The organism is Chelatococcus sp. XZ-Ab1 (assembly GCF_029309855.1).
Taxonomy (GTDB): Bacteria; Pseudomonadota; Alphaproteobacteria; order Rhizobiales; family Beijerinckiaceae; genus Chelatococcus_A; species Chelatococcus_A sambhunathii.
The window spans coordinates 56,180-98,352 of sequence record NZ_JARKII010000015.1; the positions used below are offsets into that span (position 1 = coordinate 56,180).

General features: G+C 67.4%; 35 protein-coding genes, 2 tRNA genes and 1 pseudogene (1 of these 38 cut by a window edge). 23 read left to right on the forward strand and 15 right to left on the reverse strand.

Annotation, left to right across the window (positions count from 1 at the left end; genetic code table 11):
• The 4 genes and pseudogenes from P2T65_RS18835 to ptsP form a co-directional block, all read left to right on the forward strand.
• A pseudogene (locus P2T65_RS18835) lies at positions 1 to 136 on the forward strand (PTS glucitol/sorbitol transporter subunit IIC); its annotated part reaches 410 nt to the left of the window's first position; the annotation flags it as partial.
• Positions 137 to 173: 37 nt separating this feature from the next.
• A complete protein-coding gene (locus P2T65_RS18840; RefSeq protein ID WP_276200478.1) occupies positions 174 to 1,184 on the forward strand; it encodes a PTS glucitol/sorbitol transporter subunit IIB in 1,011 nt (336 codons plus the stop codon).
• A gap of 18 nt (positions 1,185 to 1,202) precedes the next feature.
• Entirely contained in the window at positions 1,203 to 1,586 is a 384-nt protein-coding gene (locus tag P2T65_RS18845) for a PTS glucitol/sorbitol transporter subunit IIA (RefSeq protein WP_063187402.1), read from the forward strand.
• A 3-nt stretch (positions 1,587 to 1,589) separates the two neighbouring features.
• Positions 1,590 to 3,572: a phosphoenolpyruvate--protein phosphotransferase gene (ptsP, locus tag P2T65_RS18850; RefSeq protein ID WP_276200479.1), complete on the forward strand. Its 1,983-nt coding sequence runs from the start codon at positions 1,590 to 1,592 to the stop codon at positions 3,570 to 3,572.
• 376 nt (positions 3,573 to 3,948) lie between these two features.
• Here ptsP and P2T65_RS18855 read toward each other — a convergent pair whose 3' ends face one another.
• The 3 genes from P2T65_RS18855 to P2T65_RS18865 all read right to left on the reverse strand — a co-directional run bounded on the left by P2T65_RS18855 (position 3,949) and on the right by P2T65_RS18865 (position 6,221).
• Positions 3,949 to 4,236 (reverse strand): PTS sugar transporter subunit IIB, encoded by a 288-nt coding sequence (locus P2T65_RS18855; RefSeq protein WP_019401410.1) that lies wholly within the window; start codon positions 4,234 to 4,236, stop codon positions 3,949 to 3,951.
• Between the two features lie 80 nt (positions 4,237 to 4,316).
• A complete protein-coding gene (locus P2T65_RS18860) occupies positions 4,317 to 4,781 on the reverse strand; it encodes a PTS sugar transporter subunit IIA (protein WP_055460332.1) in 465 nt (154 codons plus the stop codon).
• Between the two features lie 9 nt (positions 4,782 to 4,790).
• Positions 4,791 to 6,221 (reverse strand): PTS transporter subunit IIC, encoded by a 1,431-nt coding sequence (locus P2T65_RS18865; RefSeq protein ID WP_055460333.1) that lies wholly within the window; start codon positions 6,219 to 6,221, stop codon positions 4,791 to 4,793.
• Between the two features lie 312 nt (positions 6,222 to 6,533).
• Between P2T65_RS18865 and P2T65_RS18870 the strand changes: the two genes are divergently transcribed.
• Entirely contained in the window at positions 6,534 to 7,529 is a 996-nt protein-coding gene (locus P2T65_RS18870; RefSeq protein WP_072249527.1) for a sugar-binding transcriptional regulator, read from the forward strand.
• 208 nt (positions 7,530 to 7,737) lie between these two features.
• Positions 7,738 to 9,357 carry a hypothetical protein gene (locus tag P2T65_RS18875; RefSeq protein WP_276200480.1) on the forward strand — a complete coding sequence of 540 codons (1,620 nt, stop codon included), beginning with the start codon at positions 7,738 to 7,740 and terminating at the stop codon, positions 9,355 to 9,357.
• Between the two features lie 56 nt (positions 9,358 to 9,413).
• Here P2T65_RS18875 and P2T65_RS18880 read toward each other — a convergent pair whose 3' ends face one another.
• On the reverse strand, positions 9,414 to 10,469 hold the full coding sequence (locus P2T65_RS18880) for a substrate-binding domain-containing protein (protein ID WP_055460335.1): 1,056 nt from the start codon (positions 10,467 to 10,469) through the stop codon (positions 9,414 to 9,416).
• A 196-nt stretch (positions 10,470 to 10,665) separates the two neighbouring features.
• Here P2T65_RS18880 and P2T65_RS18885 point away from each other — a divergent pair, with 196 nt between their 5' ends.
• The 4 genes from P2T65_RS18885 to P2T65_RS18900 all read left to right on the forward strand — a co-directional run bounded on the left by P2T65_RS18885 (position 10,666) and on the right by P2T65_RS18900 (position 16,076).
• Positions 10,666 to 11,694 (forward strand): ABC transporter substrate-binding protein, encoded by a 1,029-nt coding sequence (locus P2T65_RS18885; RefSeq protein WP_055460336.1) that lies wholly within the window; start codon positions 10,666 to 10,668, stop codon positions 11,692 to 11,694.
• 238 nt (positions 11,695 to 11,932) lie between these two features.
• A complete protein-coding gene (locus P2T65_RS18890; RefSeq protein ID WP_055460337.1) occupies positions 11,933 to 14,170 on the forward strand; it encodes an iron ABC transporter permease in 2,238 nt (745 codons plus the stop codon).
• Positions 14,167 to 15,228 (forward strand): ABC transporter ATP-binding protein, encoded by a 1,062-nt coding sequence (locus P2T65_RS18895; RefSeq protein WP_055460338.1) that lies wholly within the window; start codon positions 14,167 to 14,169, stop codon positions 15,226 to 15,228. Before P2T65_RS18890 ends, P2T65_RS18895 begins: the two co-directional genes overlap by 4 nt.
• A 38-nt stretch (positions 15,229 to 15,266) precedes the next feature.
• A complete protein-coding gene (locus tag P2T65_RS18900; RefSeq protein WP_055460339.1) occupies positions 15,267 to 16,076 on the forward strand; it encodes an inositol monophosphatase in 810 nt (269 codons plus the stop codon).
• Between the two features lie 5 nt (positions 16,077 to 16,081).
• On the opposite strand, the gene P2T65_RS18905 is transcribed toward P2T65_RS18900, so the two are convergent.
• From P2T65_RS18905 to P2T65_RS18915, 3 genes are all read right to left on the reverse strand, one after another.
• On the reverse strand, positions 16,082 to 16,861 hold the full coding sequence (locus P2T65_RS18905; protein WP_055460340.1) for a DUF4239 domain-containing protein: 780 nt from the start codon (positions 16,859 to 16,861) through the stop codon (positions 16,082 to 16,084).
• Positions 16,862 to 16,938: 77 nt separating this feature from the next.
• Positions 16,939 to 17,229: a hypothetical protein gene (locus P2T65_RS18910; RefSeq protein WP_141659703.1), complete on the reverse strand. Its 291-nt coding sequence runs from the start codon at positions 17,227 to 17,229 to the stop codon at positions 16,939 to 16,941.
• A 531-nt stretch (positions 17,230 to 17,760) separates the two neighbouring features.
• Positions 17,761 to 20,082 carry a hypothetical protein gene (locus P2T65_RS18915; protein WP_276200481.1) on the reverse strand — a complete coding sequence of 774 codons (2,322 nt, stop codon included), beginning with the start codon at positions 20,080 to 20,082 and terminating at the stop codon, positions 17,761 to 17,763.
• Positions 20,083 to 20,610: 528 nt separating this feature from the next.
• Here P2T65_RS18915 and mbfA point away from each other — a divergent pair.
• On the forward strand, positions 20,611 to 21,594 hold the full coding sequence (gene mbfA / locus P2T65_RS18920) for an iron exporter MbfA (RefSeq protein WP_055460344.1): 984 nt from the start codon (positions 20,611 to 20,613) through the stop codon (positions 21,592 to 21,594).
• Positions 21,595 to 21,644: 50 nt separating this feature from the next.
• Here the strand turns inward: mbfA and P2T65_RS18925 are convergent.
• Together P2T65_RS18925 and hemA are read right to left on the reverse strand one after the other, a co-directional pair.
• Positions 21,645 to 21,719: transfer RNA gene (locus P2T65_RS18925), tRNA-Thr, on the reverse strand.
• A 120-nt stretch (positions 21,720 to 21,839) separates the two neighbouring features.
• Positions 21,840 to 23,066 (reverse strand): 5-aminolevulinate synthase, encoded by a 1,227-nt coding sequence (hemA, locus tag P2T65_RS18930; RefSeq protein WP_055460345.1) that lies wholly within the window; start codon positions 23,064 to 23,066, stop codon positions 21,840 to 21,842.
• 289 nt (positions 23,067 to 23,355) lie between these two features.
• Between hemA and P2T65_RS18935 the strand changes: the two genes are divergently transcribed.
• Together P2T65_RS18935 and murA are read left to right on the forward strand one after the other, a co-directional pair.
• A complete protein-coding gene (locus tag P2T65_RS18935) occupies positions 23,356 to 23,526 on the forward strand; it encodes a hypothetical protein (RefSeq protein WP_157672347.1) in 171 nt (56 codons plus the stop codon).
• 46 nt (positions 23,527 to 23,572) lie between these two features.
• Entirely contained in the window at positions 23,573 to 24,862 is a 1,290-nt protein-coding gene (gene murA, locus P2T65_RS18940) for a UDP-N-acetylglucosamine 1-carboxyvinyltransferase (RefSeq protein WP_055460346.1), read from the forward strand.
• Between the two features lie 57 nt (positions 24,863 to 24,919).
• On the opposite strand, the gene P2T65_RS18945 is transcribed toward murA, so the two are convergent.
• The gene (locus P2T65_RS18945) at positions 24,920 to 25,213 is read right to left on the reverse strand and encodes a hypothetical protein (protein ID WP_245280595.1); all 294 of its coding nucleotides are present in this window, start codon (positions 25,211 to 25,213) and stop codon (positions 24,920 to 24,922) included.
• Between the two features lie 271 nt (positions 25,214 to 25,484).
• Between P2T65_RS18945 and P2T65_RS18950 the strand changes: the two genes are divergently transcribed.
• Genes P2T65_RS18950 through P2T65_RS18965 form a run of 4 tightly spaced genes read left to right on the forward strand, consistent with a single transcriptional unit; the run spans position 25,485 to position 28,184 of the window.
• Entirely contained in the window at positions 25,485 to 25,934 is a 450-nt protein-coding gene (locus tag P2T65_RS18950; protein WP_071923299.1) for a DUF2948 family protein, read from the forward strand.
• 2 nt (positions 25,935 to 25,936) lie between these two features.
• Complete coding sequence (gene hisD, locus P2T65_RS18955) at positions 25,937 to 27,229, forward strand: histidinol dehydrogenase (RefSeq protein WP_276200482.1); 1,293 nt, start codon at positions 25,937 to 25,939, stop codon at positions 27,227 to 27,229.
• A gap of 15 nt (positions 27,230 to 27,244) precedes the next feature.
• Entirely contained in the window at positions 27,245 to 27,733 is a 489-nt protein-coding gene (locus P2T65_RS18960; RefSeq protein WP_055460350.1) for a UPF0262 family protein, read from the forward strand.
• Between the two features lie 4 nt (positions 27,734 to 27,737).
• The gene (locus P2T65_RS18965) at positions 27,738 to 28,184 is read left to right on the forward strand and encodes an arsenate reductase ArsC (RefSeq protein ID WP_055460351.1); all 447 of its coding nucleotides are present in this window, start codon (positions 27,738 to 27,740) and stop codon (positions 28,182 to 28,184) included.
• A gap of 62 nt (positions 28,185 to 28,246) precedes the next feature.
• Here P2T65_RS18965 and P2T65_RS18970 read toward each other — a convergent pair whose 3' ends face one another.
• Complete coding sequence (locus tag P2T65_RS18970; protein WP_055460352.1) at positions 28,247 to 28,927, reverse strand: TerC family protein; 681 nt, start codon at positions 28,925 to 28,927, stop codon at positions 28,247 to 28,249.
• A 268-nt stretch (positions 28,928 to 29,195) separates the two neighbouring features.
• Here P2T65_RS18970 and P2T65_RS18975 point away from each other — a divergent pair, with 268 nt between their 5' ends.
• Both P2T65_RS18975 and P2T65_RS18980 read left to right on the forward strand, forming a co-directional pair.
• Entirely contained in the window at positions 29,196 to 30,176 is a 981-nt protein-coding gene (locus P2T65_RS18975) for a LysR substrate-binding domain-containing protein (protein WP_055460353.1), read from the forward strand.
• A 338-nt stretch (positions 30,177 to 30,514) separates the two neighbouring features.
• Entirely contained in the window at positions 30,515 to 31,294 is a 780-nt protein-coding gene (locus P2T65_RS18980; RefSeq protein WP_055460354.1) for an outer membrane protein, read from the forward strand.
• A 157-nt stretch (positions 31,295 to 31,451) separates the two neighbouring features.
• Here P2T65_RS18980 and P2T65_RS18985 read toward each other — a convergent pair whose 3' ends face one another.
• Entirely contained in the window at positions 31,452 to 31,673 is a 222-nt protein-coding gene (locus P2T65_RS18985; protein ID WP_096335230.1) for a hypothetical protein, read from the reverse strand.
• Between the two features lie 693 nt (positions 31,674 to 32,366).
• Between P2T65_RS18985 and bfr the strand changes: the two genes are divergently transcribed.
• The gene (gene bfr, locus P2T65_RS18995) at positions 32,367 to 32,846 is read left to right on the forward strand and encodes a bacterioferritin (protein WP_055460355.1); all 480 of its coding nucleotides are present in this window, start codon (positions 32,367 to 32,369) and stop codon (positions 32,844 to 32,846) included.
• A 57-nt stretch (positions 32,847 to 32,903) separates the two neighbouring features.
• Here the strand turns inward: bfr and P2T65_RS19000 are convergent, their stop codons facing one another.
• The 3 genes from P2T65_RS19000 to P2T65_RS19010 all read right to left on the reverse strand — a co-directional run bounded on the left by P2T65_RS19000 (position 32,904) and on the right by P2T65_RS19010 (position 40,111).
• Positions 32,904 to 35,633: a bifunctional acetate--CoA ligase family protein/GNAT family N-acetyltransferase gene (locus P2T65_RS19000; protein WP_276200483.1), complete on the reverse strand. Its 2,730-nt coding sequence runs from the start codon at positions 35,631 to 35,633 to the stop codon at positions 32,904 to 32,906.
• 315 nt (positions 35,634 to 35,948) lie between these two features.
• Complete coding sequence (locus tag P2T65_RS19005; RefSeq protein WP_055460357.1) at positions 35,949 to 37,106, reverse strand: acyl-CoA dehydrogenase family protein; 1,158 nt, start codon at positions 37,104 to 37,106, stop codon at positions 35,949 to 35,951.
• A 98-nt stretch (positions 37,107 to 37,204) separates the two neighbouring features.
• Positions 37,205 to 40,111: a PAS domain S-box protein gene (locus tag P2T65_RS19010; protein ID WP_276200484.1), complete on the reverse strand. Its 2,907-nt coding sequence runs from the start codon at positions 40,109 to 40,111 to the stop codon at positions 37,205 to 37,207.
• A gap of 240 nt (positions 40,112 to 40,351) precedes the next feature.
• Between P2T65_RS19010 and P2T65_RS19015 the strand changes: the two genes are divergently transcribed.
• The 3 genes from P2T65_RS19015 to P2T65_RS19025 all read left to right on the forward strand — a co-directional run bounded on the left by P2T65_RS19015 (position 40,352) and on the right by P2T65_RS19025 (position 42,093).
• On the forward strand, positions 40,352 to 40,735 hold the full coding sequence (locus P2T65_RS19015) for a phasin (protein ID WP_055460359.1): 384 nt from the start codon (positions 40,352 to 40,354) through the stop codon (positions 40,733 to 40,735).
• Positions 40,736 to 41,161: 426 nt separating this feature from the next.
• Positions 41,162 to 41,866 (forward strand): phasin family protein, encoded by a 705-nt coding sequence (locus P2T65_RS19020; RefSeq protein WP_082464873.1) that lies wholly within the window; start codon positions 41,162 to 41,164, stop codon positions 41,864 to 41,866.
• Positions 41,867 to 42,016: 150 nt separating this feature from the next.
• Positions 42,017 to 42,093: transfer RNA gene (locus P2T65_RS19025), tRNA-His, on the forward strand.
• Positions 42,094 to 42,173: the final 80 nt, after the last annotated feature.

Sequence of the window (42,173 nt, forward strand, 5' to 3'; positions counted from 1 at the left end):
CGGCACCGCGCCCTTCTCGCTCGCCAAGCTCGCGCTCTTCTACTTCGTCGTCGGCCTCGTGGTGATCCTGCTCAAGGGCATTGTCACCGAGTGGATCACGAAGATCATCGCGCGCCGCGAAGGCGTGACGCTCTGAGCCGCCGTGCTCGTGACGCGAAAGAAGGAGCACGGACATGTCGGACAGGCAGTTCAAGGCCGTCAGGATCGAGCGCGGCGCGCGCGGCTGGGGCGGGCCCCTGGTCATCCAGCCCACCACCGAGCGTGACAAGGTCGTCGCCGTCACCGGCGGCGGCATCCCGGAGGTCGCCCGGCGCATCGCCGAATTGACCGGCGCGACGGCGGTCGACGGTTTCACCGCGCCGCCGCTCGAAAGCGAGATCGCCGTCGTCGTCGTCGATTGCGGCGGCACAGCCCGATGCGGCGTCTACCCGCGCAAGCGCATCCCGACGGTGAACCTCACGCCCGTCGGCCAGTCGGGGCCGCTCGCCCAGTTCATCACCGAGGACATCTATGTCTCCGGCGTGACGGTGGATTCGATCCGCCTCGCCGACGGCAGCGAGGCGGCCGCGCCGGCCGTCGCAGGGGCGCCGCCGGCGGGCGCCAACCCCTTCGCCGCGCCGGCCGGGGCGGCCATGCCGGCGGCGGAATCGGGCGGCCTCGTCGGCTTCATCACCGGCATCGGCCGCTCCATGGGCCATGTCGTCGGCGTCCTGTTCAACAGCGGCCGGCGCTCGATCGACCAGGTCATCCGCAACGTCCTGCCGTTCATGGCCTTCGTGACGATGCTCATCGGCGTCATCAACGCCACGGGCATCGGCAACTGGCTGGCGCACCTGCTCGAGCCGCTGGCGGGCAACATCTTCGGCCTCCTGGTGCTCTCGGCCATCTGCGGTCTGCCGTTCCTGTCGCCGGTGCTCGGGCCGGGCGCGGTCATCGCCCAGGTCATCGGCGCGGCCATCATCGGCCCGGCCATCGGCAACGGCACCATTCCGCCCGCCATGGCCCTGCCGGCGCTGTTTGCCTACAACACCCAGGTCGGCTGCGACTTCGTGCCCGTGGGCCTCGCGCTCGGCGAGGCAAAACCCGAAACCATCAAGATCGGCGTGCCGGCGGTTCTCCTGAGCCGCCAGATCATGGGGCCCGTTTCCGTGGTCATTGCCTGGCTCGCCAGCTTCGCGCTCTGAAGAAAAAGGAGATCCGCCATGATGCAGCTCTATCGCACGGTGATCACGACGATCGGGCCCGATGTGGCGGATCTCGCCGAAGGGGGCGTCGTCATCCTCTTCGCCGAGGGGGCGCCGCCGGAGCTCGCGGAAGTCGCCGTGCTGCACCGGGCGGAGGGGGAGGCCGGCGCCGCCCCCGCTCCGGGCGACGTGCTGCGCATCGGCGGGCGGGACTTTGCCATCACCGCCATCGGCGAGACGGCGTGGAGGAAGGTGGCCGACATGGGCCATGTCGTCTTCAACTTTTCGGGCGTCGCGAGCCCCGACCGTCCGGGCGAGATCTGTCTCGAGGAGACGGAAGGGGCGGCCGTGCTGCCGCTGCTCGTTCCCGGGGCTGCCATCGAAATCCTGGCGAGGACGTGAACGATGGCGGGGCAGGCAACCGTGGAGCAGGTGATGGACGTCGAACGGACGGCGGTCGTGCGGCTGGAGGAAGGACTGCACGCGCGGCCCGCCGCGCGCGTGGTGCAGTTCGCCAAGGGCTTCTCGTCCGACATCGAGATCGTCAAGGGGGAGCGCTCGGCCAATGCCAAGAGCACGGTCAAGCTCATGCTGCTCGCCGTCAAGGAGGGCGACGAGATCGTCATTCGCGCCCGCGGCGACGATGCCGAGGCCGCCGTCGAAGGCCTCGCCGCCATCGTCGCCGGCGAGGCGGACGCGCTGACACGAGCGGCCGCGCAGGCGACCCCACAAGAACAGGTGCCTGCCGCGCCCCGTGAAGCTGCGGCGCCGGGAGAACTCGTTGGTGTCGCCGCGAGCGAGGGCGTGGCCATCGGCCGGGCCTTCGTCTATCTGCCGCGCGAGCCGCAGCCGGAGCGCGGCCGCATCGCGGCGCAGGAGGTGGAGGCCGAGACGCTGCGCTTCCGCCGCGCGGTGGAGACCGTCTGCGCCATGCTCGAGCGCAAGGCCGACAACGGCGATGCTGCCGCCGCGACCGCTGCCGACATCATGGCGGCGCTCAAGGACGTCGCGCAGGATCCCGAGTTCCTCACGGCCGTCGAGGTGCGCATCGGCGCGCAGGAGGATCCGGTCGCGGCGGTGCTCGCCGTCGGCGCGGACCTTGCCGAGCGCTTCACCCACATCGACGACGCCTATTTCCGCGCCCGCGCCGAGGACGTTCGCGGCGTCGCCCGCCAGGTCGCGAACGTGCTGCTCGGCCGCGACGAGATCGACCTTGCGGCGCTCGCCGAGCCGGCGATCCTCGTCGCGGGGCACCTGAGCGCGCTCGATCTCGCGCGCCTGCCGCTGCGTCTCCTCCGGGGGCTGGTCACGACGGAGGGTGGGCCGACTTCGCATATCGCCATTCTCGCCCGCTCCTTCGGCTTTCCTGCCGTGGTCGGCGTCAAGGCCGAGGAGGCGGCGCTGCGCTCGGCGAAGACGGTTGCCATAGACGGCGGCCGAGGCGTTGCCGTCGTCAATCCCGATACGGCCGTCGCCGCAGCCTATGCTGCGCGGCTCGAAAAGGCGGAAGCCGAGCGGCGCGCGCTCGCCGCCTTCACCCATGTCGCGCCGAAGACGCGCGATGGCCGCGCCATCGAGGTGGCGGCCAATCTCGGCTCGGAGGCGGAGATCGACGGCGCCCTCGGCTTCGGCGCCATGGGCGTCGGCCTCTTCCGCACCGAGTTCCTGTTCATGCACGGCAAGACCCTGCCGAGCGAGGACGAGCAGTTCCGCATCTATGCGCGCGTCGTGAAGGCCTTCCACCCGCATGCGGTCATCTTCCGCACGCTTGACATCGGCGGCGACAAGGCTCTGCCCGGCATCGCGCCCGAGCGGGAGGAAAACCCCTTCCTCGGCTGGCGCGGCATCCGCATGTGCCTCGACCGGCCGCATCTGTTGAAGCCGCAGCTGCGTGCCATCCTGCGCGCCGCGGCCGTGGGGACGGCGCGCGTGATGTTCCCGATGGTGACGGATATCGCCGAGGTGACGGCGGCGCGGGCGCTCATCGATGCCTGCCGGCAGGAGCTCATGGACGAAGGCCGCGAGGCCGGCCCGCTCGAGGTCGGCATCATGGTCGAGACGCCGGCCGCCGCCCTTTGCGCCGCGACGCTCGCCCGCGAGGTCGACTTCTTCTCGATCGGCACCAACGACCTGACGCAATATACGATGGCGGCGGACCGCACCAACGCCCGCCTTGCCCATCTCAACCGGGCCGACCATCCCGCCGTGCTCGCCATGATCGAGATGACCTGTCGGGCCGCGCGCGAGGCCGGCATCAAGGTCGGCGTCTGCGGCGAGGCCGCCGGCGAGCCGGACATGATCCCGCGGCTCCTCGGCTGGGGCGTGAGCGAGCTCTCCATGAGCCCCTCGCTCATCCCGCGCGCCAAGAAGATCGTCAGCGAAACGTGATCGGATCGGGCGCTGAGGCGCCCGGCTTCAAAGGGCTCTTCCCCTGACTGGAATGCCCGCCGGAAAGCTTCCGGCGGGTTCTTTTTTGTCGTTCCCCCTCCCCCTTGCCGGGAGGGGCGGGGGGAACAGGTCGTGCGCGTTCGAGCAGTGTGTATTCGAGCCGGTGCAGTTGGCTCGGCTTGATCCTTCCCCTTGAGGGGAGGGTGGATCGCGCAGAAGGCGCGAGACGGGCGGGGTCAAGGCCAGGAACGGCGCTGGTCATGTTCGCCGCGTGGCCCCCTCCGTCGCCACTGCGTGGCGCCACCTCCCCCGCGGGGGAGGATCAACGCGCACACCAGCTCAAAGCCATCATGCTTTGATCGCGACCCCTTTCCCTTCACCCCCGCAGCGCCGCCTCGATCTTGTCGAGCACCTCGGCCTTGCCGATGCCGGTGAGGAAGGCGAGCGTGGTGATGACCGGCTTGTCGAGGTCTGGCGGCACCGGTGTCGTCGAGACGACGAGATCGACGTCGTCGATCAGGCCCGGCACCTCGGTTGCCTTGCACTGGCGGATGTCGACCGCGATGCCGCGCTCGCGCATCTCCTCCTCGATGGCATTGGCAACGACGGTCGACGTCGCGACGGCCGTGCCGCAGGCGACGAGGACGACTTTGGTCCTTGGCATTCTTCTTCCTCCCGTTCCTGTAAGGCGATGCTCGTCGCCGGGGGCGGCAAAGGCAAGGCGGACCTTTCCGCGCCCCCGCGTCAGGCTCCCAGCACTGCATAGATTTCGTCCGGCGACGTCGCGGCGGCGAGCGCCGCGAGCGCTCCTGGCCGCTGGATGAGCTCCGCGACCTCGCGCAGCATGTCGATCTGCGCGTCCTTGTTGTCGAGCGCCAGCATCATCACGACGCCGACGGGGATCTCCTCGTCCGGATCGTCCATGCTGCCGAAGCCAACGGGCCGCGCGAGGGTTGCAAGCGCAAGCGACGGCTTCACCACGTGCTCCGGGTCCGTATGTGGCACGGCGACGTTGAGGGCGCCGCCGAGCGGCAGGCCGGTCGGCATGCTTGCCTCGCGTGCGAGGACGGCGCCGACGAAGCTCGGCCGCACGCGGCCGAGGGCGGCAAGGCGCCCGGCGAGCAGGTCGATGACGTCACGGTTCGATGTAGCCTCGACCCCGAGGCAGATTGCCTCGGGGTCGAGATACCGGGAAATGCTGTCGTGCATGGGGCCTCGTCACTCCGCGGGCGTGGCGGCGGGGGCTTTCGCTGGTGCCGGCGCGGGGTCGTCGCTGCCAGCGAGCCGCTCCCAGGCGGCCGGCCGGCGGTGGAAGGCGATGAAGCAAAGGGCGATCACCGCAAGGAGGGCGAGGAGGCCGACGATGCCCAGCCCCGCCACTGCTTCGACCACCACATAGGACACCCACAGGAAGCCGTCGACGATGCTGGTGATCTGCGTCGTGCCCTCCGGCAGCGCGAAACCGGCGGCGACCGCGGCACTGGTGAAGAGCGGCGCGAGCCCCGTCGCCACGTAGAAGCCGACCGCGAGCGTGATGGTGCCGATGATCACCATGCGCAGCACGTTGCCGCCGACGACCGGCGCGGCCATGGCGACGAGGAAGGGAATGACCGCGAGATCGGCGAAGAGGATGACGCGGTTGCCGGGCAGGATGATCGACAGGACGATGGCGATCGGCACCAGGATGAGAGCGCTCGAGATGGCTGCCGGGTGGCCGATGAGGATGGCCGAATCGAGCCCGACGAGGATCTCCCGGTCGCCGGCGCGCTTCTGGACGAAAGTCCGCGCCGCCTCGGAGACGGGGATGAGCCCCTCCATCAGGATCTTCACCATGCGCGGCAGCAGGAACATGACCGCGGCGAGGTTCATGCCGGTCTGGAGCACCTTGCTGACCACCGTCGAGGCGTCGCCGGCGTCGTAATAGCCGATGGCGCCGAGCACGAGGCCGATGGCGAGGCCGAGGATGACGGGCTCGCCGAAGACGCCGAGCTTCTTCTGGATGACGTCGGTGTCGAGGTTGATCGCGTTGAGGCCGGGGATGCGGTCGATCACCCAGTTGACGGCGATGGCGATGGGCAGGATCTGCGCCGAGGCGAGATGCGGCACCGATACGCCGGGGATGCCGTAGAAGCGCTGCACGGCCTTGGCCGTCCAGTCGGCGAAGAGGAGGGCAAGCGCCGCCATCAGCGCCGCCGCGACGAGGCCGTAGAAGAGGCTGCCGGTGGCCGCGACGACGAGCGAGCCGATGAAGGCGAAGTGCCAGAAGTTCCACACGTCAACATTGAGCGTGCGCGTCATCCGCGTCATCAGCAGCAGCACGTTGACGGCGATGCCGATGGGGATCACCCACAGCCCGACCGAGGAGCCGAAGGCAATCGCCGCCGCGGACGGCCAGCCGACGTCCACCACGTCGCGCGTGATCCCGGTGTTCTTCACGATCGCCTGCGCCACGTCGCTGAGGCTCGTGAACATCAGGCCGATGACGAGGTTGATGCCGATGAAGGCGACGCCGATGGTCACGCCCGCGCGGAAGGCGCGGCCGGGCTTCGCGCCCAGCACGACGGCGATGATGAAGATGACGATGGGGAGCAGAACGGTCGCTCCCAGGGAATCGACGACGGTCTTGAGACCGCTCAGCAGCCCATCCATGACCTTTCCTCCGGCGGCGCCGTCGTTCCGCCGTCGCGGCGGGCGCCGTTGTTATGGCGTTGTCCTCGCGCGGGCGCCTGGGGCGGCCCGCGTCCTTGGTCCCATCCGGCAGCGGGCGGAGGCCTCGGCAGCCCCTCTCGTGTATCCGGAGCCGGCTTCCCTGCAGCGCTTCGGCGGCCTCCGGTGATATTGAGCTGTCGGCGAAGAGCTGAACAATCGTGCGCAGAATGCACACAAGTTCATGATGTCAGTCTTTTTGCCTATCGTCAATTCGTGCGATCTGTGCACGATCGTGCAGAAAAGGGAGGAGCGATGAGCGAGGCGGGGCGGGGCGATCAGGACCTCATGGTGCGTGCGGCGTGGCTTTACTACGTCCACGGCAAGGGCCAGGAGGAGGTGGCGCGCGACCTCAAGATCTCGCGCTTCAAGGTCACGCGCATGCTCGCCCAGGCGCGCGAGGCCGGCATCGTCAAGATCTCGATCCAGCACGAGACGAGCGAGACGCTCGCCCTGGCCGACTGGCTCGCCGCCCGCTACGGCCTTGCCGAATGCATCCTGACGCCGCCCTTCGACGAGCAGACGGGAAGCCTCGACGACGAGACGGCGGACCGGCTGGCGCGGCGCGGCGTCGGCCTGGCCGGCGCCAACTACCTGACGCGGCGGCTCCTCGGCACGCCGCGGCTCACCATCGGCGTCGGCTGCGGCCGTACCATGACGGCCGTGGTCGATGCGTTCACCGCCTTCCCCAAGCAGAACGTGCGCTTCGTCTCCGTCATCGGCTCGCTGACACGCGACGTGTCGCTCAACAATTTCGAGGTCGTGCGCCTCGCCGAGGCCTGCAGCGGCGAGGGCTTTTTCCTGCCCGCACCCCTCGTCGTCGACGAGGCGGGCGATGTTGATGCCGTGCTGCGCCAGCGCCCGGTGCAGGCGTCGCTCGCTTTGGCACGCGAGGCCGATTTTCACCTGATGAGCTTCGGCGACTGCTCGCCCGAGGCCTTCCTTTTCCGCCACGGGCTGCTCTCGCCGGGCGACCTCGCCGAACTGCGCGCCGCCGGGGCCGTCTGCGAGCTCGCCGGCAAGTTCTTCGACCGCGAGGGCCGGCTGGTGGAGTGCGGCGTGAACGCCCGCACCATCGGCATCGCGCTGGAGGATCTGCGGCGTACCGAGGTCGTGATGCTCGCGGCTGGACGCTCCAAGGCCGATGCGTTGCAGGCCGTGCTGAAGACGGGCGTCGTCAACCGCCTCATCATCGACGGCGAGCTCGCCGGCCGGCTCGTCGCCGCGATGCCGCTGCGGGAGAGGCGTTAGGAAACGACGGCGCCATCAGTTCCCCATCCACGCCGGGCGCTTGTGTTTGGAAACGCGAAAACGGGGCGCCCGCTCGCGATCCACGCGGGCGCCAGTATATTGCAGTAATTCTTGTAATATATTTGGATTTGGTTTTGCGGCAATGTATAATGGCGGTTTCTTTTGAAAAGTCGATTGTTTCTATATTTATTGCAGTAAGAGGTGGGATATGTCGCTCCCGGTCAGTTATCGGAATGGGCATCTAGAGAGATACGTTCAGCCGCTTCCGAAGAATCCGGCGAGTATTCTGTTCGATCGCAATGCGCCGCCTTCGGCTTCCGCCGCGCGGGATGCTGCGCGCACCCTTGGCAGTTCCGATGCAAGGCTCAAGCCGAGATCGCAGGTCTCGGTGGAGAACGGCTACGAACATCCGAAAACCTGGGGGGCTGGTGAGCTTATCGAGGATTACTTCGCCAAGGTGTGGAAATACAGTCCCGTCATGATGTTCCTGAATATTCTCGAGGGCAAGGGGCTGCTTGATCCTCGCAGCAAGATCGGGAAGGTGAACCAGCTTTTCGACAGGGATTTCGATGATGTGAAGCGTCGGACGGTCGAGGCCGTGATGACGCTGTACCGGGATTCGCTGCAGCAGCTGCCGGATGGCGATCCCGTCAAGAACGCCTTCGCCGGAAAGGCGGATATCGGAGAGAGGCGTCTTCAACTCGCGGCCACCTACCGCAAGGTGGTTGGCGGGCCCTGGGACGGGCAGGTTTCGGGGCTCGAGTTCTATGTAAAGCCCAGACACAATCCGGCCCCCGGGCTGAAGGTCGGCGGCGAGATCGATGCGATCGAAGAGGCGGAGCGACAGCATGCCTACAAGCGATATACGTTCAGCTTCTCGACCGGGGCGCTGCGCCGGTTGAGCCGGGACGGCATGAACGGCCCGGATGCCGCGGACAGCATCATGGTCGGCCATCCGGCTCGGGAAAGCCTGAAATTCCTGTCGATCAGCGGTGACCTTGCCCAGCCCGGGAAGATCCCGGAAAAGGTCTTCGAACTGAAAGACATCGATTCGGCGCTGGCGAATATTCTGAATGCTTATGTGGAGACGTTCCGCGAGCCGCTTCGCGAGGCGAGTCCGGCGGAGATCATCGTTGGCGTTCTCGGCGGTATGGTCAACAATCTCGCTCCCTTCATCGGCGCGGTGGAAGCGCTCACGGAGGGCGACCTCAAGGGCTTCGCCACCGAGCTGGGCATCGACCTCGCCATGATGGCGACGCCCGGAGGGCGGCAACTCGCCTCCCTCCTGAAGCGTGGCTGGAAGCTGGACGATGTGGCGCGCACCCTTGCAAGAGGGGCGAAGGAGCATCTGCCGCCTCTCGTCGCAGACGTGATTGCGCCGATGTCCGCCCAGGATGTCGCCTACCGCAGCGGCGGCACGGGTTTCGGGCGCATTGCACAGTTCGGCTACAATCGCTCGCAGGATCTGAAGGCCTATTTGAACGGGCCCGCCGAACTGCAGGCAACGCGGGCGGCGAATTATGCAGACCGGGTCGAGCATCTCGTGCGTTATCTGAACGATCGTCCCTCCAGCCCGCCCCTATCCCGCGACGGCAATGGGAACCTGATGCCTGTCCAGCTCTTCGGCCATGCCTACAATCGGGCAGCCGCGGTGGATGCTGACGAAGGGGTGGCGCCGCAGCTGATGCCGGATCGCCGGGAGAGTCCGCACGCGCCTGGCCCCGAGCGCGCTCGCTGGTCATCGCCGGGGCGGGTTTCGTCCTGGCAGCCGCACCAGCGCTCCGGCCGCTGGGAGAGGCTTCCATCCGCCGCTGGGAAGGCGCATTGAGCCATTCATGCAGCTGCGGCGCGGACGGATCCGCTGGCCGGGCGCTCAAAGCGCCTTCAGCTTTCCGCAGCGGAGCGCGCAGCAGGTGACGGCGCCGGTGCACTGCCCCGTACTGTCCGGCGCCAGACCATGCGGGCCTCGAGCGCCACGGCTGCGGGTCGCCGTGTTGCCTCCTCCGGCGTCAGCCTTAGCCATGCGAAGGCTTCGCGAGCGATGTCGGACACCGGCTGGGCGAAGGTCGTCAGGCTGTAGGAGGACCAGCCCGCCTGCTCGATGTCGTCGAAGCCGGTGACGCACAGGTCCTCCGGCACGGCGAGTCCGAATTCGTGCCGCGCCGTGTCGAGGAAACCGCAGGCGATGAGGTCTGTCGCGCAGAAAACGGCGTCGGGCCTTTCAGGAGCAGTGAGGAGGCGTCGCGCCAGTTCGCGTCCGCTATCGTAGATGCTCGGGCCGAAACGCTCCACGGTGACCGTCAGGCCGATGGTGCCGGCCGCCGCGAGGAAGCCGCGCTCGCGCGCCATCAGGCTCGGGGTGCCCGCCTCGGAATTGGCGAAGGCGAGGCGCCGGCAGCCGGCGCGCAGGAAGGCGATGAGCGCGCGCCGCGCCGCCTCGTCATCCTGGAGGTTGATGCGCAGTGGCCCTTCCTGATCGTCATCGCGGTTGATCAGCACGATGCGCTGGCCGTTCTCGAGGCACAGGCGCGTGATCGACTTGTCGGGCAGGCCCGACAAGATGATCGAGGCATCGGCGCGATAGTGCAGGGCCTGCCTCAGGGCGGCGCCGACGCTCGCATCCGAGCGGTCGGTGTTGATGACCATGGCCACCTTGCCGGCATCCTGCGCCGCCTGGGTCATGGCCTTCACAAGGCTTGCCCGGTAGGGCGTGCCCAGTTCCGAGCCGACAAGGCAGACGATGCCGCTCTCCTTGAGCGATAGCCCTCGGGCGAGATGGTTGACGTGGTAACCGAGCTCATTGGCCGCGTCCAGGACGCGGCGGCGCGTATCCTCGGAGACGCTCGCCCCGGGTGTGAAAGCGCGCGACACGGCGGAGCGCGACACGCCGGCACGTTCGGCCACCTCACGGGCACTGACGAACTTTCGGGGCGATGGCATGGCAGTCCTGCGGCCGTCGTCAGGGAACGCCTTTCGTATGCACCGCCGTGCAACAGCGTGCAACCATGTCGCAGGGAAATTTGTCGGCGGGTTTGCAGCCTTGTTTCTTGACAGCGGGCATGGCTGCATGGAACCCTTGCACACGGTTGCAAATAGAGATGCCGCGATAACAGCGGCGCGCAAGGGGGAGGAAGACATGCGTTCCGGTTTCGTCGCCGTCGCGGCTGTGGCCGCTGCCGTCCAGTTCACGCCTGCAGCGGCGCTCGCCCAAGGCTCGCTCAATCTCATCTGCTCGGCCGACGTCGTCATCTGCGAGCTGCTCGAGAACCGCTTCGAGAAGGAGACGGGCATCGACGTCAACATGGTGCGCATGTCCTCCGGCGAGGCCTATGCCAAGGTCCGCGCCGAGGCACGCAACCCGAAGACGGACGTCTGGTGGGCCGGTACGGGCGACCCGCACCTTCAGGCCGCGTCCGAGGGGTTGACGCTCGAATACAAGTCGCCGCGCCTTGCCGAACTGCAGACCTGGGCCGTCAGGCAGGCCGAGAGCGCCGACTACCGTACTGTCGGCGTCTATGCCGGTGCGCTGGGCTGGGGCTACAACGCCGACATTCTGGCGAAGAAGGGCCTGAAGGAGCCCCAGTGCTGGGCCGACCTCCTCGATCCCGGCTTCAAGGGCGAGATCCAGGTGGCCAATCCCAACTCCTCCGGCACGGCCTACACGGCGCTCGCCACGCTCGTGCAGATCATGGGCGAGGACAAGGCCTTCGATTACCTCAAGAAGCTCAACGCCAACGTCTCGCAATACACCAAGTCCGGCTCGGCGCCGGTGAAGGCCGCGGCGCGCGGCGAGACGACGGTCGGCATCGTCTTCATGCATGATGCCGTGGCGCAGGCGGTCGAGGGCTTCCCCGTGAAGGTGGTCGCCCCCTGCGAGGGCACGGGTTACGAGATCGGCTCCATGTCGATCGTCAAGGGCGCGCGCAACCTCGACAATGCCAAGAAGTGGTACGACTGGGTGCTGTCGCCGGAGGTGCAGTCGCAGATGAAGGAGGCCAAGTCCTTCCAACTGCCGTCCAACAAGAAGGCCGAGGTGCCGCCCGAAGCGCCGAAGTTCGAGGATGTCCGGCTGATCGACTACGACTTCAAGACCTACGGCGATCCGGAGAAGCGCAAGGCCCTGCTGCAGCGCTGGGACCGCGAGATTGGCACGCTGGCCAACTGAAGGCGAGGCACGCCTGCCGTGCCAGTTGCGGAGGAAAGGGAAGACTCCCTCTCCCCGTTGACGGGGAGAGGGCCGGGGATGAGGGGCCGGGGTTGACCCAAGCCTGAACCCTCGTATCTGCGGAAACAGTTCCCCTTACCCTCACCCTTTCCCCGCAGGCGGGGAGAGGGGAGGCCTTGCTCCTGCCTGCGATGGCCGGTGCATGCCCCGACGGAACCTCTCCAGTACGGAACCTCTCATGGAGCATCGCAACCGCAGACTGGACATGGCGCTCGGCCTCGGCCTTGCCGGGTTCGTGCTCTTGCCCTGGTACAGGATCGACGAGGGGTTCTACGCCTTTCGCTGGCCGGCGCAGTTCCCCTTCGGCGCTGAGGAGGCGCCGGCCCTGGTGCAGATGGCGGCGCAGGGCCGCTGGTGGCTCGCCGTCGTCGCCGCGCTGCTCCTTGCCGCGGCCGCGGTCCGCTTCGCCGCTCCGGCCGTGTCGCGCGGACGCCTGCTCGTCGCTCTCGGCGCGGCCGGCATGGGCTTCCTCGTCCTGCAGGGCTTCGCAATCACCTTCGGCGGCTGGAGCTGGAACATCGGCGAGGCGCTGTTCGGGCCGCTCGCCATCGGCCAACCGGCCATGGGCGCCGGTGCGGTCCTCGCGGGGCTCGCCTTCCTGTTCCTGTTCTCGGCGGGGCTCGCCGAGCAGGGTGTGATGAAGGGCGATTTCTTCGTCATCGCTGCGATCGCTCTTCTCGTCGCCCTTGTCGCCGTTTTCGTATTCTATCCGGTGCTGAGCATGTTCGTCGGCTCGGTGCAGGACTTCGACGGTTCCTTCGAGCCCTCGGGCTTCGTGCGCAACATGCAGGACCCGGCGATCTGGAGTCTCGATTGTGTCATTGGGGGAGGGCGTTGCGGTGTCGCCTGGCGCACGCTGTGGCTGGCGCTGATGACGGCCACCGGCTCGACCGTTCTCGGCCTCGCCTTCGCACTCGTCGCCACACGCACGCGCTTTCCCTTCAAGAAGGGCCTGCGACTGCTGACGGTGTTGCCGATCATCACGCCGCCCTTCGTCATCGGCCTCGCGCTCATCCTGCTCTTCGGCCGCGCCGGCGTGGTGACGACCTTCCTCTCCGACCTTTTCGGCGTCGAGCCGGGGCGCTGGCTCTACGGGCTCACCGGCATCTGGATCGCCCAGATGCTCTCCTTCACGCCGATCTCGTTCCTTGTTCTCATCGGCGTCGTCGAAGGCGTCAGCCCCTCCATGGAGGAGGCGTCGCAGACCCTGCGCGCCGACCGCTGGCGCACCTTCTGGCGCGTTTCGCTGCCGCTCATGAAGCCGGGCCTCGCCAATGCCTTCCTCATCGGCTTCATCGAGAGCATGGCCGATTTCGGCAATCCGCTGGTGCTCGGCGGCAGCCACGGCGTGCTGTCCACCGAGATCTTCTTCGCTGTCGTCGGCGCGCAGACCGATCCATCCCGGGCGGCCGTGCTCGCCATCATCCTGCTCTGCTTCACGCTGTCGGCCTTTCTCGCACAGCGGCTGTGGCTCACGGGCAGGAACTTCGCGACCGTCACGGGCAAGGGCGACGGCGGCGTGCATCCGGCGCTGCCGCGGCCGCTCGCCATCGGCGTCAACGCGCTCGTCATTCCCTGGACGGCATTCACCCTCGTCGTCTACGGCATGATTCTCGTCGGCGGCTTCGTGAACACCTGGGGCCTCGACAATTCGCTGACCTTCGCCCATTTCGAGCGCGCCTTCTCCTTCGCCTTCCGCGACGGCTCCATCGCATGGACGGGCGTCGCCTGGGATTCGTTCTGGACGACGATGATGATCGCGCTCGTTGCGGCGCCCCTGACGGCCGCGGTCGGCCTCATGACGGCCTATCTCATCGTCCGCCAGCGCTTCGTCGGCCGCAACGTCTTCGAATTCGCGCTCATGATGAGCTTCGCCATCCCCGGCACGGTCATCGGCATCAGCTACATCATGGCCTTCAACCTGCCGCCGCTGGAGATGACGGGCACGGCGCTCATCCTCATCGCCTGCTTCGTCTTCCGTAACATGCCGGTGGGCGTGCGCGGCGGCGTCGCGGCCATGACGCAGATCGACGCAAGCCTCGACGAGGCCTCGCTCACGCTGCGCGCCTCGAGCTGGCGCACCATCCGCCACGTGGTGTTGCCGCTGTTGCGGCCGGCGATCGTCGCGGCGCTCGTCTATTCCTTCGTACGGGCGATCACCTCCATCAGCGCCGTCGTCTTCCTCGTCAGCGCCAAATACAATATGGCCACCGCCTATATCGTAGGCCTCGTCGAGAATGGGGAATACGGCGTCGCCATCGCCTATTCCTCCATGCTGATCGTGGTCATGCTCGTCGTCATCGCCGGCTTCCAGCTCGCCGTCGGCGAGCGGCGCCTGCGACGCGAGACGCGCATCGCCGCCCCGGCTGTGGCCCGGCCGATGTCCGCCGAGACAATCAAGGAGAAAATCGCATGAACGGGTTGAAGACCGGCTCGGTCGTCTTCGAGCACGTTCGCAAGACCTTCGGCTCCTTCACCGCGATCCACGACCTGTCGCTGACGATCGAGCCGGGTACGCTCGTCACGCTGCTCGGCCCCTCGGGCTGCGGCAAGACGACGACATTGCGCATGCTCGCCGGGCTCGAGCACCCGACCGACGGACGCATCCTTATCGGCGGCAAGGACGTGACCATGCTGCCGGCGAATGAACGCGACGTGTCCATGGTCTTCCAGTCCTATGCGCTCTTCCCGCATATGACGGTCCTCGAGAACGTCGCCTACGGACTCGAATCCTCGGGTCTTCGGAAGGCGGAGGCGCGCGAAAAGGCCGAGGCAGGGCTCGCCCTCGTCGGCCTCGCCGGCTTCGGTGCTCGTCTGCCGGCCGAGCTCTCCGGCGGGCAGCAGCAGCGCGTCGCGGTGGCACGCGCTCTCGTGCTGGAGCCGCAGGTGCTGCTGCTCGACGAGCCCTTGTCGAACCTCGATGCGCGCCTGCGCCGGCGCGTGCGCACCGAGATCCGCGAGTTGCAGCAGCGCCTCGGCTTCACGGCAGTCTATGTGACGCACGACCAGGAGGAGGCGCTCGCCGTCTCCGACCGCATCGTCGTCATGGTCGAGGGCCGCATCGCGCAGGAGGGGCCGCCGCGGGCGCTCTACGAATCGCCCGCCTCCTCCTTCATCGCCGACTTCATGGGCGAGGCGAACGTCGTGCCTTGCGAGGTCGTCGGCGTTCAGGGAGCCGAGGCGGTGGTGCGGCTCGGCTCCCTCGAGCATCGCGTGCCAGGCCGCGCGGCCCAGCCGGGACCGGCCAAGCTCGCCATCCGGCCCAATGCCATCCGCCTCGCCCCGGCAGATGACGGCGGGCTCAAGGGCCTCGTGCGCCATGCGGCCTATCTCGGCGACCACGTCGAATATGAGGTGGAGACGGAAGTCGGAACGCTCTATGTCGTCGATCCTGACGTGGAGCGGAGCCTTGCCGCGACGACGCCGGTCGCGATCGGGCTTCACAACCGTGGGGTCGCCATCATCACCGCGTGAAGGTGCTACGCGCCCTTCACGAGACAACGAGGACATGCATGACAGTCGATGCCGCAGACGTCGAGGCGCGCCTGGCGCTCGCCCGCACGCTCGCCCGCGATGCGGGGGCCGTGGCACTAGCCTATTTCAATGCGCGCGAGACCCTGGTCGTCGAGGCCAAGGCCAACCCGCAGGATGTCGTTTCCATCGCTGACCGGCGGGTCGAGGAGATGCTGCGCGCTCGCATCGCCGAGGCTCATCCCGGTGACGGCGTGCTCGGGGAGGAATACGGCCTCACCGAGGGCACGTCCGGCTTCACCTGGGTGCTCGACCCCATCGACGGCACCAGCCCCTTCGTCAACGGCATGCCCAGCTGGTGCGTGTCGATCGCCGTGCTCGCCGGCGAAGAACCGGTGGTCGGCGTCATCTACGCACCCTGCGTGGACGAGCTTTACGCGGCCGGCAAGGGGCAGGGCGCGACGCTCAACGAGGCGCCCATGCACGTGTCGTCCGGGCGTTCCCTGCGTGATGGCGTCGTGGGCCTCGGCGCCAACCACCACGTCGCGCCGGCCGAATTCGCCGGCATCGTGGAGCGCCTGCTCGGCATGGGCGGCAACTTCATCCGCAACGGCTCGGGCGCGCTCATGCTGGCTTATGTCGCGGCGGGACGTCTCGTCGGCTATTACGAGCCCTACATGCACGCCTGGGATTGCCTTGCCGGCTATTGCCTCGTCGCCGAGGCGGGCGGGGCGCTGCTGCCGTTCCCGGCGGTCGGCGAGGGGCTGACGCGCGGTGCGCCCGTGATGGCGGCCGCGCCCGGTGCCGTCGCCGATCTCAGCCGGATCGCCGGCTTGCCCCGCGCGGCCTGAAGGCGTCAGTACCGCGCGATATGCGTCAGGGCCCGCGTGATTGGCTCGGCCCCCACACTTTGCTCGCCCCGGAAGGGGTAGTCGAGTATGACGAGTAGGGCGATGAGCAGGGCGATCGCCGCCGCATAGCCGGCCTTGGGCACCACGAGGTTCCAGTCGAAGCGGAAAAGGAGCGCTTCGGCGGCCAGCAGCACGATGAGGCTGCCGAGGACATGCCAGAAGATGGCCGGCAACCCTGTCGTGGCGGCATTGAGGCGCAGGGCCCGGATGTCCACGAGTTCGTCCGCCGCGTCATCGACCGCCTCGCGTGTGGTGGCCTCGATGTCCATCCGCTGGTGCACGGCATGAATGCTCTCGATGAGAGTGTTGAAGAGTGTCTGCGTCGCCGCGCTTTCCTGTCCTTTCTTGAGCGCCGGCCATTCCTGCGCGACGACGGACTGGCCATAGGCAGCAAGCGCATCGCGAAGCGGCGCCGCGTCCGGGCCGAGCCGGCGCAGCGCACGGTCGAGTTGCGTGATCTCGGTGGCTTCCCGCAATACGAGTGTCTCGGCCTCGCGGTAGCGGTTGATCGCTTGCAGCAGCGTGAAGGCTGTGAAGATGGCGATGACCGGCCCGATGAGCTTGAAGGCGTCGAGCGCGAAACCCGCCCTGGCCGTCGCTTGCTCCTGCCTCAGGAGGCGCGTGCCGATCAGCGGCAGCAGAACCGATGCGGTGACGGCCGCGCTGACGAAAATAACGACGAGGATGTTGTTGGAGAACCGATAGATCACGTCGGTGAAAGGCATTGCGGGCGCTCCGGCCGTCTTCGCTCGCGACACTCTGGGCCAATCGCCGCCATGGCACCATATGCCGCTGCGGCTGCTCAGTTGACGGGCAGGGCGCCCAGCTTCTCGCGCAGATCGCTGAAGATCTCGCGGATGCGCCGCCGGGTGATGGTCGAGGCTTCCGCTGCCCGGTCAAGTTGGTAGCTGCGGGCCTGCTGCCCGGCCCGGTAATGGGCCTCGTCGAAGCGCGCCTCGATCAGGTCGAGCAGCCGCGAAGGGTCGCCGCCCTGGGCTCTCAGGGCATGGGCGAGGGCCTCGACCGTCTCCAGCAGGGCTGCGGTGACGAAGCCCTCGGCCATGACGGCTGGCGGGATGGGTGGTTCGCGCAAGAGCTGCACTCCTTCCTACGTCGAACGCCGGCGCTGTTCGCCCGGAGCCGTGGTCATCCGTCGCGACTGGAGGATTCCGGCGCCCGTTTGCCGCTGCGCGGAGGCGAGCCGTACGAAAGGTGGTGTGACCGCCGAAAATCCTAGGGGCCGACGGTCGAGCGTCAGGCCGGGCCGTGCCGACCATTCCGTCCTGTTCATGACCGGCAGGCGCTTGCCCGGGCCTTGAGCGGTCGCTCTTGTCCGCGCGCGCCGGCACGTGTCCCTCGTCGCCGTCTGGCGACAGGAGGTGATTGATCGATGTGCGCTTCTCGTCTCATGGTGCGATCCCCCCTGATCGCGGTCGTCTCACCGCCCCAGCATTCCGCTTGGGAAGTGGCGGTTGATCATCACGCCTAGCAGGTGAACCTTGCCTGAAGGCGTCGGCCGTCCGCCTGCTTCGTCGGGCACGAAGCGCGAAGCCGATGCTGCAGACGGCGCGATGCGGCCGGCGGCATTGCCGCCGGCCGCATCGCTGTCGTCCTGTCTCGCAGATCAGGCGACGAGGAGGCTGCTCTCGAGCGTTGCCTTATCGATGCCGAAGATGGCGATCTGCGTGCCGTTGTGATCGAAATAGACCCCGCCGTCCGTGTCGGCGAAGAAGGAGGCAGCTTCGGCCACACTCGTGAAGCCGAATCCTTGCAGGCTCACATAGTCGATCTCGCCGCCCACGTTGAAGTCCATGATCCGGCTGAGACCCTCGTCCGGCCGAAAGACGAAGGTATCGTGCCCGGCTTGGCCGAACAGCCAATCGTCGCCCGCTCCGCCGGCGAGCATGTCGTCTCCCGTGCCACCGATCAGTGTGTCATCGCCTTCGCCGCCCTCGAGCGTGTCGTTGCCAGCACCTCCGTAGAGCTCGTCGTTGCCGCCCCCGCCGGCGAGGACGTCATCGCCTTCATGGCCGTCCATCACGTCGTTGCCGGCCTCGCCCAGCAGGGTGTCGTTGCCCGCCTGGCCGAAGACAAGGTCATCGCCATCGCCGGCTGCGATGTAGTCGTTGCCGTCGCCGCCGAGGAGGGAATCCCTGCCGGCTCCGCCGATGAGGCTGTCGTCGCCATCTCCGCCGTCGAGCCAGTCGTCGCCGATGCCGCCGTCGAGCGTGTCGTTGCCGGCGCCGCCATGGATGGTGTCGTTGCCGGCTTCGCCGTAGACCGCATCGTCGTCCTCCTCGGAGGAGATGACGTCGTTGCCCCCGCCGCCATAGATGATCTCATTACCGATGCTGCCGAAGATGGTGTCGTTGCTGTCGTGGCCGAGGATGGTGTCGTTGCCGGCCCCACCGCTCATGTAGTCCTCATCGGGCGTGCCGACGAGGATGTCGTCGTCGGGGGTGCCGATGACGGGATTGGCAAGGCCGAAGTCCCCCGATCCGAAGGCGTCGAGGGTGGTGTTCCTGACTGTCAGGCTCTGCCCCGCGCCGAAGGTGAAGACGACGTCGTTGCCCACCTGCTGGGCCGTGGCCATGATGTCGGCGAAGGTGGTGAGGCCGGTTGCCGAGAGATCGATGACGTCGCGGTTGCCGGCCACGCGCGAGAAATCGGTGATGGTGTCGGCGCCGTCGAGATAGACGAAACGGTCGTTGCCCGTCCCGCCGGTGAGGGTGTCGTTGCCCTGGCCTCCGGAGAGCGTGTCGTTGCCCTGGTCGCCGGAAAGGCTGTCGTCGCCATCGCCGCCGTCGAGGCTGTCGTTGAAGTCGCCGCCGTTGAGCGTGTCGTTGCCGGCCCCGCCCCAGAGCGTATCGTGACCACCGCCACCGTCGATGCTGTCATTGCCGTCGCCGCCGTCGATGGTGTCATCGCCAGTGCCGCCGGTCATGGAGTCGTCTCCGGCGCTTCCCGTACCCGGGCCGGCGACATTGACGAGCAGCATCTCTGGCGTGAACTGGGCTTTCGTGAAGTTCTTCACGAGCACCGACGTATTCGCATTGATGGTGAAGAGTACGTCGCCGTTCTGCTCGGTGGCGATCGCCATCAACGCATCGAAGGTGGAGTATCCCCAGTAACGCAGGTCGAGATAATCCTCGGCCGTGAAATCCTCGACGACGACGTGGCCGCCGCGGTTGAGGAACACATCCCGCCCAGCGCCCCCCACGAGCGTGTCGGTGCCGTGATGGCCTACGAGCACGTCATCGCCGCTGCCGCCGTTCAGTGTCTCGTCGCCAGCCGTGCCTTGCAGGAAAGTTGCGTCGGGGCGCCCTTCCGATGAGAACCCGAAAACTTCGGGAGCAATATGTTCGAAGTATTTATGATAGAAGCTAAATCCGCCGCCGATATATACGCTGGTCGATGTCCATCCTGTTGGGTCCCAATAGTTAACGGAAAGCGCCTTGAGATGATTATAGCTCAGAACGGGGGCATGAATATCAACCCGGTCATAATTCCCTTCTTCATAGGAAATATCCCGGATATCCATCGACCCGGCGAGCGGATTGAAGACAAAGGTATCGTTCCCGGCGCCGCCGGTCAGCTGGTTGAATCCTTCGCCGCCGTCGAGCGTATCGTCGCCGCTGCCGCCATCGAGCGTGTCGTCACCCTCTCCGCCGAGCAGCAGATCATTGCCGTCTCCACCATTGAGCGCGTCGTTGCCGCCGTGGCCGCGCAGAGTGTCGTCGCCTCCGGTGCCGACGAGGAGATTGCCATCCTCGTCACCGTCGAGTTCGATACCGGGGACCGAGGCCTGCAAAAGGAAGAGATCGTCGGGCTGCGAGACGGCATCTGCGTTGCCTGACCCCGCTGGAACACCGCCACCTCCTGGATCGTGCTCTTGTTCAGCCTGTTCTACGGCGCCCTCGAGGAAATCATCCCCATCCATGGCCATGTCAGTTCTCCCGTAAAGTTTGAAATAGATCGACCGTAAGACGAATAGGATTGCTTGATGATCGGCCCCGTTAGCCTGCGATGGCTGCGGGCTGTCGGTTGTCGTGGTAGCCCGGATCGCTGGTTCTGAATTTATGCGGCGGGGATTGACAAGGGAATCGGACGCGCGCGCGTCTTGCATGCATATCGTGCCAATTTCTTATATTTGTTAAATTATATTAATATTATCATTATCCGTTGCGAGTACGTAGTGGGGATTGAATCAGAAAATATAGATCGAATACGATGAGCCTTCGAACTGGCCATGGCCAATAGGGAGATCGCGAGGGGCCGCCCCCGCCGAGGCGTCCGGGGGCGAGGGCTGGAAATGACGCAAGCCAACGTCCACGCCTGCAGCCTTTCCATGTCCAGCGCCCGTGACAGCGACCCTCTCGCGACGTCCGTTGCCCTGCCGACATGACTTGGTCCGTTGCCTTGCGTCGCAGCCGGCCATAGATTGGAAATATTCCAATCTTAGGGCCGGTCATCGATGCTTTCCAGGGTTTTCGGCTTCGGGCGCCGCTCCTTCGATTCGCTTTCCGAACAGGAAATCCTGGCGCTCGCCATCTCCTCGGAGGAGGACGACGGGCGCATCTATCTTGCCTATGCGGACGGTCTGCGTGAGGCCTTTCCCCAGTCGGCCAGGGTTTTCGAGGAGATGGCGCGGGAAGAGGACCGGCACCGGCAGGCGCTCATCGATCTCTACCGGGCCCGGTTCGGCGATCACATCCCGCTGCTGCGCCGCGAGCATGTGAGGGGCTATTACGAGCGCAAGCCGGACTGGCTGGTGCGCCCCCTCGGCATCGACAAGGTGCGCCAGCAGGCGGAGGAGATGGAGGCGCAGGCCCATCGCTTCTATGTGGAGGCGGCCAAGCGCGCCGGAGACGCCTCGACCCGCAAGCTGCTGGGTGATCTGGCGGCGGCGGAGCAGGTTCACGAAAGCCTCGCCAGGCGGCTCGGCCTCACCCACGCGCCCGAAAGCGTGCAGGAGGAGGAGCGGCAGAGCGAGCGCCGCCAGTTCATCCTGACCTTTGTCCAGCCGGGCCTTGCCGGGCTGATGGATGGCTCCGTCTCGACGCTGGCGCCGATCTTCGCCGCCGCCTTCGCCACTCAGGACACCTGGCAGACCTTCCTCGTCGGCCTGTCGGCCTCTGTCGGCGCCGGCATCTCCATGGGCTTCACCGAGGCGGCTCACGACGACGGCAAGCTCTCGGGTCGCGGCTCACCCGTCAAGCGCGGGCTCGCGTCAGGCATCATGACCGCCATCGGCGGGCTCGGCCATGCCTTGCCCTATCTCATTCCATCGTTCTGGACGGCGACGATGATCGCCGTGGCCGTGGTCTTCGTCGAGCTGTGGGCCATCGCCTTCATTCAGAACCGCTACATGGAGACCCCGTTCCTGCGCGCGGCCTTCCAGGTCGTGCTCGGCGGCAGCCTCGTCTTCGCCGCTGGCGTCCTGATCGGCAACGCCTGAAGTCTGGCCCGAAGGACGTTTCCGAAGCGAAGGGGCGGCATCATGCTAGCTGGTGCTGCCGGCGAGGATTGAACTCGCGACCTCTCCCTTACCAAGGGAGTGCTCTACCACTGAGCTACGGCAGCAGGGCCCCGAGGGGGCCAAAGCGCGCGGACACTGCCACAAGGGGGGCGTCGGCGCAAGCGCCGTCGGCGCGGCATTTTCGTCCGGGCCGACAGCCTGTGGATGGTCGCTCGCGGCCGGTCTCAGGCGGCCGCTGCGCGGTCGACGAAGGGCAGCTTCAGCGCCTTCCACACGGCGACGAGCGAATCGGTGAGATGCTCGATCATGGCCGCGTCGTGGAAGGGCGTGGGCGTGATGCGCAGGCGCTCGGTGCCGCGGGCCACGGTCGGATAGTTGATGGGCTGCACATAGATGCTGTGCTCGGCGAGCAGCATGTCGCTCGCCTGCTTGGCGCGCTCAGGGTCGCCAACCATCACCGGCACGATATGCGTCGGGCCGGGCTTGACCGGGAGGCCGGCAGCCACGAGCGCGCCCTTGGTCAGGGCGACCTGCCGGCGGTGGCGCTGGCGCTCCTCGCCGCTCTCCATCAGGTGCCGCACCGAGGCGGTCGCTGCCGCGGCCACGGCCGGCGGCAGGGCCGTCGTGAAGATGAAGCCGTGGGCGTGCGAGCGCACCGCGTCGATGATGTTGCGCCGCGCCGCGATATAGCCGCCGACGCAGCCGAAGCCCTTGGCGAGCGTGGCCTCGATCACGTCGAGGCGGTGGAGGGCGTCCACCTCCTCGGCATAGCCCGCGCCGCGCGCGCCGTAGAGGCCTGCCGCATGTACCTCGTCGATATAGGTCATGGCGCCGTAGCGCTCGGCGAGATCGCAGATGGCGTGGATCGGGGAGACGTCCCCGTCCATCGAATAGACGCTCTCGAAGACGATGAGCTTGGGCCGGGTCTTGCCCGCCTGGCGCAGCAGGTCCTCGAGATGCTCGAGGTCGTTGTGGCGGAAGATGACCTTCTCGGCGCCGGAGCGACGCACGCCCTCGATCATGGAATTGTGGTTCTGCGCATCCGAGAGGATGAGACAGTCCGGCAGCAGCTTGGCGATGGTGGCGATGCCGGTCTCGTTGGAGACATAGCCCGAGGTGAAGACGAGCGCCGCATCCTTGCGGTGCAGTTCGGCGAGGGCGCGCTCGAGGCCGACGATCGGGGCGCTGTTGCCGGCGATGTTGCGCGTGCCGCCGGCGCCGGCGCCCATGCGCTGCGCCGTCGTGACCATGGCGTCGATCACCTGCGGATGGCGACCCATGCCGAGATAGTCGTTGGTGCACCACACCACGACGTCCCGCGGCCCCTCGTCGCTGTGCCAGACGGCCCGCGGAAACCGCTCCGCGTCGCGCTCGATGGTGATGAAGACGCGATAGCGGCGCTCCTTGTGCAGAAGGCCGAGCGCTTCGTCGAAATAGCTGTCGTAATCCATGATCGCATCCGTCTGCCGCCGTGGCGGCAGACCAAGTTTGGAACTGGTCCAGTGAACAACCGGAACCGCGCCGGGGCAAGCGGTTCTCGTCGCATGTTCGTTTATATTGCTCTCGTTCCATAGTGCGTCCGGCTGCACAATGGGCCGCATCGCCGCAGTGCGGCGGCGCACCGCAGGTTTGGGACGGTCCCTGCAACGTCGCCTGCAGGCAGGAGGGGAAGCCGGCGCTTGTCCTCGAGGCCGATGCCCGCTATCGATCAGCTTCGAGGAACCCGGGTCTTCGACGAACATGTCGCACGCACCGCCTCCCGACAGGAAGGAGCGCCTGGCCGCAGCGCTGCGGGAGAATCTGAAGCGGCGCAAGCGGCAGATGCGCGAGCGCGCGGCGGAACCGCGCGGCGAGGCGGCGCACGGCACCAGGGAAGCCGCGCCGGGCGCCGGCCCCGACCCGAAGGACTGATCGCCGGCGTCTCCGCTACTGGCTCCGGTCAATCAAGGAACGACACATGGATCGCATTCGCATCGTTGGCGGCCACAAGCTCGATGGCGTCATTCCCATTTCCGGCGCCAAGAACGCGGCCCTGCCGCTGATGATCGCAAGTCTCCTGACCGACGAGACGCTCGAGCTGCACAACGTGCCGCGCCTTGCGGACGTGTCGCTGCTGTTGCGCATCCTGTCCAACCATGGCGTTGATCACGGCATTGCCGGCAAGCGCCCGGGCCAGACGAGCGAGACCGGCCAGTCCATACGCTTGCGTGCCCGCGATATCATCGACACCTGCGCACCCTACGAACTCGTCTCGAAGATGAGAGCGAGCTTCTGGGTCATCGCGCCGCTTCTGGCCCGCATGGGCGAGGCCCGCGTGTCCCTGCCCGGCGGCTGCGCCATCGGCACCAGGCCGGTCGATCTCCTGCTCATGGCGCTGGAGAAGCTGGGCGCCGAGGTCGAGATCGACGGCGGCTATGCGGTCACGCGGGCGCCGAAGGGACTCCGGGGGGCCGAGTTCGCCTTTCCGAAGGTGACGGTCGGCGGCACCCATGTCGCCCTCATGGCCGCCAGCCTCGCCCGCGGCACCAGCGTCATCGACAATGCCGCGCGCGAGCCGGAGGTGGTCGACCTTGCCGATTGCCTCGTCAAGATGGGCGCGCGTATCAGCGGCGCCGGCACCTCGCGCATCATCGTCGAGGGGGTGGCGCGCCTCGGCGGCGCCGAGCACAACGTCCTGCCGGACCGAATCGAGACCGGCACCTATGCCATGGCCGTCGCCATAACGGGTGGCGACGTGCTGCTTGAGGGTGCGCGGCCGGAGCTGCTGCAGGCGGCCCTCGACGTGCTGTCAGGCGCTGGGATCGACATCTCGTCCACCAACGCGGGTGTGCGCGTGCGTCGCAACGGGGTCGGCATCGAGGCGGTGAATGTCACGACGGAGCCGTTCCCTGGCTTTCCGACGGACCTGCAGGCCCAGCTCATGGCGCTGATGACGCGCGGCAAGGGCACGAGCCGCATCCGCGAGACGATCTTCGAGAATCGCTTCATGCACGTGCAGGAACTGGCCCGCCTCGGCGCCCGAATTCGCCTCGACGGCGACACGGCTTATGTTGACGGCGTCGCGCGGCTGAAGGGTGCCCCTGTGATGGCGACGGACCTGCGCGCCTCGGTTTCGCTCGTCATCGCGGCGCTTGCTGCGGAAGGCGAGACGATGGTGAACCGCGTCTATCACCTGGATCGCGGCTTCGAGGCGCTGGAGAAAAAGCTCGGCCGGTGCGGGGCTGAGATCGAGCGCCTCTCGGGTTGAAAGGCGAAGACCCGGCACGGGGCCGGGTCTCCTCGGGTACCGTCAGGCATGGCGCCCTCAATAGCCGATGGCGCCACGCTTTTCGCCGAAACCGGGGATGAAGCAGCGGCAGGGCGTATTGCGCGGCGCGCGGAAGCCGGCGTTGCAGTTTCCGCGCGATGTGACGCAAACGCTGCCGTAGCGCTCGCCGCGCGGGCGGGGGCGCCCCCAGCCGCCTCGGTCCCAGTCGTCGTCGTCGCGCCAGCGGCGCGGCGGCGGGCGGCGCGGGCGCCAGTCGTCATAGTCATCCTCGTAGCGCGGCGGGCCCCAGCCATAGGGCTGGGCCGAGGCCGGCGGAGGGGTGATCAGCATCAGCGCTGCGACGGCAGCGAGTGCAATCAGAACGATCCTCGTCATCATCGTCTCATCCAGGCGCCGCCCGCGGCCTTCGGCCGCCTGTGCCTCGGCGCGTGATCATCAGATAGCACGATGGAAGCTGAACGCTTCATGAAGGCGAATGGTTTCCCCGGTTGCCTGTCTTTCGGGCTTCGCCGGCAGATCGGTTGTCAGCGGCATGCGGCACCGATAACAACAGGGGACCGGATGCAGCCGAGGCAAGCGGTGGGTCGTGGAGCCGTTGGAGATGGAGCCGTTGAAGCTCGTTGCGCTCGATGGGCAGGACCTCGCGGTCCTCTCAGCCCATGTGCAGGATGCTGTCGTGCGCGCACGCGATCTCGTCTATCTGCCGCGCGAGCGGCGCTTTGCCCTGGAGTTGCGGCGCTACGACTGGCAGACGATGCCGGGTGAGCCTCCGCGTCGGCGCCTGTCGGCATTGCATTTCGAGCGGGTGATGGCCGCCCGCACCCGGGCCGTCGCGCCGCGGGACTCGGATGCCGTGCTCAGCCTTCTGGCCGTCACCTTCGATGAGCGTGACGCACCGGGCGGCACCGTGACGCTGCATTTCTCCGGGGGTGGGGCCATCGCGCTTGATGTCGAGTGCATCGAGGCGCAACTGATGGACCTCGGTCCGGCCTGGGAGGCGATCGGCCGCCCCCACCATCCCCTTGACGAGAACGATGAAAGGCAGGCCTGACGATGGCGTTGAGGATCGACAGTCGCGCGCCCGATTTCGAGGAGGCCCTTGCGCGCCTGCTCGCGATGAAGCGGGAGGTGTCGCAGGATGTCGACGAGGCCGTGCGCGCCATCATCGCCGATGTGGCCGCCCGGGGCGATGCCGCTGTCATCGACTATACGCGCCGCTTCGACGGGCTTGCGCTGACGCCCGGGATGTTGCGCGTCGCGTCGTCGCAGATCGAGGAGGCGCTTGCCCGGTGCGATGCCAGGACCCTCGCGGCGCTCGAGACGGCCAAGACCCGCATCGAGGCATTCCATCGGCGCCAGCGCCCGGAGGACCTCACCTTCACGGATGATCTCGGCGTCACCCTCGGCTGGCGCTGGACGGCCGTCGAGGCGGTCGGGCTCTACGTGCCCGGCGGCACGGCGAGCTATCCCTCCTCCGTGTTGATGAACGCGGTGCCGGCCAAGGTCGCCGGTGTGCCGCGCATCGTCATGGCGGTGCCGGCACCGCGCGGCGAGCTCAATCCGCTCGTGCTCGCGGCCGCGCATCTTGCCGGCGTCGACGAGGTCTACCGCATTGGCGGCGCGCAGGCCGTGGCGGCGCTCGCCCTCGGCACGGCGACCATCGCGCCCGTCGCCAAGATCGTCGGGCCGGGCAATGCCTATGTGGCGGCCGCCAAGCGCCGCGTCTTCGGCACGGTCGGCATCGACATGATCGCGGGGCCCTCCGAGGTGCTGGTGCTGGCAGACGGTTCCGCCAATCCGGCCTGGATCGCGGCCGATCTGCTCGCGCAGGCGGAGCACGACACCGCCGCCCAGTCGGTGCTGATCACCGACGATGCCGCCCTCGCCGATGCGGTCGAGCGGGCGGTGGAAGATCAGCTAAAGACCTTGCCGCGGGCCGATATCGCCGGGGCGAGCTGGCGCGACTTCGGCGCCGTGATCGTCGTCGAGCGCCTCGCCGAGGCGCTCCCCATCGTCGACCGCTTCGCCCCGGAGCATCTCGAGATCATGGCCGAGGATGCCGATCACCTGGCGGCCGGGGTGCGCAATGCCGGCGCCATCTTTCTCGGCGGCCACACGCCGGAGGCCATCGGCGATTATGTCGGCGGCTCCAACCACGTCCTGCCCACGGCTCGCTCGGCCCGCTTCTCGTCCGGACTCGGCGTGCTCGACTTCATGAAGCGCACCTCGATCCTGCGCTGCGGCCCGGAGGGCCTCAGGGCGCTCGCGCCGGCGGCGATCGTGCTCGGCGAGGCCGAGGGGCTCGACGCGCATGCCCGCTCGGTCGCGGTCAGGCTCAACCGGTAAGGAGTGGAGGAGCCCTTGAAGGCAGCCGAGCCGACGAAGCGTTGCACGCTGACTGCCGTCACGCTCGACGAGGGCTCGCTCGGCCGCGGCAATCCGGATCAGGAGCACGAACGTGCCATCGCCATCTGGGACATCCTGGAGCGCAATTATTTCGCGGTGCCGGGGCATGACGGCGGGCCTTATGCGCTGCATGTGGCGCTGGTCGAGAAGAAGCTGACACTCGACGTCCGCAACAGCGGCGCCGAGCCGGTCGTGACCCATTTCCTCTCGCTGACACCGTTCCGCCGCGTCATCAAGGACTACGAACTCGTCTGCGAGAGCTATTACGCTGCCATCCGCACCGCTTCGCCGGCACAGATCGAGGCCATCGACATGGGTCGCCGCGGCCTGCACGACGAGGCTGCGGAACTCCTGCGCGAGCGCCTCGCGGGCAAGATCGAGGTGGACTTCGACACCGCTCGCCGGCTCTTCACCCTCATCTTCGCGCTGCACTGGAAGGGTTAGGCGCATGGCGCCCGGGGCCGCTGGCGGACGCAGCGTGCAATCCGTCCTCTTCATGTGCGCCCATAATGCGGTGCGCTCGCCGATGGCGGAGGGTATCGCACGGCATTATTTCGGCGCCTCGATCTATGTCGCCTCGGCCGGTGTACGCCCCGACGAACTCGACCCCTTCGCCGTGGCGGTGATGGAGGAGATCGGCATCGACGTCGCGCGCCACCGGCCACAGACCCTGGAAGATCTCGAGGATGCCGGCTTCGACCTCATCGTCACCCTGTCGCCGGAGGCGCACCATCGCGCCCTGGAACTGACGCGGACCCTCGCTGTCGATGTGGAATACTGGCCGACGCTCGACGCGACTGTCGTGCACGGCGCTCGTGAGCAGCGTCTCGAGGCCTACCGCAGCGTTCGCGACGGTCTCGTCGAGCGCATCAGGCAGCGTTTCGCGCGCCGTTGAACGCGCCGGCGGCAAAGGCCGGCGCCGTCGCCGGCCTTTGCCGGGGCACGTACCGTTCGGGGTCAGTGCGTCGCCGGGCTGCGGTTGAAGCGCGTCACCACGAGACCGATGGCCACGACGACGGCCGCGCCGACGACGGCCGCCAGGTAATGCAGGGTCCTTGTGACGCCGCCGATCTGCTCGATCACCCAAGGGTCGGCGACAAGCATCTCGCCCGCGATCCAGCCCAGCAGCGCCGCACCCGCCCACACGAAGATCGGGAAACGCTCGATCAGCGCCATGATCAGTGTAGAGCCGATGACGATGAGCGGGATGGAGAACAGCAGGCCAAAGGTGAAGAGCCAGACGTTGCCGTGCGAGGCGGCCGAGATGGCGAGCACGTTGTCGAGGCTCATCACCGCATCGGCGATGGCGATCGTGCGCACGGCCTCCCACAGGCTGCCGCTCTCTTTCACTTCGTGATTGTCGTCGTCGCCCTGGATGAGCTTGACCGCGATCCAGAACAGCAGCGCGCCGCCGACGATCTTGAGGAAGGGCAGCGCGAGCAACTGGGAAATGATGAGGGCGAAGAGAATGCGCAGCGCGATCGCCGTGCCGGCGCCGAGGACGACGCCGAGACGTCGCTGGTTGTCGGGCAGCGAGCGGCAGGCGAGCGCGATCACCACCGCATTGTCGCCGGACAGGAGAATATCGATCCAGATGATCTGGACGATCGCGATCAATGTCTGTGCATCTAGGGCCATAACGCTCACAGCTCTTGGGTCGGGACGAGCACCGGGCGCTCCGGAGGAGGGCACAGCCACCGCGCAACTGCGCCGGCACACTGTCGGGCCTCTCTTAGCGCGCGTGTCGTGCGTGATCGTCGTCAACTTATTTCATAATCCGGCGACATAATCCTATAATGCGGTGCTGTCCGGTGCCGACGGTGCTGCAGGCGGCGATTCGACAGCGGACAAGCATCGCTGGGTGCGGTCGCGCCGCTCGTGGCGCGCGGAGGGGCGGTAGGAACCGATGGATCTGCGCCAGCTCAAATGCTTCGTCGCTGTCGCGGAGGAGCTGCATTTCGGCAAGGCGGCAGAGCGCATGGGGCTGGCGCCGCCGGCCCTGTCGCGCCAGGTGCGGGCGCTGGAGGAGGAGCTTGGCGCGGACCTTCTCACGCGCACGACGCGAAGCGTCAACCTGACGCGGGCCGGGCTGCTGCTGCTCGACGAGGCCAAAGCACTCCTCGCCCGGGCCGAGCATGCGGCCCGCCATGTGCGCGAAGCAGCGAGCTCGACCAGCAAAGTCCTGCGCATCGGCGCCATAGATGGCGCGTCGGCGAGCTTCCTGCCGCGCATCATGACGGAGTTCCGCCAGCGCCATCCCCGCGCCCACATCCAGTTCACCGAGGCGATGACGGCGCCCCAGCTGCAGATGCTCGACGCCGGCAAGCTCGACCTTTGTCTCGTGCGTCCGCCCCGGCGCCAGGTGGACTGTGCCTTCGAGATCCTGCGCGTCGAGATGCCGCTCGTCGTCATGCCGGCAGCGCACCCGCTCGCGGACAGTGACGCCGTCATGATGGGCGATCTCGTCGGCGAGCCTTTCATCGTGCCCTCGCGCCGCATGCGTCCCTACGCCTACGATCTCGTCATGAGCTATTTCGACAGCGTCGGCACGGTGCCCAACGTCGTGCAGGAGGTGACCGAGAAGCCGGCGATGTTCGCGGCGGTGGCCGCCGGCATCGGCCTTGCGCTTGCCCCGGATTGGACGGCGGCGATGAATTGGCCGGGTGTGACGACGCGCCGCCTCAAGGGACTGCTGCTCGATCCGCCGCCGGACGGGGCTCTCGTCGGCGTGGCCTGGCGGCCGCATCAGCGGCTCGCGGCACGGGATGCCTTCCTCGACCTCTTGCGCGAGCGCGTCAGCCTGACGAGCGACGATAAGGTGGTGCCATTCCGTCGCTTGCCGCGGATCAGACGCCAGTCAAAAAAACCTGACTCGCAGGGGGATTGAGCCGCGGCGGCGCCTTTTCCTTCGGAAAAAGATGATGCGCCATGGAACCTGATGGGATCTCCGACCGTTTTTCCTTTTGGGGCGGGTTTCGCATGCCTTCATAACGGTTGTGTCGGCAGTTGTGAGTGGTCCCCTGGTTGTTCTTATGGCGAGCAATAGACGCGATAGGTATCCATTCTTTGTGTTGCATCAATGTCGCATGAAATTGCGCGTGTGATGCTACGTTCATGTCATGCTTGACTCTTTTTGGAAGCTTCACGAGTCTAGCTGCGGCGTGAGATGATGGTCCGCTCGGGCCTGCGCGACAGGAACAGGTTTCGTTCAAAGAGGTGCCTCAGATGAAGAATATCCTGCGACTATCGGCGGCGGCGACGGCCCTGGCGCTTTCCGGCGCTGTGGCCTTTGCGGCCGATCTTCCGTCCCGTACCTATACGCCGCCGGCCGAGCCGCTGCCGCCGGTTTTCACCTGGACGGGTTTCTATGTCGGTGTGAATGCCGGCTACGGCTTCTCCGATTCCGGTAATGCCCGCTATGTGGGCGACGCTCTTTATCTCAGTGATGTCGCCGCCGGCGATCTTCCGGGCAGCCTGTCCCTGAAGTCTGAAGGTTTCCTCGGCGGTGCCCAGGTTGGCTACAATTATCAATTCGGGTCGGTGGTCGTCGGTCTTGAGGCCGATATACAGTATGCCGATCTGAGCGATACGGGCACCTCCTTCGCCGCGGCGGGCTTTGCCGAGGGTAAGAAGGAGCTGGAGTGGTTCGGGACGTTGCGTGCCCGGCTCGGCTTCGCCGCGATGGATCGTCTGCTCATCTTCGCCACGGGCGGTCTGATCTACGGCGATACCAAGCTGACGCACAGCATCTTCGATAACACGGGCGCCCTGCTCGCCGTCGGCAGCAAGTCCGACACGCAGGCAGGCTGGACCGTCGGCGGCGGTCTCGAATATGCCTTCACCAACAACCTGACGGCCAAGGCCGAGTACCTCTATTATGACCTCGGTGACACGACGGCGATTGCGCCGAGTTTCGCCGTTCCGACGGATGTCGCCGTGCTCAAGGCCAAGAATCGCGGCAGCATCGTGCGTGTCGGTCTCAACTACAAGTTCGACACGTTCTGAGGTTTTCCCCGAACGGACCGTCGAACGGACCTGCAGCGCCCGGCTCCTGGCCGGGCGTTGTTTTTTGCACGGATGGCTAAGACGCACGAAACCCGGCATTCGAGGAACCCGGGTTTTTCAACGCCGCATACAGTCCGGGCGAGGCAGGATAGGTGCGTCACTCGCGCCGCAGTTCCCACAGGGCTGCGATCTCGCTCGGCCGCAGCTTGCGGCCGCTCGCCGTGTCAGCCCAGGCGAGTTCGCGATTGCCCGGGTTCTGCGTCATGGCGAAGGCAACCGCATCCTCCAGCGAGGGAAAGTCGATGACGTGATCGGGATCCGTCAGATGCGGGCTCGAGCGGTAGTGAAGACGCGCCGTGTCCTGCATGTTCGCTTGCATCGCTGTCCTCCTGTCGGTTGAGGGTTGCTCCTGCATTTCAGTCAAAAAGGTCAACCAGCCGTATCTCCGCAGAAGCGGCCTGATCATGTCAACGAAATGGGGATGCCGTGGTTCCGGTGCAATGGTTCGTCGCGCCCGGGCAACGGGCGAGCCCTGCGGCATTTCTGTCGTTGCGAAGGGCGTGGATGAGCATTAAGTTATTGAAAGACAATGTAATTTTGAATCGTTCCAAACTGCCTCAATGATCGTCTGCTCCTGTAACGTCCTCACTGACAAGCAGATCCTCGAAACGCTGCAGAGCGAGGCCCCGGGGGCTCCGCGTTCGCCTGCGCAGGCCTACCGCTGCCTCGGCTGCAGCCCCGAGTGCGGGCGCTGCCTCGTCACCGTGCGGCGCCTCCTGCAAGCTGCGCGCTTGGACGCCTGCGATATCGGCTGCCCCGGCTGTCCCGGCGCCGTCGAGCACGCGGCGCACGCGCCTGCCGCCGCCAACGTGCTGCCGTTCGACGGCCGTCCGCGTGTGGCCCCGGGCGATGAGGAACCCGCCGAGGCGCCCGCTGTCCCGCTCATCGCCGCCGAATAGCGGCTTCTTTCGCAATGGTGTATGTCGTTGGAGACAAGCCGGACCCTTGATGTGGTCGGGCATTAGTTTATAATGATTCTAAATAGGATTTCCCAAGGACGTGGAGTGGAGCGATGAAGGGTGACGCCAAGGTCATCGAATATCTCAACCGCGGTCTGCGCAGCGAGCTGACGGCGGTGAGCCAGTACTGGCTCCATTACCGCATGCTGGATAACTGGGGATTGAAGGATCTCGCCAAGAAGTGGCGGGAGGAATCGATCGAGGAAATGCACCACGCAGACAAGTTCATCGACCGCATCCTGTTCCTTGAAGGCCATCCGAATCTCCAGGTCCTCGATCCGCTGCGTATCGGCCAGTCGGTGAAGGAGGTGATCGAATGCGATCTCGCAGCCGAGGTCGAGGCGCGCGCCCTCTATCAGGAGGCCGCCACCTATTGTCATTCGGTCAAGGACTATCCTTCGAAGGACCTGTTCGAGGAACTGATGGCGGATGAGGAGGGCCACATCGACTTCCTCGAGACTCAGCTCGAGCTTATCGGCAAGCTCGGAGAGCAGCTCTACAGTCAGCATCACATCGGCAAGCTGGACGACTGACCTTCGATCTCCGGTGAAATCCTGCAGGCCGCCGGTTCTCGCCGGCGGCCTTGCCGTTCAGAAAGCTGGCCGCATGGCCATGGCCGGCCCTGCGGAGACCGCGAGCCGTACGAGCCGGATGTCGGGATCGTGCGGGTCGGGTCCGATGGCGAAGCCCAGCTTCTCGCACATGGCGAGCATCATCGTGTTCTCGCGCAGCACCTGGCCCTCGATGGCGTTGAGGCCCTCGGCGCGGGCATAGGCGATGATCATCTCCATCAGCAGCCAACCCAGTCCGCGGCCCTTGAGGTCCGAGCGCACCAGGATGCCATATTCGCCCTTGTCGTAATTGGCGTCAGCGTGCAGACGCACGGCGCCGAGCATGGCGCCGGTCTCCTCCTCAATGGCGACGAGCGCCATGGCACGCGCATAGTCGAGCTGCGTCAGCCGGGCGATGAAGGTGTGGCTGAAATCGCGGATGGGCGCGAAGAAGCGCAGGCGCAGGTCCTCCGGCGTCACCTTCTCGAAGAAGCTGCGGAACAGCTCCTCGTCCTCCGGCCGCACGGGCCGGATGAAGACGCCGGTGCCGTCCGGCAGGGCGGTCCGCCGCTCCCATTCCTTCGGATAAGGCCGGATGGCGAAGCGCGGATGGCCGGCAGGCCCGCGGACCGGCTGGATGCTCGGCGCGACGGCGACCCGCGCATCGACGGCGATGACGCCGTTCTGATCGGCAAGCAGCGGATTGATGTCGAGCTCGCGTACCTCCGGCAGGTCGGCAGCGAGCTGCGCGAGCTTCACGAGCACGAGTGCGATCGCGCCCTCATCCGCCGCCGGCACGTCGCGATAGGCCTTGAGCCGCCGCGAGACGCGCGTGCGGCCGATGAGCGTATGGGCGAGCGTGAGGTCGAGCGGCGGCAGCGCCAGCGCCTTGTCGTTGATGACCTCGACGGCAGTGCCGCCGCGGCCGAAGACGACCACCGGCCCGAAGGTCTCGTCGTCGGCGAGGCCGGCGATGAGTTCGCGCGCCTTGGGTCTCAGGATCATGGGGTGGATCGTGAGGCCGGTGATGCGCGCCTCCGGCCGGAGCGCTCGGGCCCGCTCGAGGATGTCCCGCGCCGCCTCGCGCACTGCAGCTTCGTTGGTGAGGTTGAGCCGGACGCCGCCGACGTCGGACTTGTGGATGATGTCCGGCGACAGGATCTTGACGGCGACGGGATCGCCCGCTTCGAGGAACGGCCGCGCCGCCTCGCCGGCCTCGTCCGCGCTAACCGCCAGGACGGCCGGCGTGATGGGCAGGCCATAGGCCTCGAACAGGGCCATGACCTCCAGCGGGTCGAGCCAGCTGCGCCCCGCGGCGAGCGCCCTGGCAACGACGTCCCGTGCCTTGCCCGTCTCGGGCGCGAAATCCTCCGGCAGGCTCGGCGGTGTCTCCATGAGCAGGGCCTGCGCCTCGCGGTAGCGCACGATATGCATGAAGCCCTGCACCGCATCCGCTTCCGTCGCGAAATGAGGGATGGCGGCCTCTTCGAACAGGTCGTCGGTCGTGCCGGAGGAGCCGAGCCAGACGGCGAAGACGGGCTTGGGCCGCATCGCTCGCCGGCGATGGCGCTCGACGGTGTCCACCACGCGCCGTGCCGCCTCCTGAGGCGAGGCGAGCGCCGTCGGTACGTTCATGACAAGGACGGCATCGCTGTCACGGTCGGCCAGCAGTACCTCAAGCGCGGCGCCGTAGCGCTCGGCATCGGCATCGCCGACGATGTCGACCGGATTGGCCCGCGACCAGGTCGACGGCAGCGCGGCATCGAGCGCCGCCAGCGTTTCCGGCGAGAGCTCGGCAAGCGCCCCGCCGAGGTCGGCGAGCCGGTCGACGGCAAGGACGCCGATACCGCCGCCGTTGGTGAGGATGCCGAGGCGCCGTCCCGAGAACGGCTTCAGCCGCCCGAGCGTCTCGGCCGCCGAGAAGAGCTCGTCGAGGTCGAAGACGCGCAGCAGGCCGGCCCGGCGGAAGGCGGCGTCATAGACCGCGTCGGAGCCGGCGAGGGCCCCCGTGTGCGTGGCCGCCGCCTTCGCCGCCTGCGCGTGCCGTCCCGACTTGATGACGACGACCGGCTTGGCGCGCGCAGCGGCGCGCGCCGCCGACATGAACTTGCGGGCGTCGTTGATGGATTCGACATAGAGCAGGATGGCGCGCGTGCCGCGGTCGAGGGCGAAATAGTCGAGCAGGTCGCCGAAATCGACATCCACCTTGTCGCCGAGCGAGACGACGGCCGAGAAGCCCACGGCCCGCTCCGCCGCCCATTCGACGAGGCCCGCGGCGATGGCGCCGGACTGGGAAAGGAGCGCGAGATCGCCCCCGAGCGGCATGCGTGCCGCGAAGCTGGCATTGAGCTTCGCCGCAGGCGCCATGACGCCGAGGCAGTTCGGCCCGACGAGGCGGATGCCGTGCCGCCGCGCCGTCTGCTCGGCCTTCTCCGCCAGGGATCCGGGCCCATGGCCGAGGCCGGCGGTGACGATGACGGCCGCGGCGACGCCTCTTGCACCTGCGGCATCGACGAGGCCGGGAATCGTCTCGGGCGGGGTGGTCAGCACGACAAGGTCGGGCGTTTCCGGGACGGCCTCAATGGATGCAAGCGTAGCGATGCCCTCAATGATCGGATATTTTGGATTGATCACCGCGAGCGGGCCGGCAAAGCCGCCGGCCTTGAGATTGGCCAGCACCTTGCGGCCGAGTGAACCCTCGCGCGGGCTTGCGCCGATAAGAGCGATGGAGCGGGGCGAAAACAGCCGGTCGAGGCGATAGGTCGACATGGGGCCTAGCCTTGGTGGACGAGGGGTGAACCGACATTGACGCCCATCAAACACGGCCCGGCCATGCGCGGTAAAGGGGCCATCGTTCCTCGCAGGCCATTGGTTGCCGACGGTCGGCAATTGCAAACACGCGCTCGTACCCCCGATGCCGCCGCATGAAATGACGCGGTGCCGGGCCGGGGTTCCTTCACACGGTGCCTTCGGCGAGCCCTTGCGCTGGTTCCCGGGTCGCAGTCCGCTTCGCCGCACGCGCCCGTGAAACGAGATTGCCCCTGGATCCGGCGGGGTGCGAGTAACCGACGGCCGACCGCTCCTTCACCCGTTCTGGCGCAGGATCTCCCGCGCGATGACGAGGCGCTGGATTTCGGAGGTACCCTCGTAGATGCGCGTGATGCGCGCATCGCGCGCATAGCGCTCGACCGGATAGTCCTTCACATATCCCGCCCCGCCGTGGATCTGGATAGCCGTGTCCGTGGCGCGGTGCGCCGCTTCGGAGGCGAAGAGCTTGGCCATGGAGGCTTCCTTGGCGAAGGGGCGGCCGGCGTCCTTGGCAGCGGCAGCGTTAAGGATGAGCAGGCGGGCGGCCTCGAGGTCCACCTCCCGGTCGGCCAGCATCCACTGGATGCCCTGGAAGTCGCAGATGCGCGTGCCGAACTGGCGCCGCTCGCGCGCATAGGCCTTGGCTGCGTCCATGGCCGCGCGGGCGATGCCGAGCGACAGGGCCGCGACGCCGATGCGCCCGCCGGCGAGTTCACCCACCGCAACACGGAAGCCGTCGTTCTCTCGCCCCATGAGAGCCGATGCCGGCACGCGGCAATTGTCGAAGGTGACGATGTTCGTTGCCGAGCCGGTCTGCCCCATCTTCTTCTCCGCCTTGCCGATCACGAGCCCGGGCGTGCCCGCCTCGACGAGGAAAAGGGAAATGCCACGCCCCTTCGGCGCGTCAGGGTCCGTCACCGCCCAGACGACGAAGAGCCCGGCATATTCGGCCGAGGTGATGTAGATCTTGGCGCCGTCGATGACATAGCCGTCGCCGTCGCGCCGCGCCCGCGTGCGCATGGCGGAGGGGTCGGAGCCCGCCTCCGCCTCCGTGAGGCAGAAGGCCCCGGCCGGAGAGGTGCCGTCGGCGAGGCGCGGCAGATAGGCTCTCTTCTGCTCCTCGCTCCCGACGGCCTGGATGACCTCGCCGACCATGTTGGTCACGGAGACGGTGACCGCCGTCGCGGCACAGGCGTAGCCCAGCTCCTCGACGGCGAGGGCGAAGGCGACCGAGCCAGCCTCCGTGCCGCCGTAGGCGCTCTTCACGTTGAGGGCCATGAAGCCGTTCTCGGCGAGCAGTCGGAGGTTCGCGAGAAGCCCTTCGCGGCCCTCGCCCCGATCGAGGGCTTCCGCGAGCGGGGCCAGCCGGTCCGCCGCGAGGCGCCGCGCCGTCTCGCGGATCATCTCCTCTTCGTCGCTCAGGGCGAAAAGCATGGCGCACCTCCCCGTTCGTCTTGAGCGGAAGGGTACGGCGCCCTCGCCGCAGGGGCAACGCGCGGCGCCGGGCAGGCGGCTGTGCGGGAATGCGGGTCCTATTCCGCCAGCACGCGCGTGCGCGGCAGGGTGATTTCGACGAGGGTACCCTCGTTCTTGGCGCTCTTGATGGCGAGCGAGCCGCGGTTGGCTTCGATGAGGGCCTTGGTCAGCGGCAGGCCGAGCCCGGTGCCGCCGGCACGGCGGGCGGTGGCGAGCTGGCGGAAAGGCTCGAGTGCGGCCGCGATTTCCTTGTCGTTCATGCCGATGCCGGTGTCCCGCACACGCACGACGACCTCGCCGCGATCGGTCAGCGCCGTCGAGACGATGACCTGACCGCCCGCATCGGTGAACTTCACGGCATTCGACAGCACGTTGAGGATGATCTGGCGCATGGAGCGCTCGTCGGCGACGACCGCGGGAAGGTGCGGGGCGAGGCTCGTGCGCAGCACGATGCGCTCGCGGTTCGCCTGCGGCTGCATCAGCGCGACGCAGCTCGCCACGACATCGTTGAGCTTGACGCTGGTGAAGGAGAGGTCGAGCCGCCCGGCCTCGATCTTGGCGAGATCGAGCAGGTCGTTGACGAGGCTGATGACATGCCCGCCGGAGACGTGGATGTCCTTCAGGTATTCCTTGTAGCGTTCGTTGCCGACGGGTCCGAAACGCTCTTCCAGCATCACCTCGGCGAAACCGATGATGGCGTTGAGCGGCGTTCGGATCTCGTGGCTGATCTTGGCGAGGAAGTCGGACTTCTGGGCATTGGCCTCCTCGGCGGCGCGCTTGGCCGCCATCAGCTCCGCCTCCGCCTTCTTCGAGGCCGTCATGTCGCGCAGGACGACGCAGAACTTGCGGTGCGGGCGCTCGCTGACGCGGCCGATGGTCATGGTCAGCGGGCACTTGCCGCCCTGGCGCACACGCCCCGTCACCTCGCGCCCGTCGTTGAGGATGCTCGCGACGCCGCCGGCCTTCAGGCCCTCGATATAGTCGAGCGCGACCGCATGGCTCTCGGGGGCGAGGAGGATGGTGAAGGGCTCGCCCGCGATCTCGTTCTGGTCATAGCCGAAGAGCGCTTCGGCCGACCGGTTGACGGACAGGATGCGCCCGTGCCCGTCGAGCACGATGACGCCGTCCGTCGCCGTGTCGAGGATCGAGGTGAGCTCGTTCGTCCGCTCCTCGTAGTTGCGCAGGTCCTCCTCGAGCCCGTCGAGGTGGCGCTGCAGCTCCGGCTCCATGGCGCGGCGGAAGGTCATGAGCGAGGCGGCGGCGCCCTGCCAGTCGATCGTCGCAAGGCGTGCATCGACCGGGATGGCCTCGCCGGTGATGCTGCGCAGGGCGATGCGCTCCTCCTCGCCCGGCCGGTCCGGCTGGCGCGCGAAGACCTTCGACATGCCGGCTGCAGCGAGGGCGTCCACATCCGGATAGTCGAGGAGATCGAGCAGCGTGCGGTTGGCGTAGAGCGGCTCCTCGCCCCGGCTCACCAGCACGCCGACCGGCAGCTTGTCGACGAGCTGGGCGAAGGGCGAGGGGGCTGGAGTGGCCACGTCCCGGGGGTGCGCGGCCGCTGCCTCTTCGCCGGCTGGTTCCTGGTGTGCCCGCTCCTCGATCGTCTGCGGGTTCTGCGACGGCTCCGCCACCGCTTCCGTGGCAGGAGGCGTCGCAGGAACCTGCTCCGCAGGGATGGACGCAGGTAGCGGCGCGTCGGCCGCCGGTGCCCCGGGTGCGGAGGTCGCCTCTGCCAACGGGGGGAGGCTGGGCGTTTCGGGGCTTTGCACCGGTGCAGCAGGCGTGTCGCCCCAGCCCTCGAACCGTGCGCCCAGGGCGCGCGCGATCTCGCGCAGCGCATTGCGCTCGCTCGGCGACAGGCCGGGGCGCGGAGCATCGGGCGCCCGCTGCTCCAGAGGTTCTTGCGCGCTCTTGTCGGGCGGGGTCTCGGCAATCCTCAGCGGCACGACTTTCGGCGTGCCGAGCGTCGCGCCGACACTGGTGCGCACGGCGGGGAAAGGAACGACGGCCCCGCTTTCGGATGCCGTGGGTTGCGAAGGCGAGGGGACAGCAGTGGCCGGCGGCGCTTCATCCTCGGGCGCTGCCCTGGATTCGGCGATCGGCGGCGCCGGCTCGGCCGCCGCCGTGTCGGGCGTCCCGGCGCCGATGGGCGGCGCGATGGCCACGTCCTCGTGGATCTCGTTGAGGCGACACAGGCCGAAGCCGCGGAAACCGGCGAAATCCTTGTCCGGTCCCTGCACGGGCAGGCCGGCGAGTTCCACCTCGACACGCAGCGGACTGCCGGCGACGCGCCATAGCACGGTCACGCCACTCCAGGTCTCTCGTCGCCTGAGAGCGTCAGCGACACGGCCGGCGCGATCGCTGACGATCTCGGAGGCGATGTCCGCCCAACTGCGCCCGACGATGTTGGCGCTCCCGGCGCCAACCACCTCGGCCAGTTCCTTCGAGAGCTTGATGAAACGCCCCTCGGCATCGGTCTCGAAGAGGAAGCGGACGGTCGCACGGCGTCCGGCGAGGGCGCGCAGGCGCGTCGCGGCATCGGCTTCGTCCGCGGCGCAGGGGGTGGGCTCAGGCGTTGGCTGCACGGGCGCGGCGACCGCGGCGCTGCCGGCGAGGGAGGCCGGCAGCGGTTGGGTTGCGGCGATGACGAGCGTCCCGGTGTCGCCGATGCGACGGCAGGCGATCGTCGTGGCAAGAATGCGTGCGCCCCAGGAGAGCCGCACCCGCTCGAGACGCATGCCCTCGCACGGCGCGAGTCCGCCGGCAAGCCGGCCGATCTGGCCACCGCCGCCGGCAGCGAGCAACGCCGCGACGAGACGCCCGCCGGCGGGAGAAGCCGCGAGAATGTCGCCCTGGCCGTCGACGAGCGCGACCGCGCCGTTGCCGGCAACGAGCGGTCCGAAGATCGCGTCCTGCCGCAGCGCATCCAGCGTCGCTCCAGCTTCCGGTGCGGTCCGCGTCATGCCTGTCGGTTCGCTCCTGCTCGCGTCATCAGGTTGATATGGCCAATGCCTAATGAAGACTTAATATAGGCATCGATGCCCGAGGTCACGAAAGGCCTTGCCGTCTTTCCCTGCGACCTCGCGCTAGCGTTAACGGCACGGGGCGGCGGTGCCACGGGTTGAGTTTGCGCCGCACAATGATATATTGCAACGCAACAATCCTGCCGCGGCCCGAGGCCGGCATAACCCGAGGAGGTTTCCATGGACGCCAAGGATATGCCCAACTACGAGATTCCCGCCGAGATGCGCGATTTCGCCGAGCGTAGCGTCGAGCAGGCGCGCAAGGCATTCGATGGCTTCATCGCTGCCGCGCAGAGGGCGGTCACTGCCTTCGAGGGCTCGGCCACGACGGTTCAGTCCAGCACGCAGGACCTGACGCACCGCACCTTGTCGTTCGCGGAGCAGAACATCGCCGCTGCCTTCGACTTGGCGCAGAAACTTGTGCGCGCCAAGGACATGCAGGAGGCCATGCAGTTGCAGGCCGACTATCTGCAGAAGCAACTCGCCTCCCTGCAGGCGCAGATGAAGGAATTCGGCTTCGCTGCCGAGAAGGCCGTGGGCGAAGCCACCAAGCGCAAGGCCTGAGGCTTGGCGTTCCGTAACATATGAAGGAGATCGACCATGGCCAACGCGAAGTCGAACGGGGCGTCGCAGCCGCAAGGTCAGGGTCCGCAGGTCGAGGACGCTCCGGCGGCGAAGCCCGCAATTGCCGGGGCGCCTGCCGGTACGTCTGCTGCGATGCCTGCCTCGTCGGTACCGGCGGCACCGTCGGCCAAGTCCGCTATATCCGCCACGCCGACTGGGCAGGCCTCGTCCGCGCCTGCCCCGAAGCGACCGGAGCCTTCCGCAAGTCCCGCCGGGGAGGCAGCGGCAAAGGAATCGGCCGCGGAGGCCACAGCCCGGGCGTCCGCAGCCGGGGCGCCGCTACCGAAGTCGGCGTCGGCCGGGGATGCACCGGCACCGAAATCCGCTCCTGCGTCCGAACGGGCCAAGGCCGCTACATCCGCTAAGGTGACGAAGCCCGCCAAGCCTGCAAGCGTTTCCAAGCCTGCAAGCGTTTCCAAGCCGGCAGTCTCGGCAGCCCGGACGACGCCGGCCAAGACGGCCTCTGGCGCCGGAAAGGTCGCCGCCGTGCCGGTGAAACCCGTCGGCAAGACACCATCCGCCACGTCTCGGCCGGCCGCGAAGGCGGCTCCGGTGGCTTCGTCGTCGGTGGTGCGGACCGCGCGGGCGGTGGCCCACACGGTGGCCGAAGCACTGGATCGCGGCGCAGAGGCGGCCCGACGGGTTGAGGCCGCCGTCGGCGAGCGGCAGGCTGCGTCGGGTGTCGAGGCGCTGACCCGGGTCGGCCTCACGCAAGTGCGTGACGGCTATGCAGTGGTCCGGCAGTCGCTCGAACAGCTGCAGGGTGGGCTCGCCGAGAGTGCCGGCATTGCGTCCAAGGGCGCGGTGGAGATCAACGGCAAGGTGCTCGATCTCATGCGGGCTCAGGCGGATGCCGCCTTCGGACTGTGGCGGCAAATGCTCGGTGCGGGCTCGTTCTCTGAAGCCGTGCAACTGCAGACCAAGGGCTGGCGGCAGGGCTATGAGATGACGTCGTCGCGTCTCAAGGACATCGCCGAGACGACGGGGCGCATCGCCGAGACCTCGATCAGCCCCGTACGCCGCATCGTCGATACCTGGAGCAAGGAAACCCGGCTGAAGCGGGGCGGCTGAAAGCCCCCAATCCCGGGCGACGGAACGCCTTGCGGCCCCTGCGCGGGGCGCTGTCAACAGCCCCTTCGCGACGCGGCGAAGGGACTTGAAATCGCAAAGCGATGCGCCTAGTTTCCGCCTGACTGCGGAGCCCTCGGCTCCCCGGGCTGTGCAGCTGTAGCTCAGTTGGTTAGAGCGCCTGATTGTGGATCAGGAGGTCCCCCGTTCAAGCCGGGGCAGCTGTACCACCGCCTTTCAATGGGTTGGCGGCAATTTCTTCAAGCAATCATTCAGAAGTGTTACCGGGCGTGTTACCGCCGCCTGTTCT

What these genes read in the sequence shown, in the direction of transcription:
- P2T65_RS18840 (WP_276200478.1), top strand. Translation starts at nt 174, where the DNA reads ATGTCGGACAGGCAGTTCAAGGCCGTCAGGATCGAGCGCGGCGCGCGC.
- P2T65_RS18845 (WP_063187402.1), top strand. Translation starts at nt 1,203, where the DNA reads ATGATGCAGCTCTATCGCACGGTGATCACGACGATCGGGCCCGATGTG.
- ptsP (WP_276200479.1), top strand. Translation starts at nt 1,590, where the DNA reads ATGGCGGGGCAGGCAACCGTGGAGCAGGTGATGGACGTCGAACGGACG.
- P2T65_RS18855 (WP_019401410.1), bottom strand. Translation starts at nt 4,236, where the DNA reads ATGCCAAGGACCAAAGTCGTCCTCGTCGCCTGCGGCACGGCCGTCGCG.
- P2T65_RS18860 (WP_055460332.1), bottom strand. Translation starts at nt 4,781, where the DNA reads ATGCACGACAGCATTTCCCGGTATCTCGACCCCGAGGCAATCTGCCTC.
- P2T65_RS18865 (WP_055460333.1), bottom strand. Translation starts at nt 6,221, where the DNA reads ATGGATGGGCTGCTGAGCGGTCTCAAGACCGTCGTCGATTCCCTGGGA.
- P2T65_RS18870 (WP_072249527.1), top strand. Translation starts at nt 6,534, where the DNA reads ATGAGCGAGGCGGGGCGGGGCGATCAGGACCTCATGGTGCGTGCGGCG.
- P2T65_RS18875 (WP_276200480.1), top strand. Translation starts at nt 7,738, where the DNA reads ATGTCGCTCCCGGTCAGTTATCGGAATGGGCATCTAGAGAGATACGTT.
- P2T65_RS18880 (WP_055460335.1), bottom strand. Translation starts at nt 10,469, where the DNA reads ATGCCATCGCCCCGAAAGTTCGTCAGTGCCCGTGAGGTGGCCGAACGT.
- P2T65_RS18885 (WP_055460336.1), top strand. Translation starts at nt 10,666, where the DNA reads ATGCGTTCCGGTTTCGTCGCCGTCGCGGCTGTGGCCGCTGCCGTCCAG.
- P2T65_RS18890 (WP_055460337.1), top strand. Translation starts at nt 11,933, where the DNA reads ATGGAGCATCGCAACCGCAGACTGGACATGGCGCTCGGCCTCGGCCTT.
- P2T65_RS18895 (WP_055460338.1), top strand. Translation starts at nt 14,167, where the DNA reads ATGAACGGGTTGAAGACCGGCTCGGTCGTCTTCGAGCACGTTCGCAAG.
- P2T65_RS18900 (WP_055460339.1), top strand. Translation starts at nt 15,267, where the DNA reads ATGACAGTCGATGCCGCAGACGTCGAGGCGCGCCTGGCGCTCGCCCGC.
- P2T65_RS18905 (WP_055460340.1), bottom strand. Translation starts at nt 16,861, where the DNA reads ATGCCTTTCACCGACGTGATCTATCGGTTCTCCAACAACATCCTCGTC.
- P2T65_RS18915 (WP_276200481.1), bottom strand. Translation starts at nt 20,082, where the DNA reads ATGGCCATGGATGGGGATGATTTCCTCGAGGGCGCCGTAGAACAGGCT.
- mbfA (WP_055460344.1), top strand. Translation starts at nt 20,611, where the DNA reads ATGCTTTCCAGGGTTTTCGGCTTCGGGCGCCGCTCCTTCGATTCGCTT.
- hemA (WP_055460345.1), bottom strand. Translation starts at nt 23,066, where the DNA reads ATGGATTACGACAGCTATTTCGACGAAGCGCTCGGCCTTCTGCACAAG.
- P2T65_RS18935 (WP_157672347.1), top strand. Translation starts at nt 23,356, where the DNA reads ATGTCGCACGCACCGCCTCCCGACAGGAAGGAGCGCCTGGCCGCAGCG.
- murA (WP_055460346.1), top strand. Translation starts at nt 23,573, where the DNA reads ATGGATCGCATTCGCATCGTTGGCGGCCACAAGCTCGATGGCGTCATT.
- P2T65_RS18945 (WP_245280595.1), bottom strand. Translation starts at nt 25,213, where the DNA reads ATGCTGATCACCCCTCCGCCGGCCTCGGCCCAGCCCTATGGCTGGGGC.
- P2T65_RS18950 (WP_071923299.1), top strand. Translation starts at nt 25,485, where the DNA reads ATGGAGCCGTTGAAGCTCGTTGCGCTCGATGGGCAGGACCTCGCGGTC.
- hisD (WP_276200482.1), top strand. Translation starts at nt 25,937, where the DNA reads ATGGCGTTGAGGATCGACAGTCGCGCGCCCGATTTCGAGGAGGCCCTT.
- P2T65_RS18965 (WP_055460351.1), top strand. Translation starts at nt 27,738, where the DNA reads ATGGCGCCCGGGGCCGCTGGCGGACGCAGCGTGCAATCCGTCCTCTTC.
- P2T65_RS18970 (WP_055460352.1), bottom strand. Translation starts at nt 28,927, where the DNA reads ATGGCCCTAGATGCACAGACATTGATCGCGATCGTCCAGATCATCTGG.
- P2T65_RS18975 (WP_055460353.1), top strand. Translation starts at nt 29,196, where the DNA reads ATGGATCTGCGCCAGCTCAAATGCTTCGTCGCTGTCGCGGAGGAGCTG.
- P2T65_RS18980 (WP_055460354.1), top strand. Translation starts at nt 30,515, where the DNA reads ATGAAGAATATCCTGCGACTATCGGCGGCGGCGACGGCCCTGGCGCTT.
- P2T65_RS18985 (WP_096335230.1), bottom strand. Translation starts at nt 31,673, where the DNA reads ATGCAAGCGAACATGCAGGACACGGCGCGTCTTCACTACCGCTCGAGC.
- bfr (WP_055460355.1), top strand. Translation starts at nt 32,367, where the DNA reads ATGAAGGGTGACGCCAAGGTCATCGAATATCTCAACCGCGGTCTGCGC.
- P2T65_RS19000 (WP_276200483.1), bottom strand. Translation starts at nt 35,633, where the DNA reads ATGTCGACCTATCGCCTCGACCGGCTGTTTTCGCCCCGCTCCATCGCT.
- P2T65_RS19005 (WP_055460357.1), bottom strand. Translation starts at nt 37,106, where the DNA reads ATGCTTTTCGCCCTGAGCGACGAAGAGGAGATGATCCGCGAGACGGCG.
- P2T65_RS19010 (WP_276200484.1), bottom strand. Translation starts at nt 40,111, where the DNA reads ATGACGCGGACCGCACCGGAAGCTGGAGCGACGCTGGATGCGCTGCGG.
- P2T65_RS19015 (WP_055460359.1), top strand. Translation starts at nt 40,352, where the DNA reads ATGGACGCCAAGGATATGCCCAACTACGAGATTCCCGCCGAGATGCGC.